Here is a 57,671-nt window from a genome sequence, read left to right as displayed (position 1 = left end):
TTTAAAAGACGGACAAGTTGTTTTTATTGATGGAGGAACTACTTCTTTGGCTTTGGTTGCCAGCTTTCCTTACGACTTAAAATTGACGGTTATTACCAATAGTTTTCCTGTTGCTTCGTTAGTCGAAGACTTACCTAATATCGATTTAATTTTTGCTGGCGGAAAAATGTGCAAGACTTCTTTTGCAACTTCGAGTATTGAAACAATTGATTTCTTTAGGAATTTTAGAGCAGACATCTTTATTTTAGGAATCTGCAGTATTCATCATGAGCGCGGTATTACGGGAATTTTATACGACGATTCTGTGCTTAAAAAAAATATGATAAAGAATTCGAACTTTGTTATCGCTTTAAGTTCTATCGAAAAAGTTGAAACTGCCGAATCTTATTTTGTCTGCCCAATACAAGACATCGATGTTTTGGTAACCAATGTTTCTCCAGATGAGGAAATTTTAAAGCCGTATAAAAATACTGGTTTGACTATTCTTTAATTTCATAACTTTGATCTAGACAATGAATTAACATTAATCTAGCGCAATGGAATTCCAGTATTTTTTGCCATCAGAAATTCTGAAACCTTACATAAAACATTATTATATTTTCGAATCAGATTCTGATATCGAATTTCAAGATACTGTATTTCCGAGTGGTGAAATGGAAATGATTTTTAACCTCGGCGATGGCATTTGGGAATCATTGATTGATGAAAAATTTCATAAAACACCCAAAATTGAATTGTGGGGACAAATAACTAAACCGCTTGCCATAAAATCAAAAGGCAGACACACTATGTTGGGCATTCGGTTTTATACGCATTCTGCGGCTTACTTTTTTAATGATGAAGTCGGAATTTTTAACGATCAGATTTTAGATTTAGAAGATGTTATTGGTAAGCCTATAACAACACTTCATTTACAGCTTTTGGAAACTCCACAAATTCAAAAGCGAATTGAACTTATCGAATCATTTTTAATCAAGAAATTGATAATGAATGATAACAAGTCGCAAAAAATTCAAAAAGTGGCTCATATACTTTCGAGTTTAGTCCAAAATCCATTAGGAAGCGACATCAATACTATTGCGGCCAAATACGGAATGACACCTCGTTATCTTCATAAACTGGTTTTTCAGCACACAGGTCTTGCCCCAAAATCATTTAATAAAATCATACGTTTTCAGCGCAGTTTAAAACTGATTTCCAACAAGGATTCCGCATTAACTTCAGTTGCTTACGATTCTGGTTACTTTGACCAATCACATTTTATAAGAGATTTTAAAGCTTTTACGGGAACTACGCCTACTTCTTACCTAGAAAATCTATCTCCAATAAATAATTTGATTATTTAAGGAAATGTATAGTATTTACAAACACTACTTCTCAGAATCTTAGCAACTCAGAATCTCAGTAACTTAAAAAGAAACTGTTCCGATTTGTACAATTTTAAAGTTTTCAGACGTAATACCTTTGATTAAAATAATATCAATTTATTCTTTTAATTAAAAACAAACGTTATGAAAAATTATGTTCTTGGTACAATCTTAAAACTAATTGTATTTGCCATAGTATTAAACAGCTGTAATTTGACATCAAAAAAAGAAACAGCCAATTTAGACGAAGCAAAAAAAGCAATTCAAGAAAGCAATGCGATTTATTTTGATTCATTTAAAAATAATAATCCGTCTATTTTCATAGATTGCTATGCCGACGATGCTTCAATATTACTTCCCAATGCACCTCAAATTTATGGAAAAGAAGACGTCGCCAAATTTTTCAGAAAAGCTTATGATGAATACGGCTTAAGAGGCGGTAAATTTATTACGACAGCAGTTTATGGCGATGGCGTAGAATATGTGACCGAAGAAGGCTTGTGGCAGTCCTTAAACTCAAAAGGCGAACTTATGGATGATGGTAAGTTTCTTGTCCTTTGGAAAAAAACTCCTAAAGGCTGGAAAATGTTTAGAGATTCTTTTAGCAGTAATCGTGAAGCCAAATAAAACGCGCATTTAAAGACAAAGCCTTTCAGAATTTTACTTTCTGAAAGGCTTTTATTTATAAAAGTGTTTATAATTATTCTGAAACACCGCTTTCTAGTATGCTAAATGTTTTGTTTTGACAATCTATTTCTGCTAATACTCCAAACGGAAGGGTAAATGTAGGACACGTATGGCCAAAATCCATTTCGGTAATAATGGCGAGATCAGTCAAATTTTCTTCTTTCATGATTTTTAAAATCTCATCATTGTATTCTTTAGCATATTTAGAATCGTAAGGTCGTCCTAAAATAATTCCCTTTAAGCGACTTAAAATTCCTTGCGCGGCATAATTTCTTAGCCAATATCTTAACGTGCTTGATTCAGCCATATTTTCAGAAGTTTCCAAAAACAAAATGCAGTCATTCCATTCCTCTGCAGATGGCCAAAATTCGGTTCCTTTCAAAAATTCCAAAACGTCCAAACAGCCTCCAATTAATTTCCCGTGAACTTTCCCTTTTCCCTGCAAAAAATTCCATCCATCAGATGCTGTTAGTTTTCTTTTTGTATTGGATAATGATGCATCAAACCAATCCAGATATTCTGATGTCCAGCCTTCGTTATTTGGCATAATTTCTCCAACTGGTTGTGAAGTAAATAATGTTCTTTTAATATCCTGAATCTGATAATCATGCATGCCGCAATTCTCAGCAAATCCAACCAAAAGCGAAGTACCGTAAAAAGAAGTCAATCCTGCCTTTAAGCAAGCAAAATGTGTAATTGTTGAGTCAGAAAAACCTAAAAATATTTTCGGATTCTTTGCCATAATATCCAAATCTAAAAAAGGCAGGATTCGCACACTCTCTTCTCCTCCAATATTACTAATTATAGCCTTAACAGATGGGTCTAAAAATGCTTCCATTAAATCTTCTGCACGAGCTTTTGGATTATTATAAATCCAATCAGCAGGCTTTAACGCATTTTTAGTTTCCACAACTTCCAATCCGAATACTTCCTGAAGCTGTTTCTTTCCATATTCATATCGGTGAGGCAATTCTCCTGCACCTCCCCAAGAAAGTGATATAGTGGCAACTTTATCTCCTTTTTTTAGTGCTTTTGGTTTAATAAGATTTTTCATAAAACAACTTTTGAAATGCAAATATACAGAAGTAAAACCTTTCTGTTTTGAACAAAAAAGCCTTTCAGAATTTTACTTCCGAAAGGCATTTCTTCTACAAATTAATTGGCAAAATTATTTCCATCCGCCGCCCAAGTCTCTGTAAACATGGACTGCAGCATTTAATTGTTCTTTTTTAGTATCAATTAATTCTAGTTTAGCTTCTAATGCATCTCTTTGTGTCATTAAAACTTCGAAATAATCTACTCTAGCCGATTTAAACAAATCGTTTGAAACATCAATAGAAGTATTTAAAGCGTCAACTTGTTTCGATTTAAGATCGTAACCTTTTTGAAGATTCTCAATCTTAGACATCTGATTTGACACTTCTAAATAGGCATTCAAAACTGTACGATCGTAGTTGTACAAAGCCTGAAGCTGTCTTGCATTTGCACTTGCAAACTCCGCTTTAATTGCATTTCTATTAATCAAAGGAGCTACAAGATCTCCTGCTAATGAATATAAAAGCGATTCGGGCATGGTGAACAAATAAGAAGGTTTAAAAGCATTTACTCCAATTGCAGCCGTGATATCCAAAGAAGGATAAAACTCTGCACGCGCCACTTTTACATCTAGTTTTGCAGCAACCAATTCCAATTCTGCCTGCTTAATATCAGGACGATTCTGTAACAGTTGAGAAGGAATTCCAGAACTCACGGCAGCTGGCAACAAACTTAAGAAGTTAGTGCTGGTCGTTCTTTTTATTTCCTGAGGATATCTACCTAACAAAAAGTTGATTTTGTTTTCAGTCTCTTTTATTTGTTGTAAAATATCAAACTCCATACTTTGGGAAGTTAGAACCTCTGCTTCAAATTTCTTAACTCCCAATTCTGTTGCTCTTGCCGCTTGTTTTTGAACTTTTACAATTTCTAAAGCATTCGTCTGCAATTTGATAGTCTGTTTAACAATATCCAATTGATTGTCTAGAGCCAATAATTCATAATAAGAATCAGCCACTTCTGCGATGAGGTTGGTAATTACAAAATTTTTACCTTCCACTGTAGCTAAGTATCTGTTTAAAGCTGCTTTTTTAGAATTACGCAATTTTTTCCAGATATCTACTTCCCAATTTGCATAAGCTACAATGGTAAAATCTCCCAGCGGGTCTGGCGTTTCTACTCCTGGTTTGATTTCTGTTGTAGCATCACCTGCACCTTGGCTAGTATATCTACCCACTTTTTCTACTCCTGCTCCCGCACGTAAACCTGCTGTTGGCAATAAAAGCCCTTTTTTTACACGGATATCATTCTTTGCAATTTCGATTTCCTGTAAAGTGATATTCAGTTCCTGATTATTTTTGAGTGCAACATCAATTAAATCTATAAGATTTTGATCTTTAAAATAATCTCTCCAGTTTAATGCTGCTGTGTTGTTGTTTGCATCCTGCGTTTGAGCTGTTGCGCCAAACGATTCAGGAACTGGCGTACTTGTCGTAACTGCTGCCTCAGGTGCAGGGGTTTTACACCCTGCAACTGCCAGACATACAGCTAATGCAATACTATATTGATATGATTTAACTTTATACATGATTGTTATCAATTTCTTCTGTTAATGGATTTTCTTCTTCATGTTTTACCAATTTGTATTTTTCTGCAATTTTGGCAAAAATGAAATACAAGCCCGGAATTACAAATACACCGCAAATAGTTCCGATAAGCATACCTCCAGCGGCTGCGGTACCAATTGTTCGGTTACCTATTTTTCCCGGACCAGTTGCAAAAGCAAGTGGCAATAAACCTGCAATAAAGGCAAAAGATGTCATTAAGATTGGACGGAACCTTGCTTTTGCTCCTTCCATTGCTGATTGTAAAACTGATAATCCTGCAGCATGTCTCTGTATCGCAAATTCGACGATCAATACCGCATTTTTACCCAATAAACCAATCAGCATTACCATCGCAACCTGAGCGTAAATATTATTTTCCAATCCTGTTAATTTCAATAAAAGGAAAGCTCCAAAAATACCTGCTGGCAATGAAAGAATTACTGACAATGGCAGAATGAAACTTTCATATTGCGCCGCCAATACCAAGTAAACGAATCCTAAACAGATTAAGAATACCCAAATAGCTTGATTACCTTGCGCTACCTCATCGGCAGAAATACCTGCCCAGTCAATGTCATATCCTCTTGGCAATTTTTCGGCAGCTACTCTTTGAATTACTTTAATCGCTGTACCAGAACTATAACCTTGGGCAGGCGAACCGCTGATTTGTGTTGACGTGTACATATTGTGACGTGTAATTTCTGAAAGTCCATATACTTTTTCTAATTTCATAAAAGCAGAATAAGGCACCATTTCATCACGATCGTTTTTCACATACAATTTCAAGATATCATCTGGCTGTGCACGATATTCTGGTGAAGCTTGAACAATTACTTTATAGTTGATACCAAACTTAATAAAACTGATTTCGTAGTTACTCCCCACAAGAGTTGACAACGTATTCATGGCATTTTCGATAGAAACCCCTTTTTGCTGGGCTAAGTCATTATCGACTTTCATCATGTACTGAGGGAAACTAGAGCTATAAAAACTAAATACGTTTGATAATTCTGGCTGTTTGTTTAATTCAGCAACGAACTCATTATTAACCTGCTCCATTCTCTTATAATCAACAGAACCGGTTTTATCTAATAAACGAAGCTCAAATCCTCCGGCAGCACCATATCCTGGTACAGCAGGCGGTTGGAAGAACTCGATATTAGCACCTGTAATATCTTTACATTTTTCCTCCATTTCGTGCATAATCTCCAAAACAGATTCTTTTCTATCGCTCCAGTCTTTCAAGTTAACCAAGCACGTTCCTGAGTTGGCACCTGTACCTTCAGAAAGAATCTCGTAACCTGCTAATGAAGAAACCGATTTTACTCCGTCAATATCTTCTGCAATTTTCTGAACTCTCTCTGCAATATTATTCGTTCTTTCTAAAGATGAACCTGGAGGAGTCTGAATTACGGCATAAAACATTCCCTGATCCTCATTCGGAATAAATCCCGAAGGGACTGAACTGCTTATTAAAAATGTCCCAATACAGAACCCTAAAAGCGCAACAATAGTAACTACTCTTCTATCAACAATTTTCCCTAATAAATTTTGATATTTTCCTTGTGCTAAATTGAATTTTTCGTTGAAAGCATCAATAAATCTATTGGCAGGCGTTGGTTTTTTAGGTTGTCCATGATTATTTTTCAGCATCATTGCACAAAGCGCAGGTGTCAATGTCAAAGCTACGATACCAGAAAGAATAATCGCAGTTGCCATAGTTACAGAAAACTGTCTGTAAAAAACTCCAACGGGACCAGACATAAACGCAACTGGAATAAATACCGCAGCCATTAAGAATGTGATGGCAACAATTGCCCCTGCGATTTCATGCATAGCTTGTTTTGTTGCTTTAAATGGTGAGAGATGCTCCTCTTCCATCTTGGCGTGAACAGCCTCAATAACCACAATCGCATCATCGACGACGACTCCAATTGCTAACACTAATGCAAATAATGTAATTAAGTTCAATGAAATATCGAAGAAAGTCATGAACACAAAAGTCCCTACTAACGATACTGGTACTGCAATTGCCGGAATTACCGTAGAACGCCAGTCTCCTAGGAAAAGGAAAACGACCAAACCTACCAGAATAAATGCTTCAACAAGCGTATGGATTACTTTTTCAATAGAAGCATCAAGGAATTTAGAAACGTCATATGAAATTTCATAATCCATTCCTTTTGGAAATCTTTGTTTGATTTTTTCCAATTTTGCTTTAACCTCTTCAATAACCTGATTCGCGTTACTTCCAAAAGATTGTTTCAATACAATCGCTGCCGATGGTCTTCCATTCAAATTAGAATAGATGTCATACATTGAGCTTCCAAATTCAACTTTGGCAATATCTTTAAGACGTAAAAGTTCTCCATTTGGATTTGCTTTTACTACAATATTCTCATATTGCTCTTTTGTTGTAAAACGCCCAGAATATTTCAATACATATTCAAACGCTTGAGAACGTTTACCTGAACTTTCTCCCGTTTTACCTGGAGAAGCCTCCAAACTCTGACTTGATAATGCTTCCATTACTTCATCAGCAGAAATTTTATAGGCCAACATACGGTCTGGTTTTAGCCAGATACGCATTGCATATTCACGTGTTCCTAAGATATCTCCAGAACCAATACCGTTTACCCTTTTCAGCTCAGAAAGTACGTTGATATCGGCATAGTTGTATAAGAACTTCATGTCAGTATTTTTGTCTGTACTGTAAAGGTTCACGTACATCAACATACTTGGCACTTCTCGAGTAATCTTGATACCCTCACGAATTACCAAAGGAGGAAGTTTATTGGTAACAGAAGCCACACGGTTCTGTACGTTGATTGCTGCTTGGTTAGGATCTGTTCCTAAGTTAAAAACCACTTTAATTGTAGCTTCACCGTCGTTTCCTGCATCAGAAGCCATATATTTCATTCCAGGAACCCCATTTAAGGCTCTTTCCAGAGGAATAACAACCGCCTTAACCATCAATTCACCATTAGATCCCGGATAATCTGCTGTAACGTTCACCATTGGAGGTGAAATTGTAGGGAATTGTGTAATTGGTAAATTTAAAACCGACAACACCCCTAAAAAGACAATAATCAACGATATTACTATCGACAGAACAGGTCTTTGTATAAATTTATTAAACATTTTAATATTTTTTAAATGATTAAACTTATTGAAGTTTAAAATTGTTTCACTTTCAAGTTTCACGTTTTAGGTTAAGCGCGTAACTTGAAACCTTAAACTTGAAACTATAGAAACAAAAAACTATTCTGCTTTTAAGCGTAAATGATTGATTACTTCTTTAGGAGATTCGTAATCGAATTTAATTTTATCGTTTTCTTTTACTTTCTGAACACCTTCAAGTAAGATTTTATCATTTTCTGTAATACCACTTTTGATTACGTATAAATCAGGAATTTCTCCTGTAATTGTAATCTCTCTAGAGCTTACTTTGTTATCCTTACCAACTACAAAAACATATTTTTTGTCCTGAATTTCGTAAGTCGCTTTTTGCGGAATAACAATGGCATTTTTAAGAGGCACATTCATCTGAACTTGTCCAGTCTCCCCATTTCTAAGTAATTTTCCAGAATTAGGGAATCTTGCTCGGAAAGCGATATTTCCAGTTTCATTATTGAATTCACTTTCAATAACCTCAACATTTCCTTTTTCTTTAAAAAGCTCTCCGTTAGCCAAAACTAAATTCACTTTGTTATCGGCACGGTCTTTAATGTGCGTTTCGTAACTAATGTATTCTGGTTCAGAAACATTGAAATAAGCAAACATCTGGCTGTTGTCTGAAAGGCTTGTCAATAGTTCTCCTTCGTCAATTAAACTTCCTAGTTTTAAAGGAATACGGTCGATTGTCCCATCAAATGGAGCTCTGATTTCTGTGAATGACAAATGAAGTTTTGCTAATGATACTTCAGCTTTTGCAGATTGCAGTTTTGCCTGCGCTACACTTAATTCGTTTTTAGAAACGATATTCTTGTCTGCCAATAATTTAGCATTTTGCAATTCGATTTCTGCCGATTTTTGTTCAGACTGCGCTTTTAATAATTCAGCCTGATACATGTTCGGCATAATTTTAAACAACAGTTGTCCTTTTTTTACAAACTGTCCTTCGTCAACATATATATTTTGTAAAAACCCTTTTTCTTGGGCACGAAGCTCGATATTTCGAACCGATTTTATTTGTGAAACGTATTCTTTGGTAAACGAAGTATCAATTCTAACCGGATTAGTAACGGTAAATTTTTCAACTTCTTCTTTTTCTTCTTTTTTAGATGTACAGCTCGTTAAGCACACCAAGGCCATTAAGCCTGTGAACACAATGATTTTTTTCATGATTTAGTTTGGAAATTAAGCGATTGAATGCTTTTGGAATAAAAATTCCTTTTGGATGTTAAATGCATCAGCCGACCTTAGTCCAGACCTTAACCTTTATATAAGCAGAAGTAGAAAATATACAACAGCAAGATACGCAGAGATCAAAACTCAGGTAACCGATGTATACTGTAAAATCAAATTCTTAATACTCGTTGAGTAATATAGATAGGATTTGAATGCCCGAAGACAGGCGTAGAAAATTTTAAACGATTAGAATCATTCGCTGCAGACTGATCTGAAAGTGCCAGATACAAAGCGTCTACCAAACTATACGAAGCAGTAAAATACTTGTTCGTTAGTAAATTAGTGTCATCACCGCCAAGAAAATCCTCTTCAATATCAACATCAGCAACGTCTTCAATTATAGAACTGCCTCGATCTTGATTGGTAAATTTAACCCTGTGTTTTTGCAGATGATGGTGATTATGAGGACCAAAAGTATTGGCATTCAAATATTGGCCTCCGCCAAACAGAAGCATATTCATGAATACTAAAAATACGATTAAATTTCTCATTTCGGTGCGAAAGTAATAAAAGAATTAAAACAAAAAAAGATTTTTTAACAAGCTTTAACAGTTAGATAAAATGAAAACGTTTTCGGTAACTTTTTACATGAAGATTAGATGAAGAAAAATATTATTTTATTCAAAAAAAATACATATAAACAACTACAATACAATCATTTATAAAAACGAAATGAAATTTTATTTTTAAATTTTAATTTGCATTATTGTAAATTCTTGACCAGCTTTTACAAACATTTTATGAGTATCTATAAATCCTATTTTTTCATAAAATGTTTTTTTATTACTTCTGGCGTTACACCAGACTTTTTCTATTTTTTTACTTTTTGCAAATTCCAATATATATTCTAAAAGATATGAAGCAATGCCTTTTCCTTGATATTCTTCTAAAGTCGCCAGTTTTCTAAACTGCATTTCTTTTCCTTCAATAAAACATGAAACTATAGAAACTAATTTGTCTTCTTCAAAAACACCAAAATGAAATCCTGAATCGTCTTCTTCCAGCTGTACAAATTCAAAAGGCTGGTCGGGCCACATTACTTCATGCCTAATTTGCCAGGTATCGGATGCTTTTATTGTTCTAATTTCCATAACTTTTATAAAATCTTTTCAAAAATAACTCATTTTAATCTGATTAGGAAAGCAAACTCAAAAAACGAACAGATCTAGCTATCAAAACTTTACAAGAAAATAAATCAGACAAATCGTTCAATTCTAATCAATTATGTTTATTTTTATGCTACCAAAATCAAATAAGATCCTTATGAAAAAATTCTTTTTAGCAGCATTTTTATGTTTTTGTGTAAATGGATTTGCGCAATTAATACAAGTTGGACCGCAGTTTTCGACCAATATTACTTCTGTTGATGCAAAAAACTTTAGCTCCGACCATACCAATACAGGAATTGGTTTTGCCGCTTTTGCTCGAGTAAACCTTACTGTTTTTTATGCACAGGGCGAATTTGGCTATGCTCAAACTAATTTCAGCGTTTTTCAAGATGGAGTTGGAGAAACCGAATTTAAATTGTCTGGTACTGATGCTACTTTAATCGCCGGTTTTAAAATTATTCCGCTTGGAAAAATAGGAAATGTGAGAGTTTTTGCGGGGTACAATTGGAAGAATTATTCGGACATAAACCCAAGCAATAATCTAAATCATATAGCATTTGAAAGAAACAATCACAGTGTGCTTGGAGGTGTTGGAGTTGATGTCTGGAGACTTACGTTTGATGTAAGATATCTTGCTGGATTAACTGATATCGATGCTTCTGGTGGAGAAATTAAAACTGGAATAACTAGCCTTTCACTTGGATTTAAATTTTTATAAAACATAAAACAAAAAAAAGGGAATCAAATGATTCCCTTTTTTTAGATCTTAACGTAATAACTTTCTTCGTTATCATTATTTATCTTTCGTATTCCTTCTTCTGTTTTTACTGCCACATTTACTACATGCAATATGTTTCCTTTATCATTTAGACTACAGTTCCAAATTGTTCCGTCTGAAAGGATGATTTCTGAGAATACTGATGCAGTGCAGTTTGCATCATTATAAACTAAATTCTCTGTTTTTAGAAGTTTCTTTACTTTTGTTTTTTTGTCTACTTCATAAAACGCTATTTCATTTTCTTTGATCTCAATTAATTCGTCAAAACTAGATTGATTGGCATTATCTGCCGTAGCTGCAGACCAAACTGGCTGATTCCCTGTTCGCTTCCAAGTTCCAATGGCTTGGCTTAAAATTTCTTTTCTCAAAAGGCTACGTAAAGTATCCACTTTATTTACAGCATCTTTTCCAATTTCATTGTCTGGTTTAATCTTTGCTGCTAAAGAAAATAAGTCGATCGCTTTTACAAACTCGGCTTTTTTGTAGTAAGAAACAGCTAATTCATATTTGCTTTTTTGAAATGCTGTTTTTTGGTCATTCTGTCCAAAGAACTTGAATGTACTTAGTAATACAATCAGTGCAAATGTTTTTTTCATTAAATTTTGTAGGTTTTTTATTATTTCACAAACCTAATCTTTTTTAAAGAAATTCATTTACGGTTTTCCGTATTTTTGATTATTATTAATGATTCAAAACAAACAATGTTATTTTATTAAATACAACACAACATTGTTAACAAATTTATTAATAATAACCCAATCTATTTAACAAGTAAAACATTGTTTTCTGGCGTTGCATCCATAAAAATCCCCCCATCCAGCTGAATTTGCAGTATTTTTTTTGTGCTTTTCAAAATGATTTTAGCCGTTTTCTGATTTTTTTCCCAAATTGCTGGTGTTTGATGTAAGATTACTTTCGATTTATCAGCGTAAGTAATTACAACGTCAAACGGAATGGCAAAACCTCCAATGTTTTCTACTGTTATCATTTTCTTGTCAGCAGAAATACCTTTTACTGCGATATCTAAATAATTGTTGGTAAAGAACCAATTATTAAAAAACCAATTTAAATTTTTACCTGTTGAGGTATTAAATGAATTAAAATAATCCCACGGAATTGGATGTTTTCCATTCCAGGTATCCATATAATAATGCAAAGCTTTTTTGAATAAGTCGTCGCCCAATAAATCTTTCAGAGCCAGATAAGAAAGAGAAGCTTTTCCATAAGAATTATTTCCGTATCCTGCTCCAGAAACCTGTGTAGACATTGTGATAATAGGCTGATCTTCTTCTGAAGATCGGTCGTTTATATATTGCTTTACTCTGAATTCTTTATAAAAGTTATCTGCGGCCTCTTTTCCATGCTCAGCAATCCCGATTAAATATTCGAAAGTTGTTGCCCATCCTTCGTCCATAAAAGCATAACGCGTTTCATTAATTCCCATATAAAAAGGGAAATAAGTATGTGCTACTTCGTGATCTTGGACTAATTGCGCAAAAACAGGATCTCCCATTTGTGAGTCGTTGCACATCATAGGGTATTCCATATCAGCAAAACCTTGAAAAGCCGTCATCTTAGAAAACGGGTAAGGAACTCCTGGCCAATTATTAGAAAACCAATCTAAAGCATATTGATTGTTTTTTACAGAATTTACAAAGTCTGTTCCTTTAATATCGTAAGCCGCCTGAATACTCGCGCGTCGATTTGTTTTCTTGTCTACAATTACACTGCTGGCATCCCATAAATAATGGTCACTTAGACCAAAACATACATCTGTGATATTTTTAGCTTCAAATTTCCAAACATTCCAATCGTACTGTTTGGTTACGATACCGCTTTTCATTTCTTGCTCGTTAGCGATATGCAAAATTTCATCTGTTGTATAAGATTTCTTCAAACGCGATGCAAATTCTGGCTGTAAAACCTCATCTGGATTTAATAAATCACCAGTTGCGTAAACCACATAATTTTTTGGTGCTTTTACAAAAAAAACATAATCGTTAAAGTCATTATAGAATTCCTGACGGTCGGTGTGCGGCAATCTGTCCCAACCATTGTAATCGTCAAAAACCGAAACTCTCGGATAGCTATAAGCTACAAAGAAAGTAGTTTCGTCAATCTGACCTTCTCTTCCGCTCTCTTTAGACAAAGGATAATTCCACTCAATATTTATAGTGGTTTTTGAACGTGGTAGAATCGGTTTTTGCAATTTTACATTCCCAACTGTTCCCCAATTTTTAGCATCTTCTTTATAGACTTCATTTTCTATCTTTAATGAAGTAATCGTCAATCCGTCGCTTAAAAAATCGCTGCTTACATCGCTTCCTCGAGACGAAGTGGGTTTATGAAGATTATTTACAAAACGGATAACTAAATTTCTTAGCGTATCCTTGCTATTGTTCTCGTAAATAATAGTTTCTGTGCCTGAAACCAATCTGGTTTTAGGATCAACAGAAATTTCCATATTATATTTTCCGCGGTTCTGCCAATAGTTTACGCCAGGTTTCCCGTCTTTAGAACGTGTTCCGTTTTCGTAGGCTTTTTTTATATTTCTCGGCATATAAAGCTCTTGAGCAATAGTATCTTGGGCAAAAAGAACAAATGCTATTAATGCAAATTGCAAAAATCTCTTTTTCATAATGATTCTTAGGTCTTTAAATTGTTTGGTATATAACTAAGACTGCTTTTTTAAAATAATGTTACAAATTTAGTTATTAATTGTAAATTGTTAATTGTGAAATGTAAAATGTGAAATGTAAGTTGTGAGATGTAAAAATCTTATTATACTTCAAACCTCTTACTTTTCACTTTTCACTTTTCACTTTTCACTTTTTCACAAGAAAAGAAAAACCGTTTGTCACCAAAAGCAACAAACGGCATCTACAATTAATATATAACCTTGATGACTACAAAATATAATCTGTATTAATAAAATTCGATTCTTTGCTATTAAGCAATTCCTGCAGAATCTCATTATTATAATCGATATCTTTTGAAGCTACAAACGTACGGATTGAGAATGAACGCAAAGCATCTGGAATACTCAAAGTTCCTACTGCAGAATCTTTTCTTCCTGTAAAAGGGAAAGCATCTGGACCTCTCTGGCAAGAACTGTTGAGGTTTACTCTACAAACTAAATTTACCAAAGCATCAATTAGCGGAGCAAGAGTTTTGATGTCTTTACCAAACAAACTTACTTGCTGACCGTAATTTGATTCTGCCATATCTTTCAATGGTTCTTTAATATCTTTGAAAGAAAGCACAGGAACAACTGGCCCAAACTGCTCTTCATGATACACACGCATTTCTTTGTTTACTGGATAAAGAACTGCAGGGAAAATATAATTATCAGTATGTTTTCCTCCTTTTTCATTGATCACTTTTGCTCCTTTATGAACAGCATCATCAATTAATCCTTGAATATATTTTGGCTTATCTGTTTCTGGAAGCGGTGTTAAAGAAACTCCTTTTTCCCACGGATTTCCGAAAACCAAACTGTCTACTTTCTCTGCAAAACGTTTATTGAATTCTTCTCTAATAGATTCGTGAACATATAAAACTTTCAATGCTGTACAACGCTGACCGTTAAAAGACAAACTTCCTGTAATACATTCTTGAATAGCCAAATCTAAATCGGCATCTGGAAGAATAATCGCTGGATTTTTTGCTTCTAAACCTAAAATTAGACGTAATCTGTTTTTGTTTGGGTGCTGATCTTGTAAAGCAATCGCCGATTTACTGTTTCCGATTAATGCTAAAACATCAATTTTTCCAGATTTCATAATCGGAGAAGCTACTTCACGTCCTCTACCGTAAACAATATTAATTACCCCTTTTGGAAAACTGCTTCTGAAAGCTTCCAACAATGGCGAAATACATAAAACACCGTGTTTAGCAGGTTTGAAGATTACAGTATTTCCCATAATCAAAGCTGGAATCAGCAATGAGAAAGTTTCATTTAAAGGATAATTATATGGCCCAAGACAAAGTACAACTCCAAGAGGTCCACGACGAATCATAGCGTTTACTCCCTGAACTTTTTCAAAGTGCGAACTGCGTCCGTTTAATTCTTTGTAGCTTGCAATAGTATCGTAAATATACTCTACTGTTCTGTCGAATTCTTTTTGCGAATCTCCCAATGATTTTCCGATTTCCCACATTAAGTATTTTACCACTTCTTCGCGGGTTTCTTTCATTTGCTTCACAAATTTTTCCATACATTTAATACGATCCACTACTTTCATAGTCGGCCATAAACCTTGCCCCATATCGTATGCATTGGTAGCAGCTTCGACAACTTCTGCTGCTTCTTTTTCTCCCATAAAAGGAATAGATCCTAATAAGGTTGGCGTATATTTTTCTGTTGAAGAAATAGTAGAAAACACAGGTGTGGTTTGCCCTGTCCATTGTTTCAATTCTCCATTTACAAGATAAGTATCTTGATTTATCAGCGCATTAATCTGATATTCTTCTGGTATAAAACTCATAATTTGGTTTGTTTAATGGTCTGGTAATTCTATTTTCAAAAGAAAAAAGAGGCTTTTTTATTGCCTCTTCTTCTTTTATGGTTGTACTGTTTCACCTTCCCAATCTAGGATTCCTCCAAGCAGATTGTAGGCATTTTCGATACCTAATTCGTTCATTATCTGACATGCTTTTGCACTTCTCGCCCCAGAACGACAGTATACGTAATAATTTTTATTTTTGTCTAATTCTTCTATTTCATAGATAAATGCCTGCCCTTTATTGATATCAATGTTTAGAGCATTCTCAATGTATCCGTCATTAAATTCGTCTTCAGTTCTTACATCAAGTATAACTGCATTTTCGTCAGCCTGTAACTGAGCAAGCCAATCTTCTTGTGATAAATTCATAGTAAAATGTGTTTTTGTAAAATTACGACGTTTCTATATATAAAAAACGTACCAAATGCGATTTCGATTATTATTCTCAGAAAACGTTTTAGAGAAAGTATTATAATCAGTGAATTACAAATTTAGTTACTATTTTTAAAAATTCAGCCTACAAAATCGATAGAAAATGGGATTTCTTCATTTACACAGAATTACTCATAAATCTAGTTTTCTGACAATTATTCCCATTTCAAACCATTATCTTTGTAATCAAATACATTTTTTAATTCGATTTTGACAAATATATTAGCCACAAATTGCACCAATTCTCACGAATTCATTAGTGGCAATTCGTGCAATTCGTGGCAAAAAAAAACACACAATGCAACAATCATTAAAAACCATATTTCCTAATTTCTCTAACGAACTTATCGCTACGATTGAAGAAAACGGAAGCCTTCAGGATTTTGAAGCCGGAACCATTTTAATGCGTACCGGACAGTACATTAAAAATACAGTTCTGATTATTAAAGGAAAAATTAAAATCTATCGCGAAGGCGAAGATGGCGGAGAGTTTTTAATGTATTACCTGCAGCCTGGACAAGCCTGTGCCATATCGATGATCTGCACGGCAAAAAGCGAAAAAAGCCAGATTATGGCAAAAGTGGTCGAAGATGTTACCGTGATGATGATTCCGCTGCAATTGATGGACAAATGGATGATGGAACACCGTTCTTGGTACGAATTTGTTATCGAAACCTATCGAAGTCGTTTTGAAGAGGTTCTCGAAGTAGTTGATAATATTGCCTTCCGTTCGATGGATGAAAGATTAGAATTTTATTTAAAAAGACATTCTGATGCCTGCGGCTGTTCTGAAGTAAATTTATCGCATCAGGAAATCGCAACTGAATTGAACACTTCACGCGAAGTAGTTTCCAGATTACTCAAAAAAATGGAACAGCGTGGTCTAGTCAAACTCAACCGAAACCAGATTGAATTATTAAAATAAAGTTTTTAGTCACGAATTCACGAATTAGCGCTAATTTTATTTTAAATTCCACGGATTAGCTAATTTGCTTTCGTTTAGATTGTAAAAAATAAAATTCGTGAATTCGTGGCTAAAAAAAATCTTCTGTGATAAATGTTACTGTAGAATTCTAATTTCCGAAGCAACTTTGCATTAAAATAAATGCAATGGAATATTTAGGATTTTTCGCCTCAATCATAATCGGAATCACACTTGGCTTAATTGGCGGCGGTGGTTCTATTCTGACAATTCCAATTTTAGTTTATTTATTTAAAGTCAATCCCGATCAAGCGACTTCTTATTCCTTATTTATTGTCGGATTAACAGCGTTATTTGGAAGTTACAGCCATTATAAAATGGGAAATCTAAAACTGAAATCAGCTTTGTATTTTGCGGTTCCTTCGGTTGTTTCTATTTTGATAATCCGCGAAGTAATCTTTCCGCAAATTGCATCGACTTTGTTTTCTGTCGCTTCTTATACGGTTTCAAAAGATTTTCTGATCATGATTATCTTTTCAATTTTAATGATTACAGCGGCCATTTCAATGATTAAAAAAAATGAGCCCAAAATAAAATCAGCAGAAACCAATTATTCGCAGCTAAGCTTAATAGGATTCTTAGTCGGAATTGTAACTGGATTTCTTGGCGCTGGCGGCGGATTTCTGATTATTCCTGCCCTTCTTTTTTTCGCTAATCTTCCAATGAAACAAGCCGTTGGAACTTCATTATTAATCATTACCATAAACTCGTCAATAGGTTTTGCAGGCGATTTATATATCGGAACACCTATAGATTATACTTTTCTAATGAGCGTTTCAGCCATGGCTTTAATCGGCATGTTTATTGGGAGCCAACTTTCTAAAAAAATAGACGGCACAAAATTAAAACCTCTTTTCGGATGGTTCGTTCTCATAATGGGATTTTATATTATTGCTAAAGAAGTCCTATTCTAACAGCAATTCAAAAAATTTATTTAGTTTCACTTGTAGAGTAATCTTTGTCAAAGCATTATGCTCTGACAAAGATGAAACTAAAACTTTTAGAGTTCTCCGAATTTATCTTTATAACGTTCCAATTCTATTTCGGTTCTAGAAAGCAGTTTTTCTAATAATTGGATTTTATCTTCATAAAGTTCTTTTATAATCGAAGTGTTATCGGCATTAATTAAAATACTGCCGTTATTATTTCCATTTATTTTATTGAAACTATTAAAATATTTGTCGTAATCAAAACTAATTATATCCTCTACGCTTACATCTAAAATCTTCCCTATCTCAACCAGTTTTTCATAACTCAAAGAAGTTTTTCCTTTTTCAATTTTACTGTAGCCCGCTTGGGTTACACCTAATCTTTCCGCCATATATTCCTGAGTGTAATTTTTTAACTCTCTAATGTTTTTAATCTTGCTTTTAATTGTTGTGGCCATAATTTTATTCTGATTTGGGATCATGTATAGTTAAAACAGCCAGCCGTTAATTTGTAACGACTTAACTATACTTATTTTTGGGTATTTGTTAAGCTACTTCATAATGAACACTATGACTTAGCGTTTTGTTAATTTTCTTTTTTTGATAATAAAATAACCATATATCAATGCTGCCATTATGAAAAAAGTATCATAACGGAAAATATCAAATACAAACATCTCTGATTTTTTCTTAAGCAGTTTTTTGTATACTGCGTTCAAATTGAAGATCTAAATAACTATCGATCTGCTTGCCAATTAACACGCGGTCTTCTGGCTCAATTTTAGTTCTTATTTCATTCTGGTAAATATCTTTAACAAAAACAAAATATACAAACTCGTCTTTATTACCAAACCTGGCGATTATAATAAATGCATAGCATAAAAGCGCAGGAATAATGTAATACAAGTCCATTAAATTGGAAAACAGCATGCAATAATACGCAACAGTTGTTACAGCTATAAAAGCGCCATTTTCTAGAAAATATTTTCTCTTTTTTTTGAGCAGTCCGAGCTCTTTGATTTCATCAAATTGATACTGCCAGTTTTTAGATTTATAACAAAACCTAACCTCGTCGGAAAAAATTGTTAAAGGCATAAATTCAGTAGGTAAAATAGATTTAAGTTTTAGTAAAAATCGTATCCAAAAATTCTTTTAGGGGGAAAAAATTCTTAGATACGCAATATTAAGCATTAACTGCTTTTTTTTTCGGCAATACAGCTTATAGAATATAACTGTTGGTTGTAATTAAATCTTTTGTAAAAATTGCCTTATGGTTTTTTACTGCTAAATATGCTAATTAATAGAAAATATTATTATGGCGTTTTCGCCGCGGCGAACGGGCTATCCGCTAAATTCCCGATTAACAAAAACTACGGCTAAAAAAGCCTTGTTTTTCTAAATCGGGAGATACCGCTTCTATCCCTAACGCAGACTCAGGTAAAATGACGTTTTGTTTTTAATATTTTCAATCAATTGCCTTCAGCTTTAGCTGGAGGAAAAAAATGTATACAAAAAAAGCTTTAGCCAAAAACCGCAAAGTTTGGCTAAAGCCCAATTTCAAATTCAACAAAAAACCTCCAGTTAAAACTGGAGGCAATTGATTTGATATTAAAGGAATTAAAATTCGTGTATTTCATAGTTACAAAATTCAGAATTCCATTCAAATCAAAATAAAAATTCGTGATCCCGATAGTTATCGGGAGTGGCTATAAAAAAATCAATGCTCCCCATACCCTACATCATCCATTTTACCACTAAAAACTCGATATTGAATTATAAAATAAACAATCACCAGAAATAAAGCGATAAAAAACCAACTTAAACCAGCGTTTAATCCGTATTCGTGAGCAGCAGTATTATAAATCGTTAATGACGGATTTACTTTATTGGTTGAAGGCAACACATTTGGAAAAATCGAAACCGCTGTAGAAGCAAATCCTCCAACTAAAAACAAAGTCGAAAACAAAAATCCGTGACCATCTTTTTTGAAAGAACGAACTTTGAATAATCCCGCAATTCCAACAAAAGTCATTAAAGGAAAAAACCAAAGAATCGGGTTTTCAACAAAATTATGAAATGGTTTCGGCTCAATAAAGTGCCAAATGCCCAAAGAAATAAATACTAAAACAAGTAACACAAAGTTCAGTCTAAAAACAACATTTTTCAATTTCGGATTTAGCGCCGAATTTGTTTTATAAATAATCCAGTTTGCGCCATGAATCGTCAATGCGACAACACTCACAATTCCTAAGAAAAGCGTAAACCAATCAATAATTCCCAATTCATTCGCTTGCGGACTAAAAGTTGGATTCCATAAAGGCAGAAAGAAATAATGCGCTTCTTGCGTTGAAACGCCATTTTGCACCATTCCGAGGTTGACACCGCGAACGATATTTCCAAGAGCAATTCCGAAGAAAAGAGCCAAAAGCAGACTCGCAATTCCGAAAGCTTTATCCCAAATTGCTTCCCACATATGATTATGAATCTGCCCACGCATTTCAAGTCCGATAGCGCGAAAAATCAAGAGCCATAAAATCATAATCAAAGGCAAGTAAAATCCACTGAAAGACGAAGCGTATAAAGTTGGAAAAGCAAAAAACAAAACGCCTCCAGCTGCAATCAGCCAAACTTCATTGGCATCCCAAAATGGACCAATCGAATTGACAATTACTTTTTTATCTCTTTCTGTATCGGCAAAAAATAAATGAATAATTCCTGCACCAAAATCATAGCCGTCTAAAACGAGATAAACAGCCAAAATTCCCATTAAAACTACGTACCAAAAAAATTCCATACTTATATTTTTTCTGTTGAAAGTTCCACATGACGCGGACCTTTATTGATAATTTTTCCAATCAAAAGCAAAAACAGCATTCCCAGTAAAAGGTATAAACCAATAAATCCAAGCAATGTAAACAATGTATTTCCTGACGAAACTGTTGGTGAAGCTCCAGATGCTGTTCGCATTAAATTATAAACCAGCCAAGGCTGTCTTCCTAATTCTGCCGTGTACCAGCCTGTAGTATTGGCGATGTACGGAAATGGCATCATAAACATAAGCGACCATAAAAGCCATTTGGTTTCAAAAAGTTTTCCTCTTATTAATTGGAAAAGAGAAATTACCATCAAACCGATAAACACAGTTCCGAGTCCGACCATAATATGATAAGCATAATACAATCCAGAAATATTGGTCGGATGCAAGTCTTCTTCAAACTGATCTAAACCTTGAATTTCCTGATCCCAATTTCCGTAAGTCAGGAAACTTAAAATATTTGGAACAGCGATTTTATTATCCAGTTTTTTATCTTTTACGTCTGGCTGCCCGATTAAGACAATCTCTGAACCTTTCTTTTCGGTATGAAAAATCCCTTCCATTGCAGCAAAAGTCACAGGTTGATATTTCACCACATTTTTAGCAGCTAAATCTCCCGTTGGAACCGCCACAATAATGCTCGAAATCAATCCGAAGATTACTCCTGTTTTCAAAAACAATTTCCCGAAAGAAACATTCTTTTTGCTTAAAATATAGAAAGCTCCAATTCCAGCCACAACAAAAGAACTTGTAACTAAAGAAGCTGCTTGATTGTGCAGATATGAAGGCCAAAGCCACGGATTTAAGAATAAAGCTTGAAAATTATTCAATACAAATTTCCCGTTTTCCAGAATTTCGTAACCCACAGGATTCTGCATCCATGAATGTGTGGCAATGATTAAAAATCCGCTGGCCCAAGAACCAATCATAATTAATAATCCGGTTACAAAATGCCATTTATGTCCCAGAAGTTTTTCTCCAAACAAAAATAAACCTAGGAAAGACGATTCTAGAAAGAAAGAAAACATTCCTTCCATTGCCAATGTCTGACCGATGATTCCACCCGTTAATTCGGAGAATTTCGCCCAATTGGTTCCAAACTGAAACTCCATCGGAATTCCGGTTACAACGCCCATTGCAAAATTGAGAGCGAAGATTTTCATCCAGAAATGAGTGGCGTGATTGTATTGTTCGTCTTGAGTTTTTAGATATTTCCACTTGAAGTACACAATAATGAGCGAAAGACCCATTGTAAGTTGCGGAAAGAGATAATGAAAAGTAATCGTGAAGGCAAATTGCATTCGATCATAAAAGAGCATTTCTTCCATAATGGTAATTTGTTTATGAAGTTCCACAAATTTAACCATTAGAACCCGAATTAACGCCCTTTAAAAAAAGTTTATCGCTTGATATTTGTTAAACTTTTCAACAATTTAAAGGGTAGAAATGACACTTGTTGTTTTTTGAGTTACGTACAGTTTGTCATTTCGACCGAAGGGAGAAATCACACTAGTGGCTCGACAAAGATTAGCGATATTCTTTGCGGAATCCCGCGTGTGATTTCTCCCTTCGGTCGAAATGACAAGATTGCGTATAGATTTACATGATCAAAAACATAATCCATGGTTTCAACCACGGGAAACGTATTGTGATATGCATTGTGTTCCTGCGGTTGAAACCGCAGGCTATGTTTGATTTTGATTGCGTGGTATTATTGGTTATTTTTCTAAAATCCCCTTTTCAACACTTTCGTTAATTAACCCTTCGGCATAATTCCAGATCGATTTTGAACCTTCTTTAATAACGCTTTTCTTTTCGTACACTTTATCGTATTTCACTCCAAACTCTTTCCAAGTTCCGCCATTGTTAGATGTGTTCTGCAATAACGGTTCAAGTCTGTCCATAGATTTTGCAAATTTGGCTTCGTTGGTTTCTCCAGCTTCAAATTCTTCCCAAATGGCAATTAATTCTTCAGCTTGTTTTTTAGGCAATAAACCAAAGATTCTATTTGCGGCCAAACGTTCTTCATCTGTATTCGAATGATTTTTCACTGTATCATAAATAAATACATCGCCAGCATCTATTTCTACAATATCATGAATCAAAACCATTTTTACGACTTTCAAAACATCAATCGGTTCATTTGAATGTTCTGCCAAAACAATTGCCATCAAAGCCAGATGCCAGCTGTGTTCTGCGTCATTTTCGCATCGGTCGCTGTTGAATAATTTGGTCTTGCGCTGAATGTATTTTACTTTATCAATTTCTTTTATAAAAGCAATCTGATCCAATAAGTTTTGTGTGTTCATTTTCTTTTTTGTTTTGAAATGACATTCGTCATATGCAAAATTAAAGCTTAAAGCGTAATTGCTCCACTTTAAATTTAATTTATCTCAACTGAATATGACAAACACCACATTTTTTTACACAAAAACCTAATTTCTGTAACATTAGTCACCTATTTTTTTAAAAAACAAGACTACCTTTGTCTTCCATTATTTTTATTACTGAATCATGAAAATAGAACAAATTTACACCGGATGCCTTGCTCAAGGTGCATATTATATTACTTCAAATGGCGAAGCGGCCATTATTGATCCGCTTAGAGAAATTCAGCCTTATCTGGATCGTTTAGAGCGCGACGGAGTGAAACTGAAATACATTTTTGAAACGCATTTTCACGCCGATTTCGTTTCTGGACACGTTGATTTAAGCAAAGAAACAGGAGCGCCAATCGTTTACGGACCAAATGCTGCTTGCGAATTTGACTGCATTTCTGCAAAAGACGGACAAGAGTTCAAAATTGGAAAAGTAACCATTAAAGTATTGCACACTCCAGGCCACACTATGGAAAGCTCTACTTTTTTACTGATTGATGAAAACGGAAAAGATCACGCCATTTTCTCGGGAGACACTTTATTCATTGGAGATGTTGGACGTCCAGATTTAGCTCAAAAAGCAGCTGGAATGACACAAGACCAGTTGGCTGGAATTTTATTTCATTCGTTAAGAGACAAAATCATGACGCTTGCCGATGATGTAATCGTTTATCCTGCCCACGGTGCTGGAAGCGCTTGCGGAAAAAACATGAGCAAAGAAACCGTTTCGACAATAGGAAATCAAAAAGCTACCAATTATGCTTTGCGTGCTAACATGACCGAAAAAGAATTTATCAAAGAAGTTACCGATGGTTTATTGCCTCCTCCAGCCTATTTCAGCATGAACGTGGCAATGAACAAAGGCGGTTACGAAAGCTTTGAAACTGTTTTACACAACGGAATGAGAGCTATAAATGTAAAAGATTTTGAAGCTGTTGCTGAAGAAACTGGTGCTTTAATTCTAGATACAAGAAGTGCTGCCGATTTTAGTAAAGGATTTATTCCGCAGTCTATCAATATTGGAATCAACGGTGATTTCGCTCCATGGGTTGGAACTTTAATTGCAGATGTAAAACAGCCAATTATATTGGTTACTGCAGCTGGTATGGAAGAAGAAACTGTTACTCGTTTAAGCCGTGTTGGTTTTGATACTATTGTCGGACATTTGGAAGGCGGATTTGAGGCTTGGCAAAATGCAGGTTTCGAAATTGACACTATAAACAGAATCTCTGCAGAGCAATTTGCAAATGAATTTAAATTTGGAGAAGATAAAGTGGTTGATGTCCGTAAAGAAACAGAATACGCCGCAGAACATATAGATGACGCTTACAGCAAACCTTTGGCTTATATCAATGACTGGGTAAAAGACATTAATCCAAATGAACATTTTTACTTGCATTGTGCAGGCGGTTATAGAAGCATGATTGCAGCTTCTATCCTTCAGGCAAGAGGTTTCAGAAATTTTTCTGAAGTTGAAGGCGGTTTTGGAGCAATTTCGAAAACCAATGTTCCAAAATCAGATTTCGTTTGTCAGAGTAAAACATTAAAATAAATTTTTAAGGTACAGAGATGCAAAGGTGCAAAGCGACAAAGCTTTTTCCTTTGAACCTCTGCCCCTTTGAACCTTTGAACCTAAAAAAAATGAGTTTATTAGAAATCATTAAAGAACCTTGGCCTTGGTACGTTGCAGGCCCTTTGATTGGATTAACAGTTCCAATTTTATTAATTATCGGAAATAAATCTTTCGGGATTAGTTCTTCGCTTCGTCATATTTGTGCGGCTTGTATTCCTGCAAATATTTCATTTTTTAAATACGACTGGAAAAAAGAAAGCTGGAATCTATTCTTTGTTCTTGGAATATTTTTCGGAGGTTTTATTGCTGCTCATTTTTTATCGAATCCAAATCCGGTGGAAATTGCTCCTGAATTATCAGAGAAATTAGCCACCTACGGAATCACAGATCATACAGGTTTAGTTCCTGCACAATTATTTTCTTGGGAAAGCTTATTAACGCTTCGCGGATTCATTATGATTGTAGTGGGCGGATTCTTAGTAGGTTTTGGAACTCGTTACGCTGGCGGGTGTACAAGCGGACACGCGATTATGGGATTATCAAACTTACAATGGCCATCATTGGTAGCAACTATCTGCTTTATGATTGGCGGTTTTGTAATGGCACTTTTGATTTTACCTTATATTCTTTCACTTTAAAATTTCAAAAATGAGTTTAGAAAATAAAAATATAGACGGCGAAGGAATTAACGCAAGCCAGAAAAAAGAAACGGTATTCGCAAACTTAAAATACTTAATCGTTGGAATCTTTTTCGGAATTGTATTCGTAAAAGCAGAAATCATCAGCTGGTTCCGTATTCAGGAAATGTTCAATCTCGAATCATTTCATATGTATGGCGTAATCGGATGCGCTGTCGCAGTTGGATTAATATCGGTACAATTGATTAAAAAATTCAATATCAAAACTCTTGATGGCGAAAAAATCGAAATTCAACCAAAAACTTTCAATAAAGGTCAAATCTACGGCGGATTATTATTCGGTTTCGGTTGGGCCATTACTGGAGCTTGTCCAGGTCCGCTTTTTGCTCAAATCGGTACGGGAGCAACTGTAATTGTAGTTACTTTGGTTAGCGCCATTGCTGGAACTTGGCTATATGGTTTGATTAAAGATAAATTGCCTCATTAAAAAATGAATACAACAGAAAAGCTATCTCTTAGAAAAGCAAATCTTTCAGAAATACCTCAAATCTGGGAAATCCTGCAAGATGCTATCGAACAAAGACGACTAGATGGAAGCACACAATGGCAAGATGGTTATCCGAACGAACTTTCTATTAAAAGCGATATCGAAAAGGATTACGGATATGTTTTTACAGAAAACGAATCGATTCTGGCTTATGCGGCTATTATTTTTGACAAAGAACCTGCTTACGAAAATATCGAAGGCAAATGGCTTACTGATGGCGATTACACTGTTGTGCATCGTGTAGCCGTTTCAAAATTGGCAAAAGGAAAAGGCATTGCAACAAAATTATTCCAAAGCATTGAAGGTTTGTCTGTCGAAAATAATATTTACAGCATAAAAGTAGACACCAACTTCGATAATACTCCGATGCTGAAAATTTTAGACCGATTAAAATATACGTATTGCGGAGAAGTCTATTTTAGAGGCTCTGCAAGAAAAGCATTTGAAAAACGATTGATGTAAAAACACAATCCATAAATTGATAACCCGACATTTTAAAAATCTGTCGGGTTATTTTTTTAGATATGGCAAATCAAACCTGAAACTTGAAACCTGAACAAATAAAAACCATAATTTTTTTCTTCATCAATTTTTAATTTCATTTCGTTAAGTTTGCTTTAAATAAAAAGTCCCATACATATATGAACCGCTCCGAGCAATTAACCAAACTACGAAATACCGAAAAATGGGACGTAATAATAATTGGCGGAGGTGCAAGCGGTCTCGGAACGGCAGTTGACGCAGCAAGCCGCGGTTACAAAACCATTTTGTTTGAAGCTGTTGATTTTGCAAAAGGAACTTCTAGCCGAAGCACCAAATTGGTTCATGGCGGAGTGCGATATTTAGCGCAAGGAGATGTGCATTTGGTTCGAGAAGCATTAAAAGAACGAGGTTTATTAGCACAAAACGCCGCTCATTTAGTGAAAAACCAATCGTTTGTAATTCCGAATTATCATTTGCTTAGCGGTTATTTCTACACTATCGGATTAAAAATTTATGATCTTTTATCAGGCTTTTTAAGTTTAGGAAGTTCTAAATATCTTTCAAAAAAGAAAACTATCGAAATGCTTCCAAACGTTGAAGAAAAAGGTTTGGTCAATGGCGTTATTTATCATGATGGTCAATTTGATGATTCTCGTCTGGCAATTAATCTTGCTCAAACAGCTATAGAAAACGGAGCTTGTCTTTTAAATTATATAAAGGTTGTAAATTTATTGAAAGACGATAAAAACCAAATTATTGGCGTTCAGGTTCAAGATCAGGAAAGTGGAATTAGCTATGATGTAAAAGGTTCTGCCGTAATAAATGCGACAGGAGTTTTTACAAACGCTATCATGAAATTAAATGATACGGTTTATAAAAAATACATTGTTCCAAGTCAGGGAATTCATTTGGTTCTTGATAAATCTTTTTTGCCTGGCGAAAATGCTTTAATGATTCCGAAAACAAAAGACGGGAGAGTTTTGTTTGCAGTTCCGTGGCATAACCGAATTGTTGTTGGTACAACTGATACTTTAATAAAAAAACAAAGTTTAGAACCTATTGCATTAGAGAGCGAAATTCAATTTGTATTGGAAACAGCCCAACGTTTTCTCGCCAAGAAACCAACCAGAGCTGATGTATTATCCGTTTTTGCAGGTTTGCGCCCGTTGGCTGCACCGAAAGAAGAAGGCAAAAGCACCAAAGAAGTTTCTAGGAGCCATAAAATTATAGTTTCTGAAACAGGTCTTATTACTATTACGGGAGGAAAATGGACAACTTACCGAAAAATTGCTGAGGACATTATAGATAAAGCTATCAAAACAGGGAAATTGCAGAAGAAAGAATGTGCTACCGAACATCTTTCTATTCACGGAAACCGTCCTACTAATTCTTTCGATAGAGAAAATCACCTTTATATATATGGTACAGATATTCCAAAAATAATCGAGTTGCAGGAAAGTGAACCTGAGCTGAAAGAAAAATTGCATCCTGATCATGAATTTACAATGGCAGAAGTCGTTTGGGCTATTCGTTTTGAAATGGCAAGAACAGTTGATGATATTTTGGCAAGGCGCGTTCGTTTATTATTCTTAGATGCCAGGGCTGCAATTGAAGTATCGGAGAAAACGGCAAGAGTAATTGCAAAAGAATTAGGTCATGATGAAGCTTGGATATACGTCGAAATGGCAAATTTTAAGCAAATTTCGAAAGGTTTTCTTCTTTCAGAATTCAGATAAATGGCAAATTCAACTGATTTTGAGGATTTTCTGCTTTACCATTATCTTACAAAAACTAAGTTATAAAGTGTTTTGAACCCAATCGAACTGTAGTCTTTAAAAAATCATTAATTCGCAATGTATCAATAGATTATATTTAAAAAATACTTTAATTTTAGCATCAGAAAACCAACCTTTTACGTTCCTTTCAAATTCACTTAAACGTATTAACAAAAAATTAACACAACATTTGTATATACAACTATTAAAAGTTATACATTTGTATATACAAATTATACACTTACGACTATGACAATTGAAGAGGTTATTAAGAGTACGGTTAAGATGGATAATGCGAAAAAAGTTATTCTGAATATCATGTACACGCAAAATGTGATTCAGGATCATTTCAGCGAGTTGATTAAACCGTATGATCTATCTGGAGAACAGTATAATGTGTTGCGTATATTAAGAGGACAAAAAGGGAAACCTGCCAATATGTGCGTGATACAAGAGAGAATGCTTGCGAAAACGAGCAACACAACACGTTTGGTAGACAAATTATTATTGAAAGATTTTGTGACGCGAAATGTTTGTCCGGATAATCGAAGAAAAATTGAAGTTTCGATTACGCAAAAAGGATTGGATGTTTTAAAAGAATTAGATCCAAAAGTTGATGAACACGAACAAATGTTTGCAAATAATTTAAAACCAGAAGAATTAGTTTTCTTAAATCAATTATTAGAAAAATATAGAACCAACAAATAAAATAATAAAAAACTATGAGCAATTTCTTAGAAAATCAAAATTGGAGATACGCAACTAAACAGTTTGACGCTTCAAAAAAGATATCTGATGCAGACTTAAATACGTTAAAAGAAGCGGTTAGATTAAGTGCATCTTCATACGGATTACAACCTTATAAAGTTGTTATTGTTGAAAACCCAGAATTAAGAGAAAAACTAAAAGGCGCAGCTTGGGGACAAACTCAAATTACAGACGCTTCTCACCTATTCATTTTTGCAAACGACTTAAACCTTGATGCAGGTTCTGTTGACAAATATATCAGCAATATCAGCGAAGTAAGAGGCGTTCCTACAGAAGCTTTAGGCGGATTCAGCGATATGATGAAAAATGTAATCGCTAATTTATCTGAAGACGCAAAACACATTTGGACAGCAAAGCAAACCTATTTAGCTTTAGGAAACTTATTAAACGCGGCCGCTGAATTAAAAATTGATGCAACGCCAATGGAAGGTTTCAATGCTGCTCAATTTAATGAAATCTTAGGCTTCGATAAATTAGGTTTAAACGCTTCAGTTATTGCAACTGTAGGTTACAGACATGATGATGACAAATCTCAGCACCAGAAAAAAGTTAGAAAATCACACGAGGAATTATTTATCACTATATAATTATTTATTAATCAAATTCAAATTTAATTTTAAAAACATGAAAAATTTAAAAACTATTGCAATAGCATTATTCGTAGCTGCAGCTGGAATTTCAGTAAACGCTCAAACTAAAAAAATCGACGTAAAAGCATCTACAATTAAATGGGTAGGTAAAAAAGTAACTGGAGAGCACTCAGGAACTGTAAACTTCAAAGAAGGAGCTCTTGTTTTCAAAGGAAAAAAATTAGCTGGCGGTAACTTTACAGTTGACATGACTTCATTAACGTCTACAGATTTAACTGGAGAATACCAAGGAAAATTAAACGGTCACTTAAAAGCTGACGATTTCTTCGGAACTGACAAATTCCCAACTTCAAAATTAGTTTTCAAAACTATCGGTGCAAAATCTGCTGACGTTTACACTGTAACTGCAGACTTAACTATCAAAGGAATTACTAAACCTGTAACTTTTGATATCACTGTAAAAGGAAACACTGCTACAACTGCTTTCAAAGTTGACAGAACTAAATATGATATTAAATACGGTTCAGGTAGCTTCTTCGACGGTTTAGGAGACAAAACTATCAATGACGAATTCGAATTGGCTGTAGCTTTAAAATTCTAATATTTCAGTCTTACTAATTCAGAAATACAATAAACCCCAGCAGTATAAAACTGTTGGGGTTTATTTTTTATAAGCTTTTCAGAAACTTAACATTCTTAATAATATAGTAACTCTTTCGTAATAAGTATCAGGACTTTGATTAACATACGGCTTCTAATTTTGGGACAATTAAAAAAGTCAAAAACTAGAAATTAAAATCATAGTTATGAAAACAAAACTACGTATTGCATGCATAACCTTCATTATCAGCTTTTTCATACACGCACAACAACAGCCAAAAGGAATCATTGGTTCTTCAAACTGGATGACTAACTGGACAAGCTTTAAACCTGCTGGTAACGACTATGGAGAAGCAACCAATATAATTGCTGGAACAATTGATAAAGACACTCGATTAGTAAAGCGTAATATTTATCATTTAGTTGGTGTTGTGTACGTTACAAACAATGCAACTCTAACGATCGAGCCTGGAACGGTTATAAGAGGTGATGATAAAACTTGCGGAACTCTTGTCATCACAAATGGTTCTAAAATAGTGGCTGAAGGACTAGAAACTGACCCCATTGTTTTTACCTCTGAAAATGAAATAAACAACAGAAAACCAGGCGACTGGGGCGGAATTATTATTTTAGGAAAAGCTCCGATAAACTCTTTAGGAGGAATTCACACTTTGCCTTTCGATTTAGATCCAACTTTAAATCATTACGGAGGACAAGATTCAGAAGACAATTCAGGAGTTATGAAATATGTGAGAATTGAATATGCCGGCAGAAAATTAAGTGCTTCAAAAGAATTAAACGGTCTTTCTCTTGCTGGTGTTGGGAGAAAAACAGCCATCAGCCATGTTCAAATCAGTTATTCAAATGACGATTCTTTTGAATGTTATGGTGGCGATTTGAATCTGAGCAATTTAATTTCGTACCGAACAACTGATGATGATTTTGATTTTACGCAAGGGGCTCAAATTAATATATCAAATAGTATTGCGATTCGCCATCCGTTTTCTTCAGATATTTCAGGATCAAGATGTTTTGAAGTAGATTCGTATGAGAAAATTGCCAATACAGACATGACTAAAAAAATGACGAAAATTAATGCAACCAATATTACATTGGTTAATTTGGAAGAAAACAATCAAGGTTTGGTTAGAGAATCTGCTTACATTAAAGAAAATACTTTCTTCAACTTAACGAACAGTGTAGTTTCTGGATTTTCTCCTTTTATTTTATTGGAAGGAAATATCGGAAACGGCGAAGCCAATTTATCTAAAATTAGTTTCAAAAACGTTGTGGCAAACAATTGTACAGGCGAAATTGAAAGTGAATCTGGAAGCAATATTCCAGGTATAAAAAGCTATTATGGAAACCCAATATTCGGAATAGAATATACAAAAATGAAACTTAACGAGCTGTTTACACTTCCAAACATCAAAGGAAATCCAGATTTTAGATTAAACATAAACAACATGATAGCAATTGGCAATTAAGGAGTTATAAAAGTGCTTCGAATCAAAATTTAACAAATTTCACCGATTCGAAAAGATTTTTTTCAAATTTTATGTACTCTAATTAAAATTACATTTATATCTTTGTCACATCAAAATAAAGAAATGAGAACAATTTTAAACAATACTTGGTGGTGGAGCAATTTACGTCAGACGTCGTGAACGAAGCTTCCTATGGTATTGTAAGAAATATAAAAATATAAAGGGCTTGTCATCACGACAAGCCCTTTTTTTTGATCAAAACTGAAAAATAAAGTAACAACACATAAAAAACTATATATTTTGAAACCTTTTATTCTTAATACACATTACAAACAAATTCTGGCAGATACGGTTACGCCAGTAAGCATTTATTTCAAAATCAGAGATAAATTTCCAAATAGCTTACTGCTTGAAAGTAGTGATTACCATGGAAATGATAATAGTTTCTCTTACATCTGCTGCAACCCGATTGCTACTATAAAAATCGAAAATGAAGTTATCTCTAAAACTTTTCCTGACGGAACTTCAGAAAAAATTGCCATCGATGCTTCGACAAATATTCCACAGGTAATCCAAGAATTTTCAAGTCAGTTTCAATCAGAAAAAAACGATTTTAAATTCATCAACAACGGTTTATTCGGATACATTTCTTATGATGCGGTTCGTTACTTCGAAAAAGTTTCAATTGCAAAGAAAGACAACGCCACTTCTATTCCAGATGTTTTTTATGCTGTTTACCAAAATATTATTGCTATTAACCATTTTAAAAACGAAGCTTATATTTTCTGCCATAGCGTTGACAATAAAAACAATATTGCAGAAATCGAGCAATTATTACAATCAAGAAATATAGCTTCTTATAAATTTTCTAAAGAAGGCGAAGGTTTCTCAAACTTAACCGACGAAGAGTTTAAAGCCAATGTAGCTTTAGCCAAAAAGCACTGCTACCGTGGCGATGTTTTCCAATTGGTTCTTTCTCGCCGATTTACACAAGGTTTCAAAGGAGATGAATTTAATGTTTATAGAGCTTTAAGAAGCATCAACCCTTCTCCATATTTATTCTTTTTTGATTATGGCGATTTCAAAATATTCGGTTCTTCACCAGAAGCTCAAATTATCGTAAAAAATAGAAAAGCTGAAATTCACCCAATTGCTGGAACTTTCAAAAGAACAGGAAATGATGAACGTGATGCTCTTTTAGCAAAAGAACTTTCTGAAGATAAAAAAGAAAACAGTGAACATGTTATGCTAGTAGATTTGGCAAGAAATGATTTAAGCCGAAATGGACATGATGTAAATGTAGAAAAATACAGAGAAGTGCAATTTTTCTCGCACGTAATTCACTTAGTTTCTAAAGTGACAGGACATTTACACGACAAAGCAACCACAATGCAAGTGGTTGCAGATACTTTCCCAGCAGGAACTTTGAGCGGTGCCCCAAAACATCGAGCAATGCAATTAATAGAAGAATGCGAGAAAACAAACCGTAACTTCTACGGAGGTGCAATCGGTGTTATGGACTTTGACGGGAATTTTAACCACGCGATTATGATTCGAACTTTCCTTTCTAAAAACCATCAATTGCACTGTCAAGCAGGAGCCGGAATTGTAGCTAGTTCTGATGAAGAAAGCGAAATGCAGGAAGTTTACAATAAATTAAGAGCCTTGAATACAGCACTAGAAATGGCAGAAAATATTTAGTTTCATGTTTTTTGGTTTCATGTTTCAAGTTATTGGAATGTGAAACCAAAAAACATGAAACTTTAAACCTGAAACAAATTAACAAACAAACCATAAAACCACAAACTATGAAAAAAGCGGTATCAATTTTAGTTTTAATCATTACTCTGACTTCTTGCAATTCAGAAAAAAAACAAAATCCGATTGAAGGAACCTGGCGTCTTATATCAGCCGAAACAACTGAGAAAGATTCCACTTTTTCAACTTTCAATCCAAAAACAAAAATGATTAAAATTATTAACGATACACATTTTGCATTTTTTAATCATGATTTAAAACACGGAAAAGATTCAACAGCAGCATTGTTCTTTGGCGGAGGCGGAAAATATACTTTAAAAGATAGTATTTACACAGAAAATTTAGAGTTTTTCAACAACCGCGATTGGGAAGACAATAAATTTGAATTTGTGGTGAAAGTTCAAAACGACACCTTAATTCAAAAAGGTATAGAAAAAGTAGAAAAATTAGGCGTAGATCATATCATTATTGAAAAATACGTTCGAGAAAAATAATAAAAAAAAATAGTTGCCAGTCTCAGTCTCAGTTTCCAGTGAAAACTGAGAATCTTAGAATCTTAGCAACTTAGCAACTTAAAAAAAATGAAAAAGATTTTAGTTATAGACAATTACGATAGTTTCACTTACAACTTAGTGCACTATTTAGAAGATTTAAACTGCGAAGTTACCGTTTACAGAAACGACGAATTTGATATTGATGAAATTGCTTCTTTCGATAAAATTTTGCTTTCTCCAGGGCCTGGAATTCCAGATGAAGCAGGTTTGTTAAAAGCCGTAATCGAAAAATACAGCCCAACGAAAAGTATTCTTGGCGTTTGTTTAGGACAACAGGCAATCGGAGAAGTTTTCGGAGGAACACTTTCTAACCTTGACAAAGTGTATCATGGAGTGGCTACTAACGTAAAAACAGTAGTTTCAGACGAAATTTTATTTGAAGGTTTAGGAAACGAATTTGAAGTGGGAAGATACCATTCTTGGGTTGTTGACAGTAATTTACCTGAGGGTTTAGAAGCAACTTCTGTTGATGAAAATGGTCAGATTATGTCCTTGCGTCACAAAAATTATGATGTCAGAGGCGTTCAGTTTCACCCAGAAAGTGTTCTTACACCAAACGGAAAAAGGATTTTAGAGAATTGGATTAATAGTTAGTAATCAGTGTTTAGAATTTTAGTGTTCAATCGCAGTTTACAGTCACAGTTAAAAACTTAGAACCTTAGAAAGTTTAAAAATGGAAATAACAATTTTAGAAACCCGAGAAATCAACATTGACGATATCTTAGTTTTGTATAAAGCTAATGAATGGAGTTCTGCCAGCAAACCTAATGAACTTTATAATGGTCTTTTAAATTCTGAAACATTAGTAACAGCTTGGGAAGGAAAAAAACTCGTCGGACTAGGAAATGCAATTTCTGATGGATTCTTGACTGTTTATTATCCGCATTTATTAGTGCTTCCTGAATATCAAGGAAAAGGAATTGGGAAATTGATTTTGGACAGAATGCAAGAAAAATACAAGCACTTTCATATGCAAATGCTTACTGCGGATGGAAAATCAGTTGACTTTTATAAAAAAAATGGTTTTGAAAGAGCAGGAAAAACAGAACCTATGTGGATTTATCAAGGGAATGAACATTGAAAAGGCTTCAAGCTTCAAGTTATAAGTTTCAAGTTCGCACCAAACTTGAAACCTGAAACTTGAAACAAATAAAACAAAAACTTAGCATCTCAGAACCTTAGCAACTTAGAATCTTAAAAAAAAATGAAAACTATACTAAACAAATTAATCAACCACGAAGTGCTTTCTAAAGAAGAGGCAAAACAAGTATTGATTAATATTTCAAGCGGTCAATATAATCCAAGTCAGATTTCGGCATTTCTGACTGTTTTTATGATGCGAAGCATTACAATTGACGAACTTTCGGGATTTCGCGAAGCTTTGTTAGATTTATGCATTCGTGTCGATTTATCAGCCTATAACACAATCGATTTATGCGGAACGGGCGGTGACGGAAAAGATACTTTCAATATTTCAACTTTAGCTTCTTTTGTATCGGCCGGAGCTGGAATAAAGATTGCAAAACATGGAAATTACGGAGTTTCCTCAATTTCTGGATCGAGCAACGTGATGGAAAAAATGGGAATAAAATTCAGCAACGATCCTGACTTTTTAGAAAAATGCATTGACAAAGCTGGAGTTTGCGTTTTACATGCTCCCCTATTTCACCCAGCTATGAAAAACGTTGGGCCAATTAGAAAAGAATTGGCTGTAAAAACCTTCTTCAATATGTTGGGACCGATGGTAAATCCATCATTTCCACAAAATCAGTTAGTTGGCGTTTTCAATTTAGAATTAGCTAGAATGTACGCTTATCTATATCAAAATACCGATGTGAATTTTACCATCCTGCATTCGCTTGACGGATATGATGAGATTTCCTTAACGGGGCCGACAAAAACAATTTCTAACCACATGGAAGGAATGTTAAATCCAGAAGATTTTGGCGTTCATCTTTTATCGCAAACCGAAATTGAAGGTGGAAAAACTATCGAAGAATCAGCAGAAATTTTTACCAACATTATTTCAGGAAAAGGGGCTGAGGCACAGAATAATGTGGTTTGCGCCAATGCAGCAATGGCAATTGCAACAGTTACAAAATGTTCTCCAAAAGAAGGTTTTGAACTAGCGAAAGAAAGTTTATTATCAGGAAAAGGACATCAGGCATTAAAAAAATTGCAAGAATTAAGTAAATAAAAAACACAAATTTCACGGATTAGCACTAATAAAATTTGCGCCTTTGTTACTTCGTGGCAAAAACAACAACAATGAACATCTTAGATAAAATAATAATAGACAAAAAAAGAGAAGTTGTTTTAAAAAAATCAATTATTCCAGTTTCTCAATTAGAAGCCTCTGTATTTTTTGGAAAACAGACCATTTCACTTAGCCAAAATTTAAAAGAAAGCAATTCTGGAATTATTGCAGAACACAAACGCCGTTCGCCTTCAAAATCAATTATCAACAATAATTTTACTGTTGAAGAAGTAGTAAAAGGTTATGAAAATGCAGGCGCTTGCGGAATTTCAGTTTTGACCGATGGAAAATATTTCGGCGGATCTCTAGACGATTTACTTTTAGCAAGAGCTTCAGTAAATATTCCGCTTTTGCGAAAAGAATTTATTGTAGACGAATATCAGATTTTGGAAGCAAAGGCACACGGAGCCGATTTGATTTTGTTAATCGCAGCCGTTTTAACCCGCGAAGAAATCAAATCATTATCAGAATTTGCTAAAAAATTAGGTTTAGAAGTTCTTTTAGAAGTTCACAATCAGGAAGAACTGAAAAAATCAATTATGCCGACTTTAGATATGATTGGGGTGAATAACAGAAACTTAAAAACGTTTGAAGTTAGCTTAGATTTCAGTAAAGAATTGGCATCTCAAATTCCAAATGATTTTGTAAAAGTTTCTGAAAGCGGCATTTCATCAATTGAAGCCATCCAAGAACTTAAACCTTACGGCTACAAAGGTTTCCTGATTGGAGAAAACTTCATGAAAACTGACAACGCAGGTAAGGCTGCAACAGAATTTATTAGCAAGTTAAGTCAATAAAGGTTTGCCACAAAGTCAAAAAGGCGCAAATTTAATTTGTGGGAGTTTATATAATAATAAACTTAGTGTCTTAGCGCCTTTGCAACAAAAACAAAGAAAAAAAACTTAGTGTTTTAGCGCCTTCGTGGCAAAACAAATAAAAAAATGAAACTCAAAATATGCGGCATGAAATATCCCGAAAACATTCTCGAAGTAGGATCACTCCTACCCGATTATATGGGATTTATTTTCTGGGAAAAGTCCGCTAGATATTGTAACGGAAATGTTCCCGAATTGATAAAAACGATCAAAAAAGTGGGCGTTTTTGTCAATCAAAGTCAGGAAGAAATTCTAGAAAAAGTACAAAAATACAACTTGCAAGCCATTCAATTGCACGGAGAAGAATCGGTTGAATTTTGTGCGACTTTAAAAGAAAAACTTCCAAAGAAAATTGAAATCATCAAAGTCTTTTCTGCAGATGAAAATTTTGATTTCGAAACCATTAAGCCTTTTGAAAATGTCTGCGATTATTTTCTGTTTGACACAAAAGGAAAATTGCCTGGCGGAAACGGAACAACTTTCGACTGGAGCATCTTAAAAAAATACAATTCGAAAAAGCCTTTCTTTTTAAGCGGAGGCATCGGAATGAACGAATTAAAAGCCATTGAAGAAATTTCAAAAACCAAATTGCCAATTTATGCGGTAGACGTAAACAGCAAATTTGAAATCGAACCAGGGCTAAAAAATAAAAATCTATTAAGTAATTTCAAACGCAAATTTGAGATTGTAAACATTTAAACTTTAAAAAAAATGAGTTTTAACGTAAACGAAAAAGGATATTACGGAGAATTTGGAGGAGCCTACATTCCTGAAATGCTTTATCCGAATGTAGAAGAATTACGCCAGAAGTATTTAAGTATAATGGATGAACCTGATTTTAAAGCTGAGTTCAATCAATTATTGAAAGATTACGTTGGGCGCCCTAGTCCGTTGTATTTTGCAAAACGTCTGTCTGAGAAATACAATACCAAAGTTTATCTAAAAAGAGAAGACTTAAACCATACCGGCGCACACAAAGTAAATAACACGATTGGTCAGATTTTATTGGCAAAACGTCTAGGCAAAAAAAGAATTATTGCCGAAACTGGAGCTGGACAGCACGGTGTGGCAACTGCAACAGTCTGTGCGTTAATGGGAATTGAATGCATCGTGTATATGGGCGAAATCGACATTGCGCGTCAGGCGCCAAATGTGGCTCGTATGAAAATGTTAGGTGCAGAAGTTCGTCCAGCACTTTCAGGTTCAAGAACTTTAAAAGATGCAACAAACGAGGCAATCCGCGATTGGATCAATAATCCTGTTGATACACATTATATTATCGGATCTGCCATTGGTCCGCATCCTTATCCAGATATGGTAACACGTTTTCAGAGCATTATTTCAGAAGAAATCAAATGGCAATTAAAAGAAAAAGAAGGACGCGAAAATCCTGATTATGTTGTGGCTTGCATCGGCGGAGGAAGTAATGCTGCGGGAACTTATTACCACTTTTTACATGAGCCAGAAGTTGGAATTATTGCGGTTGAAGCAGCTGGAAAAGGAGTTGACAGCGGTCATAGTGCTGCAACGAGCAAATTAGGAAAAGTTGGTGTTATCCATGGCTGTAAAACACTTTTAATGCAAACACCAGACGGACAAATTACAGAACCATATTCTATTTCAGCAGGTTTAGATTATCCAGGAGTTGGACCTTTGCACGCACATCTGGCACAAACAGGACGCGGCGAATTTTTCTCTGTAACCGATGATGATGCTATGAATGCTGGTTTGCAATTGACAAAATTAGAAGGGATTATTCCTGCAATAGAAAGCGCTCACGCTTTTGCAGTTTTGGATCAAAAGAAATTCAAGCCTACAGATGTTGTGGTGATTAGTCTTTCTGGTCGTGGCGATAAAGATTTAGATAATTATATTGAGTACTTTAAATTGTAATAAAAGTATTAATTTGCACATCTCTAATCGCAACTATTAACGAGAAAAATATAATTATGGAAAAGTTATTCTCATACGGAACATTACGATCTAAACAAATTCAAATGCAGATTTTTAAAAAAGTATTAGTTGGAACTCCAGATCAGCTCTTGGGTTATAAACTAAAAAGTTTACAGATTGAAGAAGAATTTGGAATGGCAGATTATGTGGTTGCAATACCAAGTGAAAACACCGAAGAAAATATTCATGGTGTAGTTTTTAATGTTTCTAATGCGGATTTAGCAAAAGTCGATTTATTTGAATCTAATTCATATAGAAGAGTTCAGGTCAAACTGAAATCTGGAACAATTGCTTGGGTTTATACGGAAAATAAATAATTAAAAAATGATTTTAGCAGCGGCACAGACAAAACCAAAGCGCGGAAACATTGCTTCAAATTTATTAAATCATTATCAGCTTATTGAATTGGCAACTCAAAATGGAGCTCAGCTAATTGCTTTTCCTGAAATGTCAATTACAGGATATGAAAGGGAAAATGCGATGGAATTGGCTTTTGCCGAAGATGATTACAGAATAGATCATCTGAAAGATTTGGCAACCGACAATAATATTGTCATTATTGCTGGCGCTCCGATTTTAATTGAAAATGGATTGTTTATTGGTCAATTTATTATTGCTCCCAACGATTCGGTTTCTATTTATACAAAGCAGTTTTTGCATGAAGGCGAAGATGAATTTTTCCAATCTTCATTTGACAACAATCCGATGGTTACGATTGAAGATCAAAATATTGCATTTGCGATTTGTGCTGATATTGATCATCCGAAACATTCTGAAAATGCTGCAAAAAATAATGCCGATATTTATATCGCGAGCATTTTCTTTTCGCCAAACGGAATTCCGAATGCGTACAAAGATTTACAAAATTACGCTGAAAAACATCATATGAATGTTTTGATGTCTAATTTCAGCGGAGAATCTTGGGGTTCGCCTTCCGCAGGTCAAAGTGCTTTTTGGAATACTAAAGGAGAATTAGTTGCCCAAATGAATGACACTGACTCTGGATTATTGTTGGTTGAAAAACAAGGTGACGATTGGGAAAGTCGAATTGTAAAATTTTAAAATATAATGCCATAGATTAACCGATTAGTATAAGTTTTTTTTTGTTTCACGCAGATTCTGCAGATTAAAGCAGATATAAATTATAAATCTGTTGAATCAGCTTAAATCTGCGTGAAATAAACTTCTAATCTTTGGCTAAAGCAAAACATAAACATACCTAACAGGTTTTGAAAACCTGTTAGGATAAAAAATATTAAAAATGAACAGAATAACTCAAAAATTACAAGAAGATAAAAAGATCCTTTCTATTTATTTTTCTGCGGGATATCCGAAGTTAAATGATACTGTGCAGATTATTCAGGATTTAGAAAAAAACGGAGTCGATTTAATCGAAATCGGACTTCCTTTTAGTGACCCTTTGGCAGATGGACCGACAATTCAGGCGAGTTCAACACAGGCGCTTCATAACGGAATGACAACTCAAATTCTTTTTGATCAGCTGAAGAATATCCGCGAAAGCGTAAAAATTCCGTTGATTATTATGGGATATTTTAATCCGATGCTGCAATACGGAGTTGAAGCTTTTTGCCAAAAATGTGCTGAAATCGGGATTGATGGTTTAATTATTCCAGATCTTCCAGTTGATGTTTACGCAGATGAATACAAAGCTATTTTTAAAAAATACGGATTAATCAATGTTTTCTTGATTACGCCTCAAACTTCAGACGAAAGAATTCGTTTTATTGACAGCGTTTCAAACGGATTTATTTATATGGTAAGTTCTGCAAGTGTTACAGGATCTCAATCTGGATTTGGTGATGTACAAGAAAGTTATTTTGAAAGAATCGCTAATCTGAATTTAAAAAATCCTCAAATTGTTGGTTTCGGAATTTCGAATAAAGAAACTTTCAATCAGGTGACTAAATATGCAAAAGGCGCTATTATTGGAAGTGCTTTCATTAAACACTTAGCAGAAAACGGAAACGGAAAAATTGCTGAGTTTGTTGGAGGGATTCGATAATTTGGCAAAATAAACACACCGTTTGTCATTCTAAAGGAGGAACGAAGACACGAGCGAGAGCGAACTGGCGAAGCAATCACACACGTAACTCGACAAAGATTGGCGATTTAGATTGCGGAGTTTCTAGTGTGATCTTTCCTTCGTCAAGATGACAAAAAACCGTACTAAAGCTGAAACACTAAGGTGTTTCAGCTTTTTTATTTTAACTTATTCCAGAACAAATTAACATAAATTATCGAAACCGTTTTATGTTAATATTATGTTAAAACAAAATTAAACAAGTGTTTAAATTAAACAAGTGTTTAATTTTGCATCCGATTAGAAACAACACCATGTCACACATCGAATTGAACGATAAAAAAATTCAGATTCTCAATGTTGCAGAAAGGCTTTTTTCTGAGAAAGGATTTGAGGGTACATCGATACGGGATATCTCCAAAGAGGCCAAAATTAACATTGCCATGGTCTCTTATTATTTTGGGTCAAAAGAAAGACTTCTGGAAGCTCTTATTTTTCACAAAACCGTTGATTTAAAGTTACAGCTCGAAAATTTATTGCAAGAAGACATAGAACCTCTTGAAAAAGTCAATAAATTAATCGAAATTTACATCAACAGAATTTGCCTTAACAAAGGGATTTACAGGGTTTTACATTTTGAACTTTACAATAAAAAGAGAGAAAAAAGCCTTCAAGCTTTTACTGAACTTAAAAAAGGGAATTTAAAATCAGTTGAAAGCATTATTAAACAAGGTCAAGCCCAAGGAGTTTTTAGAAAAGATGTCAATATCCAGCTCATCACTCCAACCATTATTGGAACCTTTTTTCACTTTCACATGAATCGCTCTTTCTTCGAAGAATTATTTGATTTAAAAACCGAAGAAATGTTTAACAATTACATTAAAAACGATCTTACAAAGCACATTCAACAAACTATAAAAGCGCTACTTGTTTATGAAAATTAGTCAATTAATGCTCTTTGGAGTTTTCTTTATCGGAATATCTTCAGTAGAAGCACAAGAAAAAACAAGTTTAACCTTAGGCGAAGCCGTGAAAATGGCTTGGGAAAAGAGTGACGAAGTTACGCTTGCCAACACCAAGGTAAACACGAAAAAATACGAATTACAGACGGTTAAAAATAACCAATATCCTGATTTAAAAATTTCTGGCCAATACCAGCGTCTTACAAAAGCTTCTATTGATTTGCCAAATCAGGGTCAAAGTGCTTCTCTCGCTTCTCCAGATCGCGCTATGATTGGAATGGCTAACTTAAGTTTACCAATATTTGCTGGATTTAAAATTCAAAGCAGTATTGATGCTTACGACAATATGTATGAAGCTGAAACTGCAAATGCTGCCAAAACTAAAGAAGATGTAGCATTAAAAGTAATCACTTACTACACAGCTTTATACAAAGCACAAAAAACTTTAGATGCTCTAAACGAAAATCAAAAAAGCGCCAAGCAACGTGTTACTGATTTTATCGAATTAGAGAAAAACGGAATTATCCCGAGAAACGATTTATTGAAAGCGCAGTTATTGGTTTCAAAAACGCAATTATCTATTGATGAAGCTAATAATAATATCAATAACATCAATTTCTATCTGACAACATTGCTTAAATTAGACCCAACTGTTAAAATACAAGTAAATGAGGATGATTTTTTCAATTTAAAAACAACAGGCGCACCATCAACCGATGCATTGGCTCTTGAAAACAGAAAAGATCTTGAAGCTATTCGTTTACAGCAAAAAGCTTCTGAAGCAAATGTTAAGATTGCAAAAGCAGGATATTACCCAACGCTTTCATTACTTGGAGGTTATACTGCTTTGGATCTTAAAGATATCATTACAGTAAAATATGCCATGAATTTTGGTTTAGGTTTATCTTATGATTTATCTGGAATCTTAAAAAACAATGCACACGTAAAAGAAGCGGAAAGCAAAGCTCTTGAGGTAAAAAATACTGAAGCAATCATGACAGACCGCATTAAAGTTGAAGTTCAGAAATCTATTGAAGATTATGACTTAGCAATCAACCAAAGTGTGGTTTATGACGAAGCGCTTCAGCAAGCAGCCGAAAACTACAGATTGGTAAAAGATAAATTTGACAACGGTCTAGCTGACACCAATGATTTGGTTGAAGCCGATGTTGAACAATTAAGCGCCAAAATCAACACTGCTGTAGCAAAAGCAACCATTATTCAAAAATATTACGAATTACTTTCAGTATCAGGACAATTATCACAATCATTCAATCTTTCTAAAATATAATCGATAGCTCTCATGGAAAAGAAAAAAACAAATAAAAAATTCATCATCATACTTGCAGTTCTGATTTTAGGAGGCGGAACTTACGGAATATCTAAATACCTACACTCTCAGGCTCACGAAGAAACAGATGATGCTCAGATCGAGAAAAGAATGAACCCGATTATCCCAAGAGTTTCAGGATATATCAGCAAAGTGTATGTGAAAGATAATGATTATGTAAAAAAAGGAGATACTTTATTTACAATTGACAAGAGAGATTATCAATTAAAGATTGATGAAGCTAATGCTGCATTATTAGGCGCAGAAGGACAATACGAAGCTGCTAAAGCAGATATTGGAAGTGCAAATGCAAGCATCTCAGTTTCTGATGCTCAAATGAGATCTGCAACAGGTTCTATTGAAAGTGCCAAAATTAGATTGAGACAGCTTACAAACGATTATAACCGTTACAATAACTTGTACAAAACACATACAATTACAAAACAGCAATATGAACAAGCGTTAACTGCAAAAGAAGAAGCTGAAAACCAAGTGCGTGTTTTAGAACAACAACAAAGAGCTAGTTCTTACCAAAAATCGGTTATTCAGTCAAAATCTAAAGTTTCTGACAAACAAACAGAAGTTGCTGCTGCAAACATCAAAAAAGCAAAAACAATGCTTGATGTGGCTCACTTAAACCTTTCTTATACTGTAGTAACAGCTGCAATTGATGGTCAAGTTTCTAAAGTTGACATTCAGCCAGGACAATTGGTTCAACCAGGACAATCTTTGTTCTACATCATTAACAATAATGAAGCTTGGGTTGTAGCTAACTTCAAAGAAACACAATTGAACAAAATGGTTGTAGGACAAAAAGTAAGCTTAAAAGTAGATGCTTACCCTAACTATGAGTTTAAAGGAACTGTATCTTCTTTCTCTCCTGCAACAGGATCTCGTTTTTCATTATTGCCTCCTGATAATGCAACAGGAAACTTCGTAAAAACAATTCAGAGATTACCAGTAAAAATTACCATAGACGAATCTAACGATCCTGAAAAAGTAAAACTTTTAAGACCAGGGATGAACGTTGACGTAGATGTACATTTGAAATAAAATAAATGGCAACAGCAGTACAAGACGACGATTTAGTAGAATACGGTTTCAGACGTGTTATCATTACGATTACAGCAGTACTTTGTGCACTGCTGGAAATTGTAGATACAACGATTGTAAACGTAGCGCTTACAGACATGCGCGGAAGTCTTGGTGCTACCTTGACCGATGTGGCATGGGTAATTACAGCATACGCAATTGCGAATGTTATTGTAATTCCGATGACGAGCTGGCTATCGCAGCAATTTGGAAGACGTAATTATTTTGTGGCTTCCATTATAATATTTACAGTCTGTTCTTTTTTATGTGGTAATGCCACCAATATTTGGGAACTAGTCGCTTTCCGTTTCGTACAAGGTATGGGCGGTGGAGCATTACTTGTAACAGCCCAAACGATTATTACAGAAAGTTATCCCGTAGCAAAACGTGGAATGGCGCAGGCTATTTACGGAATGGGAGTAATTGTTGGTCCAACTCTTGGCCCGCCATTGGGAGGATATTTAGTAGATAATTATTCTTGGCCTTATATTTTCTATATCAATATTCCGTTGGGAATTATTGCTACGATTTTAGCTTTAACTTTTGTTAGAAGTCCGAAATATGGAGAAAAATTAAAAGCCAATCAGGTTGACTGGTGGGGAATCATTTTACTGAGTGCTTTTATTGGTTCTTTACAATTCGTATTAGAACACGGACAGCAAGACGACTGGTTTAATGACTCTACAATTGTAGCCTTAAGTGTTGTTACTGTTTTAGGGTTGGTTCTTTTTATTTGGAGAGAACTTACATACGAGTATCCGATTGTAAATCTTAGTGTTCTAAAAGATGGGAATCTTAGAATTGGAACTGTAATGTGTTTCATTCTTGGTTTCGGATTATATGGTTCTACTTTAATTATCCCAATTTACACGCAATCAATTTTAGGATGGACCGCTACAGATGCGGGGTTGTTGTTGATTCCAGGATCTATCACCACAGCACTTATGATGCCATTTGTAGGTAACATGATTCAGAAAGGTGTTCCGCAGGGATACATGGTTGGAGTTGGATTTTTAATTTTCTTCTTCTTCACTTTCATGATGTATAGCCGCATGACACCAGATACTGGAGTTGAGCATATGTACTGGCCTTTAATTTTGAGAGGAATTGGTTTAGGATTGCTTTTCGTTCCTATAACAACGCTTTCGCTTTCAACATTAAAAGGGAAACAAATTGGTGAAGGAGCTGCTTTTACTGGAATGATGCGTCAATTAGGCGGATCTTTTGGTATTGCGATTATTACTACTTTCATTACCCGTTTCAGCCAGTCGCATAGAGTAGATTTAATTAATAATCTAGACCCTGCCAAATTTGACGTGCAGCAGCGAATTGCAGGAATGCAGCACGCCTTTATGGCAAAAGGATATAGTGCGGATGTTGCTTTGAAAAAAGCATATCAGGCAATAGAACTTTCAGTTATGAAGCAAAGCACCGTAATGGCTTATATGGATATTTTCCTTTACCTAGGAATTATGTTTTTATGTTGCATACCGATTATTCTCTTTATCAAAAAAGGGAAGAACAAAATTAGTGCAGCCGACGCAATGCATTAATAATAATAATTTTATAATACGCAGAAACGCCGAATTCATCATTTAGAATTCGGCGTTTATTTTTTTAGTTTAACCGCAAAGTGCGCAAAGAATTTTAATTCTGAGAATCTTTAAAAACGCAAAGTTCGCAAAGCTTTGTGATAAAAACTTTGCGAACTTTGCGAAAACCTTGCGTCCTTGCGGTTAAAAAAACTCAGAATCTTAGTATCTCAGAATCTTAGCAACTTTAAAAAATCATCTTGTAAAAACCAAGTGATTTCCTTTAGAAAGATTCGCATCAAACTGATATCCTTCGTAATTAAAACCTTTTAAGTCCTCTATAGTTTCTGCATTGGTGTCAATAATATAACGCACCATCATGCCTCTCGCCTTTTTGGCAAAGAAACTGATCATTTTTAGTTTTCCGTCTTTGTAATCTTTGAAATCTGGAGTAATCACAGGCACTTTTAAAGCTTTTACATCAACAGCAGAAAAATATTCGTTACTAGCTAAATTCACAAACAATTCATCTTTTTTCAATTCTTTGTTTAAGGCTTTAGTTACTGTTGGTTTCCAGAATTCGTGTAGATTTTTAAATTCACCAACTGGCATTTTAGTTCCCATTTCTAAACGATATGCTTGCATTAAATCTAATGGTTTTAAAAGTCCGTAAAGGCCAGATAAAATTCTAAGTTTATCCTGAAGAACATCTAATTTTTCTAACGGAATGGTATAAGCATCCAAACCTGTGTACACATCGCCATCGAAGGCATAAACTGCCGGACGGGCATTTTCGGGTGTGAAAGGTGTTTTCCAATCCTGATTGCGTTTCCAGTTTAAATCGGCTAGTTTGTCTGAAATTGACATTAGCTCTGATAATTCAGCTGGCTTTTTTGTTTTTACTACTTTATGAACCACTCTTGCTTCTTTTAAAAATGAAGGTTCTGTATATTGAGATGTTGGCAATTCTTTTTCGAAATTCAATGATTTCGCAGGAGATATAACAATTTTCATGTGTGCTTTTTTCTATGTTTCAAAAATACAAATTGCATTTCTAAAAATAGATTATCATAATTGATTTGTTTTATTGTGGTATATTTTTTCGCCACGAATTACACGAATTTCCACGAATTATTTTTTGCCACAGATTACAGATTAAAAAGATTAAAAAAATCTGTGTGAATCTTTTTAATCTATGGCAGAAAAAAATTACGACCTGCATGAAAGAAAAATTAGTGGAAATTCGTGAAATTCGTGGCAACCCTTTCTCAATTCATAAAAATCGACGCTACAAAATGTGAAATTGTTCAAAAAAGTGAGCTCTAGATTATAATAGGCATTTTCTATGTTGTAAATTTGCATGCATTTTATTTCGATCGAAATTTGAAATGTATTTTTATTCAAAAATGGAATTCGTGGCGATACAAACAAACTATAAAACTGCTTTACAAAACAAAATCTTCGATATCATTTCGAAAGCTTCTCAGGAATTAAATGTTGACTCTTATGTGATAGGAGGATTTGTTCGTGATTTGCTTTTAAAACGAGGTTCTAAAAAAGACATTGATGTAGTTGCTGTTGGAAGCGGCATCGAATTGGCTCTTAAAGTTTCCGATTTACTTCCGAACAAACCAAAAGTTCAGGTTTTTAAAACTTACGGAACTGCTATGCTTCGTTTTGAAGATACAGATATTGAATTTGTTGGCGCCCGAAAAGAATCGTACACTCGCGATAGCCGAAATCCGATTGTGGAAAACGGAACTTTGCAAGACGATCAAAATCGTCGTGATTTTACAATCAACGCATTGGCTTTATCATTGAATTCAACTAATTTCGGAGATCTTTTAGATCCATTCAATGGATTAACAGATTTAGAAAATAAAACAATCAAAACGCCTTTGGATCCAGATATTACCTATTCTGATGATCCTTTGCGTATGCTGCGTGCCATTCGTTTTGCTACTCAATTGAATTTCGAAATTGAAGAAAATTCATTGAACGCCATCACAAAAAATGCAGAACGCATTAAAATTATTTCTGGCGAAAGAATTGTAGATGAATTAAACAAAATTCTTCTAACAGATAAACCTTCGACAGGATTTTTACTTTTATACAAAACTGGACTTTTAGATTTAATCTTACCTGAATTAACCGCTTTAAATCAGGTAGAAGAAATTGAAGGTCATACACATAAAAACAATTTTTACCATACGCTTGAAGTTGTAGATAACATTTGTCCAAACACAGATGATGTTTGGTTGCGTTGGGCGGCTTTATTGCACGATATCGGAAAAGCGCCAACTAAACGTTTTACAAAAAAACAAGGATGGACTTTTCACGGACATGAATTCTTGGGTGGCAAAATGGCAAAGAAAATATTCGAACGTTTGCACATGCCTTTAAACCATAAAATGAAATTTGTTCAAAAAATGGTTATTATGAGTTCGCGCCCGATTGTGTTGGCGCAGGATATTGTGACTGACAGTGCCGTTCGTCGTTTGGTTTTTGATGCTGGAGAAGATGTAGAAAATTTAATGACATTATGCGAGGCTGATATCACAACCAAAAATCCATCAAAATTCAAGAAATATCATAAAAACTTCGAAATCGTTCGCAAGAAAATTGTTGAAGTAGAAGAACGAGATCATGTTCGCAATTTTCAGCCTCCAATTACTGGTGAAGAAATTATGGAAATATTCGATTTAAAGCCTTCACGAGAAATCGGAATCTTAAAAGAAGCGGTGAAAGAAGCCATTCTCGAAGGAGATATTCCAAATGAATATCAGGCTGCTTATGATTTTGTAATTAAACGAGCTGAAAAATTAGGCTTAAAAAAAGTTGAGAAATAAGTATTATTTAATAAAATGAAAAAAGAGAATAAATCAGTAATCATTTGGTTACTATCAGGCTGTGTTTTATTGTTTTTAATGGTCGTTGTGGGCGGCATCACGCGTTTGACCAATTCAGGTTTATCTATGACCGACTGGCATTTGGTAACCGATACATTTCCGCCTTTAACAGAAGCCAAATGGCAGGCTGCTTTTGACGAGTATAAAAAGTTTCCAGAGTACCAAAAAATCAACATTCACAACGATTTTCAATTAGCCGATTATAAATTCATCTATTTCTGGGAATGGTTTCACCGTTTCATCGGGCGTATTATTGGTTTGGTTTTCTTTGTGCCGTTCGTTTACTTTTTAGCTAAAAAGAAATTAGATACTCCAACTATCAAAAAATGCATCGTTCTTTTGGCAATGGGAGCTTTCCAAGGATTTTTAGGATGGTTTATGGTGAGAAGCGGATTAATTGACAATCCAGATGTAAGCCACTTTAGACTTTCATTACACCTAACCTTTGCTTTTATCACTTTTGCTTACACACTTTGGGTAGCATTGGATTTAATTTATCCTGAAAGAAATATCAACAAGATTTTACCTTTAAGAAATATTGCTCGTTATGCTCTAGCAGCTTTATTAATCCAAATTATTTACGGTGGATTCGTTGCAGGATTAAATGCTGGATTAATTCACAATCACTGGCCTTTAATGAGCGACGGAGAATTTATTCACGAATCGGTTTTTATTGAGCAATCTTCTTTAATAAAAAATTTAATTGAAGGAAAAAGTGGGGTTCAGTTTGTACACAGAACTTTTGCTTATGTTGTAGTTGCAATTATTCTTTTCCTTTTCTTCAAAAGCAAAAAATATACGCTTACGCACACTCAATCAAACGGAATCAAAACTTTAGTTGTTTTTGTTTTCATTCAGTTTTTATTGGGAGTTTTCACTTTACTATATAGTGTGCCTTTGGCTTTAGGATTAATCCACCAGATTATGGCGTTTTTCCTTTTGAGCGCCATGACATTTACTTTGCATAGATTGAGTAAATAACCAAGAAATATTTATACAAAAATGGGGCGAAAATTTTCGTCCCATTTTTATTTATATGTCGTACAAGAAGCTCTTTCCTTTCACATCTTTCTTCTCACATCTTTTTTCTCAGATCTTTCTTCTTTCTTCTAACAAAAAACCTATCCCAACCAAGCTTTAAAATCCTGCACTTTTTCTCGGCTTACAATTACCTCATCATCTTTGTAACTTGGCAAAATCACTTTTAATCGTGAATTGGTATACACTTGAATTTCTTTGATTGCTTTTAGCGGAACAATAAATTTTCTGCTTACGCGAAAGAAATCCTTTTTGTCTAGTTCTTGTTCTAAAATCTCCAAAGTCGAATCGATCAGATAGTCACGATTGTCATAGGTATGAATGTACGTTCCTTTATTTTCACTGAAAAAACATTCAATTTCTTCAGTTGTAATTACTTTTAAATGCTGTCCTATTTTAACTGTAAATCTCTTTTTATATGTTTTCTCAAAAGGATTAGATAACATTTGGCGAATCTGCTCAAAATCAAGCTGAAGATTTGAAGATTCAGTAGCTGCTTTCGGAAGACGCGATTTGAATTTTGAAACAGCAGTTTCCAAATCATCTTCGTCAATTGGTTTTAGAAGATAATCGATACTATTTAATTTGAACGCTTTTAAAGCATATTCATCATATGCCGTAGTAAAAATGATAGCGCTTTTAATGTCTATTTTTTCAAAGATTTCAAACGATAAACCATCTGACAATTGGATATCCAAAAAAATCAAATCGGGATGCGGATTGTTTTCAAACCAATGAACCGATTCTTCAACGGAATGAAGCATGGTTTCTACAGTTACATCTAGCTTTTCAAGTTTTCTCTGCAACAGTCTTGCTGCTGGTTTTTCGTCTTCTATAATTAATGTGATCATTTACTATACTATGAAATTTGAAAAAATTATAAATTCAAAGTTACTCCCATTTATTTTTATTTGCTGTATCTCTTTCCATGTATTTTTGGATTTTTCTTTTCTCCCAATCTGGTCCAAAAATCCAATCAGCGCCAAAAACAGATAATGCATGCGCCAATAGACCGATTCCCCAAAAAAACGCAGTAGAGTAAGTGTGTAATTCCGTTAAACCACTTAAATCCATTACCAATAGACCAGCAGATTTATCTCGAGTCAAACTTGATACAATGATGATGATATTTACAATAATGAAAATTTTCAAATGCGAGTAAAATCTCTTAAGCCTTTTTACTCTTCTATAAGCTGCATTATAATTTGGATCGTCTGTATACTCTCCAAAATGCTGTCTTGCGTAATCTTCGTACATTTCTCTTCTAAAACGTCCCATAACTATACTTTCATTATTTCCACTTGTTTTTATTCTGTTTTTCCTTCTCCATAAACTCTTTGATTTTTCTTTCTTCCCATTCCTTCCCCATTCCTGGAAAAACCTCAAAGACTTTTAATCCGTGAAAAACGACTCCTACTCCCCACCATAACAATGGCCAGAAAAACCATAAATAGTTTGGCGATGTATATAAATTGATAAAGATTAAAATGGCATTTACTAAAATGTATGATATAAGATTTCCGTAAAATCCTTTAATGTTTTCAACCTTTTTTTTGGCTTGGATATATTTTTCTTCGTCGCTTAAATTCCTTTCCATAACTATTCCCATTTTTGTTTTTTATATTTTTTTTCTAAAATGCTTCTTAGTTTTCGTTCTTCCCATTCTTGTCCAAAAATCTTATAAGAAGCAAACAAATCAATTGCAGAGCCTACAATTACAGCTGTCCAAATAATTACAATCACCCAATTGATATATTTAATTGGAAAAAATTGCAATGGCAAATTCGTGTATTCTTTTAAAAGAAAAACTATCAATGCAATAGTGTAAAAGAACAAATGCTTGTAAAAAGATTTCAGCTGAATTACTTTTTTACTGGCTAATTCTTCCAGCATTACTTGTTCCTGATCATTATTCAAATTTGTTTCCATGATTATTTACTAAACGTTGCTGATTTTCTTTTTCTAGAATTTCTCTTATTTTTTTCTCTTCCCATTTCTTATTGAAAAAAGGCGGCAGACTAAAAACTTTCAATCCATGTAAAATAATGGCAACACTCCAACCCATTACAGACCATATAAACCATAAATATTCTGGACAAGTTATTAAGTTAACCACAATCGCAATTACATTACACAAGACATAAACAGTCAAATGCTCGTAAAATCCTCTTATTTTTTTTACTTTTTTCTGAGCATCATAATAACGATTTGCTTCTGTGAAATCTTTTCCCATTATTTCCACGTTTTTTGTCTGTTATCTTTCTCCAAAATCTCGCGAATTTTTCTTTCTTCCCAATCAGAGCTATATCCAAAAACTTTAAAAGCATGCATGGCAACTCCAAATCCCCAGCCTAAAGCGGAAAACCAAAACCATTGAAATCCTGGTGAAAATTTTAGATTAATAAAAATCAAGAACGGAATCACACAACAATATGAAATTATATTTCCGTAAAATCCTTTTAGTTCTTCTACTCGTTTTTTGGCTCTATAATAAGCTTTTGCTTCGTCTGTATAATCTGCACTCATTTCCATAACCGCAATTTGTTTGGTTAAAATTGGAATTCTAACGGTGAAATTCTTTCCATCTTCTTCAATCTTCACTTTTCTATCCGTTATAATTCCGTATCTGTTTACAATATTCTGCAGTCCGACACCTTGCCTATCCTGCAAAACTTCTTTTTTCTGAAGATCATTCTGAATGGCCAGATAATCTCTATCAATGAAAATTCTAATATGAAGTGGTTTCTGCTCGCTTACTACATTGTGCTTTACGGTATTCTCCAATAAAAGCTGTAAAGAAAGCGGCACCACTTTGGCTTCTGGATTGATATTCTCTGTTGGCAATTCGTAAAATAAACTATTTTCGAAACGCATTTTCAGCAGATTCATATAAGTTTTTGCAAATGACAATTCGTCTTCAACCAAAACCAATTCTTTGTCTTTCTGTTCTAAAACATACCTGTAAATTTTAGAAAGAGAAGTTGTAAAACGCTGCGCATTATCTGGATTTTCTTCTATTAAAGAACTAAGAACATTCAAGCTGTTAAAAAGAAAATGCGGGTCGATCTGATTTTTTAAGCTTTCAAATTTGGCATTTGCCGTTCCAGCAATAATTTTCTGTTGTGTTACTTTGTTTTCCTGATAGAGTTTGTAAAAATTAAGTCCATGAAAAAACAATAAAACAATAAAGGTCATTACAGCAGATTCGATATAATTTTCTGCTTTTTCATTGGCAAGAAATCCTATAATCGTTTTATTCTCGATTATCACACTTGTAAACAAACGCAATACCCCTATTACGATCATCGAGACTAAAAATGAACTTGCAAAACCAATTAAAATTCTCTTTACCGAATATGGATTTTCTCTGAAGACTCTATCTAAAAAATCAAAAAGAACGACGTTTACGATATATAAAACCACACTGTAAAGCATGCAGTACAAGAAATAAATGTAAAGATTCTTGTTAAAGACTGCTGTTCCTAAAGAAGCAAACCGAATTAGAAAAGAGAACAAAAATACTATTCCTCCAACTAAGCATGCTTTTAACAAATTAGGTTTTAATATCATCATATTTAATAAACTAGTGAATTATTTACAAGTTTTCTGAATTTCTAATGCTCTATCCAATCCCCATTTTGGCGAATAAGGCGTTGCTGGTTTAAAAGTATTAAAAAGTTCAATAGATTTATCAACTTGTGCGCACAAAGGTTTAGTGTCAACTCCTGTCCATTTTGCTCCTCCTAATTGATAATCTGCTTCTCCAAAAACTGCTCTTGGGTTATTTGGGTCTAATGCTTTAGCTTTCGCGTAAGCTTCCATCACTTTACTAGAATATTTCATTCCGTTTGTCATTGGGTCGGCCACCACATAACCGGTATAAATTAAAGCTTGCATTACATACAATTCTGAATTGGCTTGGTCTTTTATCAATTCAATATCTAAGGCATCTTGTGCTTTTGTCAATAACAAATCAATTTTTGTTTTGTCTTTTTCTGTAAAAACAGCCGTTGCATTAATTAAAGCTACGTAATAATTTGGCAAATAACTGTTTTTTTCAGCCGCCGCAATTCTTTCAAACAATGCAGAAGCTTCAGCATTTTTTCCTTCTTTCCAAAGTCCGAATGCTTTATTCATTCCTTGTTCAAATTGTGTTTGAGCTGAACTTATTACTACTACAAAAAGTGCTGCTAAAGTGATGATTTTTTTCATTTTATAAGTTATTTAATGGTTTGTTTATATGGATTAGTTATTTTTTTAGAATACAATTTCAACTTTTGAATCTTTGCTGACACTAAATTTAGCATCTTGATATGATGGAGGCCCCATAAAACCTTTTGCATTGTTTGAAGCTGCATATTCTTCTGAAGGAATTCCCATTGCGTTTCTGTCAAGCTTTCCGTTGCTGTTTTCATCATGATAAGTTGAAATTGCATATTCTCCCGCAGGAAGATTATCAAAAGTTACAACCGCTTTGTTGTTTTTAATTTCCGAAGCCAGACTTTTGTAAGTGGTTTTAAGAAAAGTTCCGTCTGAATTGTATAATCCTACTTTAACCACTCCTGTGTCGTTTTTTAAACCTGAAACAGTCACAGTTAATTTTGCATTTTGAGCAGACATTAAGCTGCAGATAAATAAGATAGTAATTGTAATAATTTTGGTCATGATTTCTTTTTTTTTTTAAGTTTCTGAGTTACTAAGGTTCTGAGATTCTAAGTTTTTTTGTTGATGATTAAAACTCTTTTTTTTTAGCCTCTAAGTTTTTAAGTTACTAAGCTTTTTTACTTAGTATCTTAGCCACTTAGCGACTTTTTAATTTACACTTCAAAAGTATATTGGTTTTTAGTCTTTTAAAATTAAATGATACTGAGTTGTTGATTTTGGTTACTGAATTGTTTCTTTTAAGATACTAAGGTTCTGAGGGGCTAAGAGGCTAAGTTTTTTTTCCTTAGAACCTCAGTATCTTAGAACCTTAGTACCTTTTTTAAAGGTTTTTCAACTGATTCTCATTCTTATTCTGGCTAATCGTCCAGAAGAAACCTATGAAGAAGAATCTATCTGCTGTTGGCAATACGGCTTGTCTTTGATACACTCCGCTTGCATCTGGTGTTTTAGCGTAATCGTATCCGAATATATTTTGAGTTCCTAAAACATTTGAAACTGAGAAATAAAGGATTTTTTGTGTTGTTAATAAATATGCCCAGCTAAAACTTAAACTGTTATACGATTTTGTTTTTCCGTTCATAAATTGCGTCTGGTTCGGATCATTGTACGGACGTCCTGAGCTGAAACTGTTTGTTAAACTCGCCTGAGATTTCCAGTCTGTAATAAAATATTTTGCAACTACAGATAAATTATGGTTGGCAATAAAACTTGGAGTTGCCATGTTTGGAAAGTTTTTATATTGTCTTTCCGAATCGATATAAGAATATGAAATCCAATATTCTAAGTTTTTATACAAATTGCTGTCTCTCCAAAATAAATCCAATCCTTTTGCATAACCTGATCCGTTATTATTGAAAACCGAATTGTATTGAATATCTCTCGTATCATACTGCACCAAATTGCTGTAATCTTTGTAGTAAGCTTCTGCTCTCAATGTTTGTCCTGGTCTTGTAAACGTATAATTTAAAATATAATGTCTCGCTTTCTCGCTTTCAAACTGATGGTATTTAGAAAATTTAATATAATCTACAACTGGCGTTTGAGAATAATCTCCGTAAGCAAAAGAGAACTGACTGCTTTTTGAAGCTTTATAACCTAATGAAGCTCTTGGCGCAATATTGTTTTCGTTTAAAAGACTGTTGTTTGAATATCTCAAACCGACTTTTAAAGCTAATTTTTTAGAAAACATGATATCGCCTTCAGTGTAAGCTGCAAAAATGTTCGAATCATATCCATTTGTAACATCAAGAGCAATATTGTCTGCCACGTTTTCATCGTATTTGGTAATGAAATAATCAGATCCGAAAGACAATTTAAAATAGTTTGAAAATTTCTTACTGAACTTCAATTTCAGTTGTGCTGCATTTTCCTGACTGTCAATTCCTGTAATATCGTATTTCAGTTTGTTTTTGCTGTAACCGTAGCTCACTCCCGAAGTAATCTGCCATCCTGTTCCAAAACTTCCTTTGTAAGATGAATTCAAATAGAAGTTATTGTTGTTCATGTCAGTTCGAATCGGATTCTCGAAATTGACGTTTTTCTGATTCAAATCAAATTTTTCAGAATCAAATGAAGCATACAGCTTAAATATTCCGTTTGTGAAATTGTATCTGTAAACTGTTTCACCCCCAATCGATTGATAGGGATTGTTCCAATCTACATTTTGCGAAATAACAGCCTGATAAGGCGCTAAATTCACATACATCATATTGACACTTAAAGAGCTTTTTTTGAATTTTTGAGTATTTCCTAAACTCAAACCAACGGTCATTAATCCAATATCTGTTTTTTCATGATCTTCTTCATCTTGCGTATTTAAAAGTAAAACACTTGATAAAGCTTCGCCATATTCTGCGGAATACCCTCCAGTAGAAAATGCAATTCCGCTGAACAAGAATGGAGAAAAACGGCTTCTAGTCGGTAAATTATTGGTTGTTGCACCGTAAGGCTGCGCTACACGAATTCCATCTACAAAAGTTTGAGTTTCGCTCGCTTCACCTCCACGCACAAACAAACGTCCGTCTTCGCCAACCGTCTGCGTTCCTGGCAAAGTCTGCAATGCCGCCACAATATTTCCAGCAGAACCTGCTGTGGTCACAATATCTAAAGGTTTTAAAACTGAAACTCTCGCCTTATCTCCAGATTCTAAAGTTCCCGCTGTAATGACAACAGCATCTAGAGCATTAACATTTTCTCTTAATTTTACCGTTTGATCTTTATAATTGGTAACATCAATTTCTTGCTTGTAAGTCTCAAAAAGTAAAAAACTAACCACTAGAAACTTGTTTCCTGTTTCTGCAGTTTCAAAAGAAAAATCTCCAGTCTCAGAACTTGTTGCTCCATCGTAAGTTCCGTCAATATAAATATTTGCGCCTGCAACTGGTTTTCCTTTTTGGTCTACTACTTTTCCTGAAATTGTATTTTGAGCAAAAATTAATGCGGTAAAAAATAAAAAGCTAACTGTAAAAAATAATTTGGTTTTCATATCATCTTTGGTTTTGATGAGGCAAATGTATTTTAACATTAAACGTTAAAAAATATATAATAACCCAATTGTAGATTTTCGAGGATGAGTTGTAAAATACTAATTTGTATCTTAGCTAGGAAAACCAAAATCATTATTTTATGTCAGAAAGTAAACGAATTTCGAATCTATATCAGTCTATTTATAACGGAAATCCTTGGCTTGAAGTCAATTTAGACAATACATTAAAAAATGTAACTGCTGAACAGGCATATAAAAAAGTAAACCCAAACCTTAATACAATTTGGGAAATTGTAAATCATTTGATTCAATGGAGAAGAAATATTTTACAACGTATGCAAGGAGAAACAATCATAACTCCAGACCATAATTATTTTGTTCCTGTAATAGATCCTTCTGAGGCTGCTTGGGAGCAATCGCTTCAGACACTGGCAAAATCTCAAGATTCCTGGAATGCTTTTTTTGAAAGTTTTGATGACGAAGATTTAGCTAAAATTTATGTGAATAATGGTCATACCTACTACGAACACATTCACGGAATTATTCAACATGATGTGTATCATTTAGGACAGATTGTTATTTTGAAGAAACTGCTTTAATTATAAAAAAAATTTTCGCGCAGTATTGTCATTTCGACGAAGGAGAAATCTTCGTTGGTAGCTCGACAAAGATTGACTACTTTCTTTACGGAGTTTCTTGTGAAGATTTCTCCTTCGTCGAAATGACAA

58 protein-coding genes (1 of these 58 running past the window's edge) are annotated in these 57,671 nt (G+C 34.3%); 33 read left to right on the top strand and 25 right to left on the bottom strand.

The window, feature by feature from the left end:
- The 3 genes from GR162_RS10475 to GR162_RS10465 all read left to right on the top strand — a co-directional run.
- Positions 1-490, top strand: partial view of a DeoR/GlpR family DNA-binding transcription regulator gene (locus GR162_RS10475; RefSeq protein WP_237421349.1) — the 3' portion only. Its footprint begins 260 nt before the window's first position; 490 of the gene's 750 nt are visible here — the last part of the coding sequence; the start codon falls outside the window, past its left edge; it ends in the stop codon at positions 488-490.
- Between the two features lie 46 nt (positions 491-536).
- On the top strand, positions 537-1,346 hold the full coding sequence (locus tag GR162_RS10470) for a helix-turn-helix domain-containing protein (RefSeq protein WP_160782103.1): 810 nt from the start codon (positions 537-539) through the stop codon (positions 1,344-1,346).
- A 165-nt stretch (positions 1,347-1,511) separates the two neighbouring features.
- Entirely contained in the window at positions 1,512-1,994 is a 483-nt protein-coding gene (locus GR162_RS10465; protein WP_160782102.1) for a DUF4440 domain-containing protein, read from the top strand.
- A gap of 73 nt (positions 1,995-2,067) precedes the next feature.
- Here the strand turns inward: GR162_RS10465 and GR162_RS10460 are convergent, their stop codons facing one another.
- From GR162_RS10460 to GR162_RS10435, 6 genes are all read right to left on the bottom strand, one after another.
- Entirely contained in the window at positions 2,068-3,108 is a 1,041-nt protein-coding gene (locus tag GR162_RS10460; protein ID WP_160782101.1) for a S66 peptidase family protein, read from the bottom strand.
- Positions 3,109-3,222: 114 nt separating this feature from the next.
- The gene (locus tag GR162_RS10455) at positions 3,223-4,674 is read right to left on the bottom strand and encodes a TolC family protein (protein WP_160782100.1); all 1,452 of its coding nucleotides are present in this window, start codon (positions 4,672-4,674) and stop codon (positions 3,223-3,225) included.
- Entirely contained in the window at positions 4,667-7,834 is a 3,168-nt protein-coding gene (locus GR162_RS10450) for an efflux RND transporter permease subunit (RefSeq protein WP_160782099.1), read from the bottom strand. Before GR162_RS10450 ends, GR162_RS10455 begins: the two co-directional genes overlap by 8 nt.
- Positions 7,835-7,954: 120 nt before the next feature.
- On the bottom strand, positions 7,955-9,037 hold the full coding sequence (locus GR162_RS10445; protein WP_160782098.1) for an efflux RND transporter periplasmic adaptor subunit: 1,083 nt from the start codon (positions 9,035-9,037) through the stop codon (positions 7,955-7,957).
- Positions 9,038-9,213: 176 nt separating this feature from the next.
- Entirely contained in the window at positions 9,214-9,594 is a 381-nt protein-coding gene (locus tag GR162_RS10440) for a hypothetical protein (RefSeq protein ID WP_035691999.1), read from the bottom strand.
- Positions 9,595-9,789: 195 nt separating this feature from the next.
- Positions 9,790-10,194: a GNAT family N-acetyltransferase gene (locus GR162_RS10435; protein ID WP_160782097.1), complete on the bottom strand. Its 405-nt coding sequence runs from the start codon at positions 10,192-10,194 to the stop codon at positions 9,790-9,792.
- A 172-nt stretch (positions 10,195-10,366) separates the two neighbouring features.
- On the opposite strand from GR162_RS10435, the gene GR162_RS10430 reads away from it, so the two are divergent.
- The gene (locus GR162_RS10430; protein WP_160782096.1) at positions 10,367-10,930 is read left to right on the top strand and encodes a porin family protein; all 564 of its coding nucleotides are present in this window, start codon (positions 10,367-10,369) and stop codon (positions 10,928-10,930) included.
- 41 nt (positions 10,931-10,971) lie between these two features.
- Here GR162_RS10430 and GR162_RS10425 read toward each other — a convergent pair whose 3' ends face one another.
- The 4 genes from GR162_RS10425 to GR162_RS10410 all read right to left on the bottom strand — a co-directional run bounded on the left by GR162_RS10425 (position 10,972) and on the right by GR162_RS10410 (position 15,864).
- Positions 10,972-11,586 carry a hypothetical protein gene (locus GR162_RS10425; protein WP_160782095.1) on the bottom strand — a complete coding sequence of 205 codons (615 nt, stop codon included), beginning with the start codon at positions 11,584-11,586 and terminating at the stop codon, positions 10,972-10,974.
- 164 nt (positions 11,587-11,750) lie between these two features.
- Positions 11,751-13,628 (bottom strand): M1 family metallopeptidase, encoded by a 1,878-nt coding sequence (locus GR162_RS10420; RefSeq protein ID WP_160782094.1) that lies wholly within the window; start codon positions 13,626-13,628, stop codon positions 11,751-11,753.
- Between the two features lie 268 nt (positions 13,629-13,896).
- Complete coding sequence (locus GR162_RS10415; protein WP_160782093.1) at positions 13,897-15,477, bottom strand: NADP-dependent glyceraldehyde-3-phosphate dehydrogenase; 1,581 nt, start codon at positions 15,475-15,477, stop codon at positions 13,897-13,899.
- 75 nt (positions 15,478-15,552) lie between these two features.
- Positions 15,553-15,864 carry a rhodanese-like domain-containing protein gene (locus GR162_RS10410; RefSeq protein ID WP_160782092.1) on the bottom strand — a complete coding sequence of 104 codons (312 nt, stop codon included), beginning with the start codon at positions 15,862-15,864 and terminating at the stop codon, positions 15,553-15,555.
- A 361-nt stretch (positions 15,865-16,225) separates the two neighbouring features.
- On the opposite strand from GR162_RS10410, the gene GR162_RS10405 reads away from it, so the two are divergent.
- Positions 16,226-16,852, top strand: a complete 627-nt coding sequence (locus GR162_RS10405; RefSeq protein WP_160782091.1) for a Crp/Fnr family transcriptional regulator — start codon at positions 16,226-16,228, stop codon at positions 16,850-16,852.
- Between the two features lie 185 nt (positions 16,853-17,037).
- A complete protein-coding gene (locus GR162_RS10400; protein ID WP_160782090.1) occupies positions 17,038-17,823 on the top strand; it encodes a sulfite exporter TauE/SafE family protein in 786 nt (261 codons plus the stop codon).
- Between the two features lie 86 nt (positions 17,824-17,909).
- On the opposite strand, the gene GR162_RS10395 is transcribed toward GR162_RS10400, so the two are convergent.
- The 5 genes from GR162_RS10395 to GR162_RS10375 form a co-directional block, all read right to left on the bottom strand.
- Positions 17,910-18,296, bottom strand: a complete 387-nt coding sequence (locus GR162_RS10395; protein ID WP_008468283.1) for a helix-turn-helix transcriptional regulator — start codon at positions 18,294-18,296, stop codon at positions 17,910-17,912.
- Between the two features lie 232 nt (positions 18,297-18,528).
- Entirely contained in the window at positions 18,529-18,933 is a 405-nt protein-coding gene (locus tag GR162_RS10390; protein ID WP_160782089.1) for a hypothetical protein, read from the bottom strand.
- Positions 18,934-19,555: 622 nt separating this feature from the next.
- Positions 19,556-20,632, bottom strand: coding sequence for a cytochrome d ubiquinol oxidase subunit II (gene cydB / locus GR162_RS10385; RefSeq protein ID WP_160782088.1), 1,077 nt, complete (start codon positions 20,630-20,632; stop codon positions 19,556-19,558).
- A 2-nt stretch (positions 20,633-20,634) separates the two neighbouring features.
- A complete protein-coding gene (locus GR162_RS10380) occupies positions 20,635-21,981 on the bottom strand; it encodes a cytochrome ubiquinol oxidase subunit I (RefSeq protein WP_160782322.1) in 1,347 nt (448 codons plus the stop codon).
- Between the two features lie 390 nt (positions 21,982-22,371).
- A complete protein-coding gene (locus GR162_RS10375) occupies positions 22,372-22,962 on the bottom strand; it encodes an HD family hydrolase (RefSeq protein WP_160782087.1) in 591 nt (196 codons plus the stop codon).
- A gap of 205 nt (positions 22,963-23,167) precedes the next feature.
- On the opposite strand from GR162_RS10375, the gene GR162_RS10370 reads away from it, so the two are divergent.
- From GR162_RS10370 to GR162_RS10255, 24 genes are all read left to right on the top strand, one after another.
- The gene (locus GR162_RS10370; protein ID WP_160782086.1) at positions 23,168-24,583 is read left to right on the top strand and encodes a rhodanese-like domain-containing protein; all 1,416 of its coding nucleotides are present in this window, start codon (positions 23,168-23,170) and stop codon (positions 24,581-24,583) included.
- Positions 24,584-24,672: 89 nt separating this feature from the next.
- The gene (locus tag GR162_RS10365; protein ID WP_160782085.1) at positions 24,673-25,242 is read left to right on the top strand and encodes a YeeE/YedE family protein; all 570 of its coding nucleotides are present in this window, start codon (positions 24,673-24,675) and stop codon (positions 25,240-25,242) included.
- Between the two features lie 10 nt (positions 25,243-25,252).
- The gene (locus GR162_RS10360; RefSeq protein ID WP_160782084.1) at positions 25,253-25,729 is read left to right on the top strand and encodes a DUF6691 family protein; all 477 of its coding nucleotides are present in this window, start codon (positions 25,253-25,255) and stop codon (positions 25,727-25,729) included.
- Positions 25,730-25,732: 3 nt separating this feature from the next.
- A complete protein-coding gene (locus tag GR162_RS10355; protein ID WP_160782083.1) occupies positions 25,733-26,251 on the top strand; it encodes a GNAT family N-acetyltransferase in 519 nt (172 codons plus the stop codon).
- A gap of 179 nt (positions 26,252-26,430) precedes the next feature.
- Positions 26,431-28,008 (top strand): glycerol-3-phosphate dehydrogenase/oxidase, encoded by a 1,578-nt coding sequence (locus tag GR162_RS10350; RefSeq protein ID WP_160782082.1) that lies wholly within the window; start codon positions 26,431-26,433, stop codon positions 28,006-28,008.
- Between the two features lie 288 nt (positions 28,009-28,296).
- On the top strand, positions 28,297-28,755 hold the full coding sequence (locus GR162_RS10345) for a MarR family winged helix-turn-helix transcriptional regulator (protein ID WP_160782081.1): 459 nt from the start codon (positions 28,297-28,299) through the stop codon (positions 28,753-28,755).
- A 14-nt stretch (positions 28,756-28,769) separates the two neighbouring features.
- Entirely contained in the window at positions 28,770-29,402 is a 633-nt protein-coding gene (locus GR162_RS10340) for an NAD(P)H-dependent oxidoreductase (RefSeq protein WP_091133486.1), read from the top strand.
- A 37-nt stretch (positions 29,403-29,439) separates the two neighbouring features.
- Complete coding sequence (locus GR162_RS10335) at positions 29,440-30,006, top strand: YceI family protein (RefSeq protein ID WP_129745283.1); 567 nt, start codon at positions 29,440-29,442, stop codon at positions 30,004-30,006.
- A gap of 205 nt (positions 30,007-30,211) precedes the next feature.
- Positions 30,212-31,492 (top strand): hypothetical protein, encoded by a 1,281-nt coding sequence (locus tag GR162_RS10330; RefSeq protein ID WP_160782080.1) that lies wholly within the window; start codon positions 30,212-30,214, stop codon positions 31,490-31,492.
- Positions 31,493-31,792: 300 nt separating this feature from the next.
- Positions 31,793-33,193 carry an anthranilate synthase component I family protein gene (locus tag GR162_RS10325; protein ID WP_160782079.1) on the top strand — a complete coding sequence of 467 codons (1,401 nt, stop codon included), beginning with the start codon at positions 31,793-31,795 and terminating at the stop codon, positions 33,191-33,193.
- Positions 33,194-33,300: 107 nt separating this feature from the next.
- Positions 33,301-33,744 carry a hypothetical protein gene (locus GR162_RS10320; RefSeq protein WP_160782078.1) on the top strand — a complete coding sequence of 148 codons (444 nt, stop codon included), beginning with the start codon at positions 33,301-33,303 and terminating at the stop codon, positions 33,742-33,744.
- An 87-nt stretch (positions 33,745-33,831) separates the two neighbouring features.
- Complete coding sequence (locus GR162_RS10315; RefSeq protein WP_160782077.1) at positions 33,832-34,398, top strand: aminodeoxychorismate/anthranilate synthase component II; 567 nt, start codon at positions 33,832-33,834, stop codon at positions 34,396-34,398.
- Positions 34,399-34,477: 79 nt separating this feature from the next.
- Entirely contained in the window at positions 34,478-34,885 is a 408-nt protein-coding gene (locus tag GR162_RS10310; RefSeq protein ID WP_160782076.1) for a GNAT family N-acetyltransferase, read from the top strand.
- Positions 34,886-35,008: 123 nt separating this feature from the next.
- Complete coding sequence (gene trpD / locus GR162_RS10305) at positions 35,009-36,001, top strand: anthranilate phosphoribosyltransferase (protein ID WP_160782075.1); 993 nt, start codon at positions 35,009-35,011, stop codon at positions 35,999-36,001.
- 71 nt (positions 36,002-36,072) lie between these two features.
- On the top strand, positions 36,073-36,858 hold the full coding sequence (trpC, locus tag GR162_RS10300; RefSeq protein WP_160782074.1) for an indole-3-glycerol phosphate synthase TrpC: 786 nt from the start codon (positions 36,073-36,075) through the stop codon (positions 36,856-36,858).
- Positions 36,859-37,002: 144 nt separating this feature from the next.
- Positions 37,003-37,635, top strand: coding sequence for a phosphoribosylanthranilate isomerase (locus tag GR162_RS10295; protein ID WP_160782073.1), 633 nt, complete (start codon positions 37,003-37,005; stop codon positions 37,633-37,635).
- A gap of 12 nt (positions 37,636-37,647) precedes the next feature.
- Complete coding sequence (gene trpB / locus GR162_RS10290; protein ID WP_111288918.1) at positions 37,648-38,829, top strand: tryptophan synthase subunit beta; 1,182 nt, start codon at positions 37,648-37,650, stop codon at positions 38,827-38,829.
- Between the two features lie 56 nt (positions 38,830-38,885).
- Positions 38,886-39,206, top strand: a complete 321-nt coding sequence (locus GR162_RS10285) for a gamma-glutamylcyclotransferase family protein (RefSeq protein ID WP_008468243.1) — start codon at positions 38,886-38,888, stop codon at positions 39,204-39,206.
- A 7-nt stretch (positions 39,207-39,213) separates the two neighbouring features.
- Positions 39,214-39,951 (top strand): carbon-nitrogen hydrolase family protein, encoded by a 738-nt coding sequence (locus GR162_RS10280; protein ID WP_160782072.1) that lies wholly within the window; start codon positions 39,214-39,216, stop codon positions 39,949-39,951.
- Positions 39,952-40,150: 199 nt separating this feature from the next.
- Positions 40,151-40,912, top strand: a complete 762-nt coding sequence (gene trpA, locus GR162_RS10275; RefSeq protein WP_160782071.1) for a tryptophan synthase subunit alpha — start codon at positions 40,151-40,153, stop codon at positions 40,910-40,912.
- Between the two features lie 332 nt (positions 40,913-41,244).
- Positions 41,245-41,874, top strand: a complete 630-nt coding sequence (locus GR162_RS10270; RefSeq protein ID WP_008468234.1) for a TetR/AcrR family transcriptional regulator — start codon at positions 41,245-41,247, stop codon at positions 41,872-41,874.
- Positions 41,864-43,183 (top strand): TolC family protein, encoded by a 1,320-nt coding sequence (locus GR162_RS10265; protein WP_160782070.1) that lies wholly within the window; start codon positions 41,864-41,866, stop codon positions 43,181-43,183. Before GR162_RS10270 ends, GR162_RS10265 begins: the two co-directional genes overlap by 11 nt.
- A gap of 12 nt (positions 43,184-43,195) precedes the next feature.
- Positions 43,196-44,275: an HlyD family secretion protein gene (locus GR162_RS10260; RefSeq protein WP_160782069.1), complete on the top strand. Its 1,080-nt coding sequence runs from the start codon at positions 43,196-43,198 to the stop codon at positions 44,273-44,275.
- A gap of 5 nt (positions 44,276-44,280) precedes the next feature.
- A complete protein-coding gene (locus GR162_RS10255; RefSeq protein WP_008468230.1) occupies positions 44,281-45,867 on the top strand; it encodes an MDR family MFS transporter in 1,587 nt (528 codons plus the stop codon).
- A 234-nt stretch (positions 45,868-46,101) separates the two neighbouring features.
- Here the strand turns inward: GR162_RS10255 and yaaA are convergent, their stop codons facing one another.
- Entirely contained in the window at positions 46,102-46,860 is a 759-nt protein-coding gene (yaaA, locus tag GR162_RS10250) for a peroxide stress protein YaaA (protein WP_160782068.1), read from the bottom strand.
- Between the two features lie 392 nt (positions 46,861-47,252).
- Here yaaA and GR162_RS10245 point away from each other — a divergent pair, with 392 nt between their 5' ends.
- Positions 47,253-48,695, top strand: a complete 1,443-nt coding sequence (locus GR162_RS10245) for a CCA tRNA nucleotidyltransferase (RefSeq protein ID WP_237421348.1) — start codon at positions 47,253-47,255, stop codon at positions 48,693-48,695.
- A 15-nt stretch (positions 48,696-48,710) separates the two neighbouring features.
- On the top strand, positions 48,711-49,736 hold the full coding sequence (locus GR162_RS10240; RefSeq protein WP_160782066.1) for a COX15/CtaA family protein: 1,026 nt from the start codon (positions 48,711-48,713) through the stop codon (positions 49,734-49,736).
- A gap of 140 nt (positions 49,737-49,876) precedes the next feature.
- Here the strand turns inward: GR162_RS10240 and GR162_RS10235 are convergent, their stop codons facing one another.
- The 9 genes from GR162_RS10235 to GR162_RS10195 all read right to left on the bottom strand — a co-directional run bounded on the left by GR162_RS10235 (position 49,877) and on the right by GR162_RS10195 (position 56,943).
- Positions 49,877-50,644, bottom strand: a complete 768-nt coding sequence (locus tag GR162_RS10235; protein ID WP_160782065.1) for a LytTR family DNA-binding domain-containing protein — start codon at positions 50,642-50,644, stop codon at positions 49,877-49,879.
- A 40-nt stretch (positions 50,645-50,684) separates the two neighbouring features.
- On the bottom strand, positions 50,685-51,071 hold the full coding sequence (locus GR162_RS10230) for a 2TM domain-containing protein (RefSeq protein ID WP_160782064.1): 387 nt from the start codon (positions 51,069-51,071) through the stop codon (positions 50,685-50,687).
- 13 nt (positions 51,072-51,084) lie between these two features.
- Positions 51,085-51,402 (bottom strand): 2TM domain-containing protein, encoded by a 318-nt coding sequence (locus GR162_RS10225; RefSeq protein ID WP_160782063.1) that lies wholly within the window; start codon positions 51,400-51,402, stop codon positions 51,085-51,087.
- Entirely contained in the window at positions 51,393-51,722 is a 330-nt protein-coding gene (locus GR162_RS10220; protein WP_129745237.1) for a 2TM domain-containing protein, read from the bottom strand. Before GR162_RS10220 ends, GR162_RS10225 begins: the two co-directional genes overlap by 10 nt.
- Positions 51,703-52,026 (bottom strand): 2TM domain-containing protein, encoded by a 324-nt coding sequence (locus tag GR162_RS10215; protein WP_160782062.1) that lies wholly within the window; start codon positions 52,024-52,026, stop codon positions 51,703-51,705. The genes GR162_RS10220 and GR162_RS10215 overlap by 20 nt, the downstream gene beginning before the upstream one ends.
- The gene (locus tag GR162_RS10210) at positions 52,026-53,363 is read right to left on the bottom strand and encodes a 2TM domain-containing protein (protein WP_160782321.1); all 1,338 of its coding nucleotides are present in this window, start codon (positions 53,361-53,363) and stop codon (positions 52,026-52,028) included. Before GR162_RS10210 ends, GR162_RS10215 begins: the two co-directional genes overlap by 1 nt.
- A gap of 21 nt (positions 53,364-53,384) precedes the next feature.
- Positions 53,385-54,005, bottom strand: coding sequence for a hypothetical protein (locus GR162_RS10205; RefSeq protein ID WP_160782061.1), 621 nt, complete (start codon positions 54,003-54,005; stop codon positions 53,385-53,387).
- Positions 54,006-54,050: 45 nt separating this feature from the next.
- Positions 54,051-54,458 carry a DUF2141 domain-containing protein gene (locus GR162_RS10200; RefSeq protein ID WP_202393927.1) on the bottom strand — a complete coding sequence of 136 codons (408 nt, stop codon included), beginning with the start codon at positions 54,456-54,458 and terminating at the stop codon, positions 54,051-54,053.
- 319 nt (positions 54,459-54,777) lie between these two features.
- Positions 54,778-56,943, bottom strand: coding sequence for a TonB-dependent receptor (locus tag GR162_RS10195; RefSeq protein WP_160782060.1), 2,166 nt, complete (start codon positions 56,941-56,943; stop codon positions 54,778-54,780).
- A gap of 140 nt (positions 56,944-57,083) precedes the next feature.
- Between GR162_RS10195 and GR162_RS10190 the strand changes: the two genes are divergently transcribed.
- Positions 57,084-57,542, top strand: a complete 459-nt coding sequence (locus GR162_RS10190) for a DinB family protein (protein ID WP_160782059.1) — start codon at positions 57,084-57,086, stop codon at positions 57,540-57,542.
- The last annotated feature ends 129 nt before the right edge of the window (positions 57,543-57,671 follow it).

Source organism: Flavobacterium sp. HBTb2-11-1 (assembly GCF_009826975.1).
Classification (GTDB): domain Bacteria; phylum Bacteroidota; class Bacteroidia; order Flavobacteriales; family Flavobacteriaceae; genus Flavobacterium.
Note: the sequence above shows the minus strand (reverse complement) of the source record. Positions and strands in the feature narration are given on the sequence as shown.

Excerpts from the sequence above, each read along its gene's own strand:
- GR162_RS10470 (WP_160782103.1), top strand. The coding sequence starts at position 537 with ATGGAATTCCAGTATTTTTTGCCATCAGAAATTCTGAAACCTTACATA.
- GR162_RS10465 (WP_160782102.1), top strand. The coding sequence starts at position 1,512 with ATGAAAAATTATGTTCTTGGTACAATCTTAAAACTAATTGTATTTGCC.
- GR162_RS10460 (WP_160782101.1), bottom strand. The coding sequence starts at position 3,108 with ATGAAAAATCTTATTAAACCAAAAGCACTAAAAAAAGGAGATAAAGTT.
- GR162_RS10455 (WP_160782100.1), bottom strand. The coding sequence starts at position 4,674 with ATGTATAAAGTTAAATCATATCAATATAGTATTGCATTAGCTGTATGT.
- GR162_RS10450 (WP_160782099.1), bottom strand. The coding sequence starts at position 7,834 with ATGTTTAATAAATTTATACAAAGACCTGTTCTGTCGATAGTAATATCG.
- GR162_RS10445 (WP_160782098.1), bottom strand. The coding sequence starts at position 9,037 with ATGAAAAAAATCATTGTGTTCACAGGCTTAATGGCCTTGGTGTGCTTA.
- GR162_RS10440 (WP_035691999.1), bottom strand. The coding sequence starts at position 9,594 with ATGAGAAATTTAATCGTATTTTTAGTATTCATGAATATGCTTCTGTTT.
- GR162_RS10435 (WP_160782097.1), bottom strand. The coding sequence starts at position 10,194 with ATGGAAATTAGAACAATAAAAGCATCCGATACCTGGCAAATTAGGCAT.
- GR162_RS10430 (WP_160782096.1), top strand. The coding sequence starts at position 10,367 with ATGAAAAAATTCTTTTTAGCAGCATTTTTATGTTTTTGTGTAAATGGA.
- GR162_RS10425 (WP_160782095.1), bottom strand. The coding sequence starts at position 11,586 with ATGAAAAAAACATTTGCACTGATTGTATTACTAAGTACATTCAAGTTC.
- GR162_RS10420 (WP_160782094.1), bottom strand. The coding sequence starts at position 13,628 with ATGAAAAAGAGATTTTTGCAATTTGCATTAATAGCATTTGTTCTTTTT.
- GR162_RS10415 (WP_160782093.1), bottom strand. The coding sequence starts at position 15,477 with ATGAGTTTTATACCAGAAGAATATCAGATTAATGCGCTGATAAATCAA.
- GR162_RS10410 (WP_160782092.1), bottom strand. The coding sequence starts at position 15,864 with ATGAATTTATCACAAGAAGATTGGCTTGCTCAGTTACAGGCTGACGAA.
- GR162_RS10405 (WP_160782091.1), top strand. The coding sequence starts at position 16,226 with ATGCAACAATCATTAAAAACCATATTTCCTAATTTCTCTAACGAACTT.
- GR162_RS10400 (WP_160782090.1), top strand. The coding sequence starts at position 17,038 with ATGGAATATTTAGGATTTTTCGCCTCAATCATAATCGGAATCACACTT.
- GR162_RS10395 (WP_008468283.1), bottom strand. The coding sequence starts at position 18,296 with ATGGCCACAACAATTAAAAGCAAGATTAAAAACATTAGAGAGTTAAAA.
- GR162_RS10390 (WP_160782089.1), bottom strand. The coding sequence starts at position 18,933 with ATGCCTTTAACAATTTTTTCCGACGAGGTTAGGTTTTGTTATAAATCT.
- cydB (WP_160782088.1), bottom strand. The coding sequence starts at position 20,632 with ATGGAATTTTTTTGGTACGTAGTTTTAATGGGAATTTTGGCTGTTTAT.
- GR162_RS10380 (WP_160782322.1), bottom strand. The coding sequence starts at position 21,981 with ATGGAAGAAATGCTCTTTTATGATCGAATGCAATTTGCCTTCACGATT.
- GR162_RS10375 (WP_160782087.1), bottom strand. The coding sequence starts at position 22,962 with ATGAACACACAAAACTTATTGGATCAGATTGCTTTTATAAAAGAAATT.
- GR162_RS10370 (WP_160782086.1), top strand. The coding sequence starts at position 23,168 with ATGAAAATAGAACAAATTTACACCGGATGCCTTGCTCAAGGTGCATAT.
- GR162_RS10365 (WP_160782085.1), top strand. The coding sequence starts at position 24,673 with ATGAGTTTATTAGAAATCATTAAAGAACCTTGGCCTTGGTACGTTGCA.
- GR162_RS10360 (WP_160782084.1), top strand. The coding sequence starts at position 25,253 with ATGAGTTTAGAAAATAAAAATATAGACGGCGAAGGAATTAACGCAAGC.
- GR162_RS10355 (WP_160782083.1), top strand. The coding sequence starts at position 25,733 with ATGAATACAACAGAAAAGCTATCTCTTAGAAAAGCAAATCTTTCAGAA.
- GR162_RS10350 (WP_160782082.1), top strand. The coding sequence starts at position 26,431 with ATGAACCGCTCCGAGCAATTAACCAAACTACGAAATACCGAAAAATGG.
- GR162_RS10345 (WP_160782081.1), top strand. The coding sequence starts at position 28,297 with ATGACAATTGAAGAGGTTATTAAGAGTACGGTTAAGATGGATAATGCG.
- GR162_RS10340 (WP_091133486.1), top strand. The coding sequence starts at position 28,770 with ATGAGCAATTTCTTAGAAAATCAAAATTGGAGATACGCAACTAAACAG.
- GR162_RS10335 (WP_129745283.1), top strand. The coding sequence starts at position 29,440 with ATGAAAAATTTAAAAACTATTGCAATAGCATTATTCGTAGCTGCAGCT.
- GR162_RS10330 (WP_160782080.1), top strand. The coding sequence starts at position 30,212 with ATGAAAACAAAACTACGTATTGCATGCATAACCTTCATTATCAGCTTT.
- GR162_RS10320 (WP_160782078.1), top strand. The coding sequence starts at position 33,301 with ATGAAAAAAGCGGTATCAATTTTAGTTTTAATCATTACTCTGACTTCT.
- GR162_RS10315 (WP_160782077.1), top strand. The coding sequence starts at position 33,832 with ATGAAAAAGATTTTAGTTATAGACAATTACGATAGTTTCACTTACAAC.
- GR162_RS10310 (WP_160782076.1), top strand. The coding sequence starts at position 34,478 with ATGGAAATAACAATTTTAGAAACCCGAGAAATCAACATTGACGATATC.
- trpD (WP_160782075.1), top strand. The coding sequence starts at position 35,009 with ATGAAAACTATACTAAACAAATTAATCAACCACGAAGTGCTTTCTAAA.
- trpC (WP_160782074.1), top strand. The coding sequence starts at position 36,073 with ATGAACATCTTAGATAAAATAATAATAGACAAAAAAAGAGAAGTTGTT.
- GR162_RS10295 (WP_160782073.1), top strand. The coding sequence starts at position 37,003 with ATGAAACTCAAAATATGCGGCATGAAATATCCCGAAAACATTCTCGAA.
- trpB (WP_111288918.1), top strand. The coding sequence starts at position 37,648 with ATGAGTTTTAACGTAAACGAAAAAGGATATTACGGAGAATTTGGAGGA.
- GR162_RS10285 (WP_008468243.1), top strand. The coding sequence starts at position 38,886 with ATGGAAAAGTTATTCTCATACGGAACATTACGATCTAAACAAATTCAA.
- GR162_RS10280 (WP_160782072.1), top strand. The coding sequence starts at position 39,214 with ATGATTTTAGCAGCGGCACAGACAAAACCAAAGCGCGGAAACATTGCT.
- trpA (WP_160782071.1), top strand. The coding sequence starts at position 40,151 with ATGAACAGAATAACTCAAAAATTACAAGAAGATAAAAAGATCCTTTCT.
- GR162_RS10270 (WP_008468234.1), top strand. The coding sequence starts at position 41,245 with ATGTCACACATCGAATTGAACGATAAAAAAATTCAGATTCTCAATGTT.
- GR162_RS10265 (WP_160782070.1), top strand. The coding sequence starts at position 41,864 with ATGAAAATTAGTCAATTAATGCTCTTTGGAGTTTTCTTTATCGGAATA.
- GR162_RS10260 (WP_160782069.1), top strand. The coding sequence starts at position 43,196 with ATGGAAAAGAAAAAAACAAATAAAAAATTCATCATCATACTTGCAGTT.
- GR162_RS10255 (WP_008468230.1), top strand. The coding sequence starts at position 44,281 with ATGGCAACAGCAGTACAAGACGACGATTTAGTAGAATACGGTTTCAGA.
- yaaA (WP_160782068.1), bottom strand. The coding sequence starts at position 46,860 with ATGAAAATTGTTATATCTCCTGCGAAATCATTGAATTTCGAAAAAGAA.
- GR162_RS10245 (WP_237421348.1), top strand. The coding sequence starts at position 47,253 with ATGGAATTCGTGGCGATACAAACAAACTATAAAACTGCTTTACAAAAC.
- GR162_RS10240 (WP_160782066.1), top strand. The coding sequence starts at position 48,711 with ATGAAAAAAGAGAATAAATCAGTAATCATTTGGTTACTATCAGGCTGT.
- GR162_RS10235 (WP_160782065.1), bottom strand. The coding sequence starts at position 50,644 with ATGATCACATTAATTATAGAAGACGAAAAACCAGCAGCAAGACTGTTG.
- GR162_RS10230 (WP_160782064.1), bottom strand. The coding sequence starts at position 51,071 with ATGGGACGTTTTAGAAGAGAAATGTACGAAGATTACGCAAGACAGCAT.
- GR162_RS10225 (WP_160782063.1), bottom strand. The coding sequence starts at position 51,402 with ATGGGAATAGTTATGGAAAGGAATTTAAGCGACGAAGAAAAATATATC.
- GR162_RS10220 (WP_129745237.1), bottom strand. The coding sequence starts at position 51,722 with ATGGAAACAAATTTGAATAATGATCAGGAACAAGTAATGCTGGAAGAA.
- GR162_RS10215 (WP_160782062.1), bottom strand. The coding sequence starts at position 52,026 with ATGGGAAAAGATTTCACAGAAGCAAATCGTTATTATGATGCTCAGAAA.
- GR162_RS10210 (WP_160782321.1), bottom strand. The coding sequence starts at position 53,363 with ATGATATTAAAACCTAATTTGTTAAAAGCATGCTTAGTTGGAGGAATA.
- GR162_RS10205 (WP_160782061.1), bottom strand. The coding sequence starts at position 54,005 with ATGAAAAAAATCATCACTTTAGCAGCACTTTTTGTAGTAGTAATAAGT.
- GR162_RS10200 (WP_202393927.1), bottom strand. The coding sequence starts at position 54,458 with ATGACCAAAATTATTACAATTACTATCTTATTTATCTGCAGCTTAATG.
- GR162_RS10195 (WP_160782060.1), bottom strand. The coding sequence starts at position 56,943 with ATGAAAACCAAATTATTTTTTACAGTTAGCTTTTTATTTTTTACCGCA.
- GR162_RS10190 (WP_160782059.1), top strand. The coding sequence starts at position 57,084 with ATGTCAGAAAGTAAACGAATTTCGAATCTATATCAGTCTATTTATAAC.